General features: G+C 51.5%; 50 protein-coding genes (1 of these 50 cut by a window edge). 15 read left to right on the forward strand and 35 right to left on the reverse strand.

Going from position 1 to position 53019, the window contains the following annotated elements; all coding sequences use genetic code 11:
- From OCV31_RS03150 to OCV31_RS03175, 6 genes are all read right to left on the reverse strand, one after another.
- Nucleotides 1-649, reverse strand: the 5' portion of a protein-coding gene (locus OCV31_RS03150) for an acyl-CoA dehydrogenase (RefSeq protein WP_148472532.1). It extends 494 nt beyond the left edge of the window; the window shows 649 of its 1143 coding nt (coding positions 1-649); the start codon lies at nt 647-649; the stop codon falls past the left edge of the window.
- Nucleotides 650-754: 105 nt separating this feature from the next.
- Complete coding sequence (locus tag OCV31_RS03155; RefSeq protein WP_267303777.1) at nt 755-1066, reverse strand: hypothetical protein; 312 nt, start codon at nt 1064-1066, stop codon at nt 755-757.
- 177 nt (nt 1067-1243) lie between these two features.
- A complete protein-coding gene (locus OCV31_RS03160) occupies nt 1244-1576 on the reverse strand; it encodes a type II toxin-antitoxin system RelE/ParE family toxin (RefSeq protein ID WP_267303778.1) in 333 nt (110 codons plus the stop codon).
- Nucleotides 1563-1859: a type II toxin-antitoxin system RelB/DinJ family antitoxin gene (locus OCV31_RS03165; RefSeq protein ID WP_148472538.1), complete on the reverse strand. Its 297-nt coding sequence runs from the start codon at nt 1857-1859 to the stop codon at nt 1563-1565. Before OCV31_RS03165 ends, OCV31_RS03160 begins: the two co-directional genes overlap by 14 nt.
- 137 nt (nt 1860-1996) lie before the next feature.
- Nucleotides 1997-6823: an S-layer homology domain-containing protein gene (locus OCV31_RS03170; protein WP_267303779.1), complete on the reverse strand. Its 4827-nt coding sequence runs from the start codon at nt 6821-6823 to the stop codon at nt 1997-1999.
- Nucleotides 6824-7045: 222 nt separating this feature from the next.
- The gene (locus OCV31_RS03175) at nt 7046-7426 is read right to left on the reverse strand and encodes a YbaK/EbsC family protein (protein WP_148472540.1); all 381 of its coding nucleotides are present in this window, start codon (nt 7424-7426) and stop codon (nt 7046-7048) included.
- On the opposite strand from OCV31_RS03175, the gene OCV31_RS03180 reads away from it, so the two are divergent.
- A complete protein-coding gene (locus tag OCV31_RS03180) occupies nt 7419-8585 on the forward strand; it encodes an iron-containing alcohol dehydrogenase (RefSeq protein WP_148472542.1) in 1167 nt (388 codons plus the stop codon). The two genes, OCV31_RS03175 and OCV31_RS03180, sit on opposite strands and share 8 nt — an antisense overlap.
- Before the next feature lie 278 nt (nt 8586-8863).
- Here OCV31_RS03180 and OCV31_RS03185 read toward each other — a convergent pair whose 3' ends face one another.
- The 10 genes from OCV31_RS03185 to OCV31_RS03230 form a co-directional block, all read right to left on the reverse strand.
- Nucleotides 8864-9064, reverse strand: a complete 201-nt coding sequence (locus OCV31_RS03185) for a hypothetical protein (protein ID WP_148472545.1) — start codon at nt 9062-9064, stop codon at nt 8864-8866.
- A gap of 46 nt (nt 9065-9110) precedes the next feature.
- Nucleotides 9111-10589, reverse strand: coding sequence for a glutamate--tRNA ligase (gene gltX, locus OCV31_RS03190; RefSeq protein ID WP_148472547.1), 1479 nt, complete (start codon nt 10587-10589; stop codon nt 9111-9113).
- Nucleotides 10590-10598: 9 nt separating this feature from the next.
- Nucleotides 10599-11318: a phosphatase gene (locus OCV31_RS03195; RefSeq protein ID WP_148472549.1), complete on the reverse strand. Its 720-nt coding sequence runs from the start codon at nt 11316-11318 to the stop codon at nt 10599-10601.
- Between the two features lie 84 nt (nt 11319-11402).
- Nucleotides 11403-12947, reverse strand: coding sequence for an S-layer homology domain-containing protein (locus OCV31_RS03200; protein ID WP_148472551.1), 1545 nt, complete (start codon nt 12945-12947; stop codon nt 11403-11405).
- 116 nt (nt 12948-13063) lie between these two features.
- On the reverse strand, nt 13064-14728 hold the full coding sequence (gene proS / locus OCV31_RS03205; RefSeq protein WP_148472553.1) for a proline--tRNA ligase: 1665 nt from the start codon (nt 14726-14728) through the stop codon (nt 13064-13066).
- Between the two features lie 8 nt (nt 14729-14736).
- Complete coding sequence (locus OCV31_RS03210; protein ID WP_148472555.1) at nt 14737-15141, reverse strand: FMN-binding protein; 405 nt, start codon at nt 15139-15141, stop codon at nt 14737-14739.
- A gap of 98 nt (nt 15142-15239) precedes the next feature.
- The gene (locus OCV31_RS03215) at nt 15240-16265 is read right to left on the reverse strand and encodes a LacI family DNA-binding transcriptional regulator (protein ID WP_148472558.1); all 1026 of its coding nucleotides are present in this window, start codon (nt 16263-16265) and stop codon (nt 15240-15242) included.
- Nucleotides 16266-16267: 2 nt separating this feature from the next.
- Complete coding sequence (locus tag OCV31_RS03220; protein WP_148472560.1) at nt 16268-17161, reverse strand: diacylglycerol/lipid kinase family protein; 894 nt, start codon at nt 17159-17161, stop codon at nt 16268-16270.
- Nucleotides 17162-17541: 380 nt separating this feature from the next.
- Nucleotides 17542-18036, reverse strand: a complete 495-nt coding sequence (locus tag OCV31_RS03225; RefSeq protein ID WP_148472562.1) for a hypothetical protein — start codon at nt 18034-18036, stop codon at nt 17542-17544.
- Nucleotides 18037-18051: 15 nt separating this feature from the next.
- Entirely contained in the window at nt 18052-18612 is a 561-nt protein-coding gene (locus OCV31_RS03230; protein WP_148472564.1) for a YtxH domain-containing protein, read from the reverse strand.
- Nucleotides 18613-18672: 60 nt separating this feature from the next.
- Here OCV31_RS03230 and OCV31_RS03235 point away from each other — a divergent pair, with 60 nt between their 5' ends.
- The 4 genes from OCV31_RS03235 to OCV31_RS03250 all read left to right on the forward strand — a co-directional run bounded on the left by OCV31_RS03235 (nt 18673) and on the right by OCV31_RS03250 (nt 24076).
- Nucleotides 18673-19515: a histidinol-phosphatase HisJ family protein gene (locus OCV31_RS03235; RefSeq protein WP_148472566.1), complete on the forward strand. Its 843-nt coding sequence runs from the start codon at nt 18673-18675 to the stop codon at nt 19513-19515.
- 294 nt (nt 19516-19809) lie between these two features.
- Nucleotides 19810-21720: an aconitate hydratase gene (locus OCV31_RS03240; RefSeq protein ID WP_148472568.1), complete on the forward strand. Its 1911-nt coding sequence runs from the start codon at nt 19810-19812 to the stop codon at nt 21718-21720.
- The gene (locus tag OCV31_RS03245; protein ID WP_148472570.1) at nt 21720-22718 is read left to right on the forward strand and encodes an isocitrate/isopropylmalate dehydrogenase family protein; all 999 of its coding nucleotides are present in this window, start codon (nt 21720-21722) and stop codon (nt 22716-22718) included. The genes OCV31_RS03240 and OCV31_RS03245 overlap by 1 nt, the downstream gene beginning before the upstream one ends.
- The gene (locus tag OCV31_RS03250; RefSeq protein ID WP_148472635.1) at nt 22718-24076 is read left to right on the forward strand and encodes a citrate synthase; all 1359 of its coding nucleotides are present in this window, start codon (nt 22718-22720) and stop codon (nt 24074-24076) included. Before OCV31_RS03245 ends, OCV31_RS03250 begins: the two co-directional genes overlap by 1 nt.
- A gap of 348 nt (nt 24077-24424) precedes the next feature.
- Here the strand turns inward: OCV31_RS03250 and OCV31_RS03255 are convergent, their stop codons facing one another.
- From OCV31_RS03255 to OCV31_RS03280, 7 genes are all read right to left on the reverse strand, one after another.
- Nucleotides 24425-25339 (reverse strand): abortive infection family protein, encoded by a 915-nt coding sequence (locus OCV31_RS03255; protein WP_267303780.1) that lies wholly within the window; start codon nt 25337-25339, stop codon nt 24425-24427.
- Nucleotides 25340-25395: 56 nt separating this feature from the next.
- Nucleotides 25396-26526: an HNH endonuclease gene (locus OCV31_RS03260; protein ID WP_267303781.1), complete on the reverse strand. Its 1131-nt coding sequence runs from the start codon at nt 26524-26526 to the stop codon at nt 25396-25398.
- A gap of 120 nt (nt 26527-26646) precedes the next feature.
- Nucleotides 26647-27579 carry a DNA cytosine methyltransferase gene (locus OCV31_RS03265; protein ID WP_148472576.1) on the reverse strand — a complete coding sequence of 311 codons (933 nt, stop codon included), beginning with the start codon at nt 27577-27579 and terminating at the stop codon, nt 26647-26649.
- A complete protein-coding gene (locus OCV31_RS03270) occupies nt 27576-28511 on the reverse strand; it encodes a DNA cytosine methyltransferase (protein WP_148472578.1) in 936 nt (311 codons plus the stop codon). Before OCV31_RS03270 ends, OCV31_RS03265 begins: the two co-directional genes overlap by 4 nt.
- Nucleotides 28512-28532: 21 nt before the next feature.
- Nucleotides 28533-28760, reverse strand: coding sequence for a helix-turn-helix domain-containing protein (locus tag OCV31_RS09760; protein WP_148472580.1), 228 nt, complete (start codon nt 28758-28760; stop codon nt 28533-28535).
- A gap of 147 nt (nt 28761-28907) precedes the next feature.
- Nucleotides 28908-29204 carry a hypothetical protein gene (locus tag OCV31_RS03275; protein WP_148472582.1) on the reverse strand — a complete coding sequence of 99 codons (297 nt, stop codon included), beginning with the start codon at nt 29202-29204 and terminating at the stop codon, nt 28908-28910.
- A 148-nt stretch (nt 29205-29352) separates the two neighbouring features.
- Entirely contained in the window at nt 29353-29544 is a 192-nt protein-coding gene (locus tag OCV31_RS03280) for a MerR family transcriptional regulator (protein WP_148472584.1), read from the reverse strand.
- Between the two features lie 368 nt (nt 29545-29912).
- On the opposite strand from OCV31_RS03280, the gene OCV31_RS03285 reads away from it, so the two are divergent.
- The 4 genes from OCV31_RS03285 (at nt 29913) to ahpF (ending at nt 35069) form a co-directional block, all read left to right on the forward strand.
- Entirely contained in the window at nt 29913-30608 is a 696-nt protein-coding gene (locus OCV31_RS03285) for an ABC transporter ATP-binding protein (RefSeq protein WP_148472586.1), read from the forward strand.
- Nucleotides 30602-32869: an ABC transporter permease gene (locus OCV31_RS03290; RefSeq protein ID WP_148472588.1), complete on the forward strand. Its 2268-nt coding sequence runs from the start codon at nt 30602-30604 to the stop codon at nt 32867-32869. Before OCV31_RS03285 ends, OCV31_RS03290 begins: the two co-directional genes overlap by 7 nt.
- Nucleotides 32870-32962: 93 nt before the next feature.
- A complete protein-coding gene (ahpC, locus tag OCV31_RS03295; protein WP_148472590.1) occupies nt 32963-33532 on the forward strand; it encodes an alkyl hydroperoxide reductase subunit C in 570 nt (189 codons plus the stop codon).
- Nucleotide 33533: 1 nt separating this feature from the next.
- Nucleotides 33534-35069: an alkyl hydroperoxide reductase subunit F gene (gene ahpF, locus OCV31_RS03300; protein WP_148472594.1), complete on the forward strand. Its 1536-nt coding sequence runs from the start codon at nt 33534-33536 to the stop codon at nt 35067-35069.
- A gap of 185 nt (nt 35070-35254) precedes the next feature.
- Here ahpF and OCV31_RS03305 read toward each other — a convergent pair whose 3' ends face one another.
- The 8 genes from OCV31_RS03305 to OCV31_RS03340 form a co-directional block, all read right to left on the reverse strand.
- Nucleotides 35255-35743, reverse strand: a complete 489-nt coding sequence (locus tag OCV31_RS03305) for a YkvA family protein (protein ID WP_267303782.1) — start codon at nt 35741-35743, stop codon at nt 35255-35257.
- Nucleotides 35740-36369, reverse strand: coding sequence for an orotate phosphoribosyltransferase (gene pyrE, locus OCV31_RS03310; RefSeq protein WP_148472596.1), 630 nt, complete (start codon nt 36367-36369; stop codon nt 35740-35742). Before pyrE ends, OCV31_RS03305 begins: the two co-directional genes overlap by 4 nt.
- Entirely contained in the window at nt 36366-37079 is a 714-nt protein-coding gene (gene pyrF, locus OCV31_RS03315; RefSeq protein WP_148472598.1) for an orotidine-5'-phosphate decarboxylase, read from the reverse strand. Before pyrF ends, pyrE begins: the two co-directional genes overlap by 4 nt.
- Nucleotides 37080-37180: 101 nt before the next feature.
- On the reverse strand, nt 37181-38089 hold the full coding sequence (locus tag OCV31_RS03320; RefSeq protein ID WP_148472600.1) for a DUF422 domain-containing protein: 909 nt from the start codon (nt 38087-38089) through the stop codon (nt 37181-37183).
- Nucleotides 38090-38162: 73 nt separating this feature from the next.
- Complete coding sequence (locus OCV31_RS03325) at nt 38163-38939, reverse strand: Mrp/NBP35 family ATP-binding protein (protein WP_148472602.1); 777 nt, start codon at nt 38937-38939, stop codon at nt 38163-38165.
- A gap of 3 nt (nt 38940-38942) precedes the next feature.
- Nucleotides 38943-39245, reverse strand: a complete 303-nt coding sequence (locus tag OCV31_RS03330; protein WP_108831569.1) for an MTH1187 family thiamine-binding protein — start codon at nt 39243-39245, stop codon at nt 38943-38945.
- A gap of 15 nt (nt 39246-39260) precedes the next feature.
- Nucleotides 39261-40304: an alpha/beta fold hydrolase gene (locus OCV31_RS03335; RefSeq protein WP_148472604.1), complete on the reverse strand. Its 1044-nt coding sequence runs from the start codon at nt 40302-40304 to the stop codon at nt 39261-39263.
- Between the two features lie 18 nt (nt 40305-40322).
- Nucleotides 40323-41585 (reverse strand): M18 family aminopeptidase, encoded by a 1263-nt coding sequence (locus OCV31_RS03340; protein ID WP_148472606.1) that lies wholly within the window; start codon nt 41583-41585, stop codon nt 40323-40325.
- Between the two features lie 114 nt (nt 41586-41699).
- Between OCV31_RS03340 and OCV31_RS03345 the strand changes: the two genes are divergently transcribed.
- The 4 genes from OCV31_RS03345 to OCV31_RS03360 all read left to right on the forward strand — a co-directional run bounded on the left by OCV31_RS03345 (nt 41700) and on the right by OCV31_RS03360 (nt 44708).
- Nucleotides 41700-43040, forward strand: coding sequence for a hemolysin family protein (locus tag OCV31_RS03345; RefSeq protein WP_148472639.1), 1341 nt, complete (start codon nt 41700-41702; stop codon nt 43038-43040).
- A gap of 12 nt (nt 43041-43052) precedes the next feature.
- Nucleotides 43053-44201 (forward strand): CAP and S-layer homology domain-containing protein, encoded by a 1149-nt coding sequence (locus OCV31_RS03350; RefSeq protein WP_148472608.1) that lies wholly within the window; start codon nt 43053-43055, stop codon nt 44199-44201.
- Between the two features lie 178 nt (nt 44202-44379).
- Nucleotides 44380-44511, forward strand: coding sequence for a hypothetical protein (locus tag OCV31_RS03355; RefSeq protein ID WP_267303783.1), 132 nt, complete (start codon nt 44380-44382; stop codon nt 44509-44511).
- A 44-nt stretch (nt 44512-44555) separates the two neighbouring features.
- On the forward strand, nt 44556-44708 hold the full coding sequence (locus OCV31_RS03360) for a hypothetical protein (RefSeq protein ID WP_267303784.1): 153 nt from the start codon (nt 44556-44558) through the stop codon (nt 44706-44708).
- Nucleotides 44709-44812: 104 nt separating this feature from the next.
- On the opposite strand, the gene OCV31_RS03365 is transcribed toward OCV31_RS03360, so the two are convergent.
- The 4 genes from OCV31_RS03365 to OCV31_RS03380 all read right to left on the reverse strand — a co-directional run bounded on the left by OCV31_RS03365 (nt 44813) and on the right by OCV31_RS03380 (nt 51094).
- Entirely contained in the window at nt 44813-44983 is a 171-nt protein-coding gene (locus tag OCV31_RS03365; RefSeq protein ID WP_108831563.1) for a 2-hydroxymuconate tautomerase, read from the reverse strand.
- Nucleotides 44984-45088: 105 nt separating this feature from the next.
- Nucleotides 45089-46444: an MATE family efflux transporter gene (locus tag OCV31_RS03370; protein WP_148472610.1), complete on the reverse strand. Its 1356-nt coding sequence runs from the start codon at nt 46442-46444 to the stop codon at nt 45089-45091.
- 95 nt (nt 46445-46539) lie between these two features.
- Nucleotides 46540-50391, reverse strand: coding sequence for an FtsX-like permease family protein (locus OCV31_RS03375; protein WP_148472612.1), 3852 nt, complete (start codon nt 50389-50391; stop codon nt 46540-46542).
- Nucleotide 50392: 1 nt separating this feature from the next.
- The gene (locus OCV31_RS03380) at nt 50393-51094 is read right to left on the reverse strand and encodes an ABC transporter ATP-binding protein (RefSeq protein ID WP_148472614.1); all 702 of its coding nucleotides are present in this window, start codon (nt 51092-51094) and stop codon (nt 50393-50395) included.
- Between the two features lie 117 nt (nt 51095-51211).
- On the opposite strand from OCV31_RS03380, the gene OCV31_RS03385 reads away from it, so the two are divergent.
- Both OCV31_RS03385 and OCV31_RS03390 read left to right on the forward strand, forming a co-directional pair.
- Nucleotides 51212-51706 carry a hypothetical protein gene (locus OCV31_RS03385; RefSeq protein ID WP_148472616.1) on the forward strand — a complete coding sequence of 165 codons (495 nt, stop codon included), beginning with the start codon at nt 51212-51214 and terminating at the stop codon, nt 51704-51706.
- A gap of 5 nt (nt 51707-51711) precedes the next feature.
- On the forward strand, nt 51712-52848 hold the full coding sequence (locus OCV31_RS03390) for a copper amine oxidase N-terminal domain-containing protein (RefSeq protein ID WP_267303785.1): 1137 nt from the start codon (nt 51712-51714) through the stop codon (nt 52846-52848).
- Nucleotides 52849-53019: the final 171 nt, after the last annotated feature.

The raw sequence follows: 53019 nt of genomic DNA on the forward strand, positions 1-53019 counted from the left end.
AATCTTCCATAATCAATTCGCAAGTGGAAGAAGCGCGGATACCCATCTTGTTTTCCGCTTCACCGACGCGGAAGCCCGGTGCGTCGCGGTCAACGATAAAGGCGGAAATGCCGTGGTTGCCCTTGCTGCGGTCGGTCATGGCGAAGACGACAAATACGTCAGCGATGCCGGCGTTGGTGATAAAGATCTTGGTTCCGTTTAATACCCATTCGTCGCCGTCTAATACAGCGATGGTTTGTTGGCCCGAAGCATCGGTACCTGCGTTCGGTTCGGTCAAACCGAAAGCGCCTAATTTCTTCCCGCTCAATAAGTCGGGTAAGTATTTCATCTTTTGTTCTTCCGTACCGTTTTCGTAAATCGGTGCACAGCACAGAGAAGTATGTGCAGATACGATAACGCCCGTGCTCGCGCACTTCTTGGAAAGTTCTTCAACGAGCATGGAGTATGCGAGGTAATCGCCGCCTTGTCCGCCGTATTCCTTCGGGAACGGAACGCCGAAGAAGCCGGCCTTTGCCATCTTCTTGATGTTTTCCATGGGCGGTTCGCCGGTCTCGTCAATGTCACCGGCGATGGGTTCTACTTCTGTTTCAGCAAACTCCCGATAGAGTTGGCGCAACAGTAGATGTTGTTTGTCCATAATAAAATCCATATTCAAATCCCCCTTGTTTCGACAAGATTTGTACAAGAACATCGTACATAGGCAGTGTGTGAACCATTTCGTTTGAAAGATGTCCTCGGACACCGCTTACCTCTATTATAAACGATATTTTAACAATGTTAAGCCCTTTTTGTCAGATTTTTCACTTTTATTTTTTTCTTTCCCTTCAAAAAACCGCGCAACCCTTGCAAATACAGGCTTTCCGCCGAAAAAATAATTTAAAAAAAGATTCGAAAATTTTACCGAAAAAACCGAAAAACTGCCCCCAACCCACTTTTCACTCCCGATGCAGCCCTCTGAAAACATTTCGATGGACAAAAATTTTTCAAATTCACGGGCGAAAATAAAAGCGTTTCCATGTGAAAAAACCATGAATACCATCCACCGAAACCAATCCCCTTTCTTCATTAATAAAAGGCCGAAAAAGGCACGGGGAAAAGAAACTTGTTTCGGCGGAAAAAACGGATCCGCCCGCGCCTCTTTTTAAAAAAATCCGCCGCAACGACATGCCCCGCAGAAAAAGCGCACAAAAAAGGAACCGAGCCTGCGCTCGATTCCTTATGCCTTCCATGGTTTCATTGGATTCTATTCATCCGCCAAACGTCGAAACAACGCTTCATAATCTCTTCGAGAATAGAGGATACGGATGACCTCCACGCGTTCTCTTTTTTCGCTGATACGATAAAAAATGAGATAATTTTCCACGGGGCAAAACCGAATTTCTCTACCGTTCACCGTAAAGACCTTTTTAAATCGCCCGGGAAATACCCGCAATCCCTCGACCGCGTCCTGAAATTTTTCCAGGTACAAGATCCCTGTTTCAGGCACGGATAGTGCATCTGCCATGTAACGATACACATCGAGCATGTCCTTTTCTGCTGGGAAATAAAAACCGAATACCGCTTCACCGTTGATCAAGGAGTCGAGCGAATACCGCCGACGCCTCTTCCGACCGGCCGACGTCTAAATCCCCGATCCCTTCTCTCAAGAGATCCAAAAGCGCCTCTTTCGATAAATTCTCCACATCCGGCGAGGGCTCCGGCAATACAACCGAAAAAGGAAGCCCGCGCTTTAAAATAATTTGTCGATAAAAAAGTTCGATGGCGGCAGAGGGCGCCAAGCCGATTTCTTTTAAAATGGCTTCCGCTTCGTTTTTTACCTCGGGCACCATGCGCACATTGACATTCGCCGATTTTGCCATAATCATCCCCCCTTATTTTCAGTATAGCCCCTGTGTATTTACAATGTCAACACAATTGTTTCTTATCCGCTCCTCTGTGCAGAAAAAAGCACACAAAAAAGGAACCGAGCCTGCGCTCGATTCCTTTTTAAATGGCCTTAGCGATTTGCTGAAGCTTGTTTCCAGGTTTGATTCAACATAACCCAAGTTTCGGGTACCTGACCTTTTTCGGTGCGGTAGAACGTGTGGGTGTTGGATGCTTCGACGATTTCGTAGTATGCCCAGTGGCTTGCATTGACATCGACAAAGGGAACGATGTTCGTCAAGACATCACGCAGACCCGTGAGGTTTACGCTACGGTCGTACAGCTTGTTAAATACCTTAACCGCTTCGGCGCGGGTAATGTGGTTGTTCGGGCGGAAGGTGCCGTCCGGATAACCGTTGATGCGTCCGTTGGCATAAGCTTGGTTGATCGCCGCTTCGGCCCAGTGGCCTTTTGCATCGGCGAAAGGTGCCATGCCGGTATTCGCCTTGTCAATGGCCTTGATCATTTGTGCAAATTCCGCACGGGTGATCTTGCCGTTGGGGCGGAAGGTACCGTCGGGATAACCCTTCATATACCCTGCGTTGACAACCGCGTTGATTGCTGCGTTGTACCAGCCGCTGCGTACGTCGATGAAGTTGGGTCTTGCACTGTTGGAAAGATCCAAACCTTGCAAACGAGCCAGCATGGCTGCCGCTTCGGCGCGGGTCATATTGCCTTCGGGCTTGAAGCTGCCATTTTCGTAGCCGTAGATATAGGCCTTGTGAATGGCGGTTTCGTGTTTTTGATCCTTCGTGTCGACCTTGTTGTCGGCGGAAGACCAACCCGGATTCACAGGAACAAACCAGTGGCTGTTGCCGGAGTTGCTTCCGTTATCGTCTCTATTCGCTTTGTGGCCGACGACGGGAACTTCAATCACTTTCCGGCCGTACGGCAGATCGGAATCCTGAATGGTCACGGTAATCGGACCGTCTACATCCTTGCCCGGTGTGACAAACACATTTCCTCTGCTGTCGATTTCTGCAGGTACATACTTACCGTCTTCATCCTTGGCGGATACCTTTGTATCCTTGTCCGGATTCGTCACGACAATGCCCGTGTCTTGGGAATCATTGGTCGGGTTGACGGGTTTGACATTAGAACTGTCGACAGAGGTCTTCTTGTCGCCGGGTTGCGGCGTACTTGATCCATCTTCGACGAGCTTATCGCCTGCGATCGTATCCTTGGATTTGTCCGGATAGGTGATGGTTGCAGTGCCGTCGTCGCCTACTGTGATGGTCGTGCCGTCCGGTAAGGTGCTCTTACCTTGATCGTCTTTGTTTGCATCTTCAATGGCTTTCTTAACGGCGTCTTTTTCTTCTTGCGTTAAGTTCTTTTTGTTTGCAACCGGGGTCTTGTCTTTCGGAACCTTCGGATCGATGGTGTCGGCTTGCGTCTTGGCTTTTTCTTCGACGAGCTTATCGCCTGCGATCGTATCCTTGGATTTGTCCGGATAGGTGATGGTTGCAGTGCCGTCGTCGCCTACTGTGATGGTCGTGCCGTCCGGTAAGGTGCTCTTACCTTGATCGTCTTTGTTTGCATCTTCAATGGCTTTCTTAACGGCGTCTTTTTCTTCTTGCGTTAAGTTCTTTTTGTCTGCAACCGGGGTCTTGTCTTTCGGGACTTTCGGATCGATGGTGTCGGCTTGCGTCTTGGCTTTTTCTTCGACGAGCTTATCGCCTGCGATCGTATCCTTGGATTTGTCCGGATAGGTGATGGTTGCAGTGCCGTCGTCACCTACGGTGATTTCGGTGCCGGCGGGTAAGGTGCTGTTGCCTTCGCCGTCTTTGTTCGCATCTTCGATGGCTTTCTTAACGGCGTCTTTTTCTTCTTGCGTTAAGTTCTTTTTGTTTGCAACCGGGGTCTTGTCTGCCGGGACTTTCGGATCGATGGTGTCGGCTTGAGAAAGCTGTTCCTCTGTCCACACTGCGTAGACAACCAGGTGTCTTTCTACCGGTGTTGTTTCTGTGAATTTGTTTTCTGCTGCTAGTTTTTCAAATTCTGCTGCTGTTGTAACAGTCTTATTTCCAAGTGCAGTTTTTCCTGCTTCGGTTACCCAGCCGAGGAATGTCTTTCCAGTGGCCGTGGGGTTTGCAGGGAATTCATCGCCGGTACCTGCTGCTACATTCGCACCGGTAAATCCGTTGGCTTTGTAGCCATCTTCTTCGTAGAATTTGACATTGTCCGGTACGATTCTTACGTCTTGTTTCTTATCCTCTTCAAATGCACCTTCTGTTGCATTGAATAGAACTCTTGCTTTAACTCTGTTTTCTAACCAGTCTGATGGGACTGATGATCCGTCAGAGGTGTTGGCTAGGAATCTCATGTCCTTGTAAAGTTTAAATGTTTCCCCTAAAACAGGAGCATTTCTTGTCGGGTTAAATTGTTTTAAGAACACTTCATATGGGAATGCATTGTATTTTTTATCATAAACAGTTACTTCTTTTGTAGCATCTGTTGTGATGTTTCCATCTTTGTCGTATTCATTTTCAGCTGCATTTGCCTTTGCTACATAGCGATTACCGTCTTTATCTACATATAATAGTCTTAGAGTACCACCATCGTATCTAGTGAAGCCTTGGACACTTGCAGTGTCGTGTTTAAAGGCATCTTCTGTTTTAGGTAGAGATCTTGGGTCTCTGTAGATTTGGTTGATCTTTTGATTGTCTTTTAGTCCTTCTTCAGACATAGCATAGTCATTTGTGAACATTTCTTGGTAAGGACGGTAGAGCGATTTCTTTAGGGTCAGTAAAGACATATTGTCCATTAAGTCAAGCCATGCTAAGTCTGTGTAGTTATCTACTCTTTCGAACTTTTCAAAGGTCATAGAGGCTGTTTCGCCATCTTGAAGTTCGCCCTTAGAGTTGTAGGATTCGATAATTAAATTTGTACCCGGTTCTACCTTGCCAAGGTCGATTTTAAAGTTGCCTTCTGAAGCTGTGACAGCATAGTTAGGTGTACCTGTAATCATGTTTTTGTCGGTAACTTCCCATTTTACTCCAACCAAAGTATCGACTATTTTAAATTCAAATGTTTTTTCTTCAGTCTTTCCTACCGGAGTATATCTAACCTTATAGTAACCCCTATCATTTTTAAAATCTTTATAGATGTGAGTTGTTAATATTCTTCTTTTATTTTTACCAAGACCTTCTTCACCAAGGCTTAAAACAGGCTTAGATTGGTCTCTCTCTGTACCTGTTTCTAGGTTGTAGAAGTTTACAGATACATTTTCTTTTCCATAATCTTGTAAAAGTACCCTAACCTTGTCACCCTTTTTGATTGTGGCACCTTCTCTTAGAGTATAAGAATATTGGCCTGTTACTCCTTCTTTGGTGATTTGATCAAGTCCACCGGTACCTGCGGCTAATCCATTGTAGTAACCTTGTGGTCTTCTTACCAAGGCATCATTAGGGTCTCCTACTTGGAATAATACTCCGTCATTTTTAACATCTACTCCGGTATCTACTATAGGTGACTTGTAACCTTTTGGTAGAACCATGTCCTTATCAAAAGTTCTTTCATATACCGCCCAGCCATTAGGGTTTGAGTCTACCCATCCGGACATGATTGGGAAGTCTACCTTGTGTTTGCCTGAGCTCTTGAAAGTATCGGCAAATTTACTTTTGTCTACCATGTAGTCTACAGTTGTTATATAACCGTTTTGTTCGTTCAAAATTTTCCAGAAGTTGTCATTATGAACTCTAACAACTTTTTTAACATTCGTATTATTGAATTTAGATGATGCTAAAACGACATAGGCAAATTTATTGTTGCCATTTTCATCTTTCTTGTAGTTAATTTGATCTTTTTTGATTCCAACTTTAGTATTGGCAATTGTTTTTCTGGACCAGTTAAGAACATTGGTATAGGCAATATTGCCGTTCTTGTCAGGTTTTAAATAATCGACAAAGCCAGCATCAAAAATTTGAACATAGGCTGCAGGTTTTCCTTCTTGCTCGTCTTTCGGATCTCCTGTTGAACGTTGTGCTTGGTATTGAGTACTTAGGACAGCAAGTTTTGCCAAGTCTTCTTTATTATCATAGTTGTTGTAGATATATGACAATTCCTCATCTTCAGTTGGATCTGCTACAAATGAAGAGAAGAATCCATTTTGAAGGGCATAAGGATATGATTGAGCCTTACCGCCCTTATAAAATGCCATATCAATATCATTAGCTAATGGAATTGTTGTACTCTTTGTATAGGTTGTGTAGTCCATGGATGAGCCTTTTGGAGCCATGGCATAAATTCTTTCAAATTTAGAATCCATAAGTCTCATTTGTACAGAGTAGTTTTCCTCTCCCAAAGCTTTTATTGTTATACCATCTTTTAGGACAAGGTGAATTGGTAGATTACGTCTACTATTTCCCTTTGAACCTGTCATTAAGCCAAGGTCAAGCCATTTCTCATTTTTGCCCTTAGCATCAACAAATTTGTATTGTTTTGCATCAATTCCTTCTCCGTAGGATGCATTCCAATCAATTTGATTGAAAAGTTTGCTGTCAAATTTTAGTACCATCCTGTACCATACACCGGAGATTGCTTGAGTCTTTTCTTTATAAAGTAGTTTGATAACATCTCTGCCATCTGCATTGGTATAGGTACCGTCGTAGTTAAGGTCGGTAATTTGAGTCGGCTCTGTTGTCCTTACCCTAACTAGTCTTTGGCCTCCTGCAATATCGACAGACCAGTTTCTTTCATCACCCTTGCCTGCTTCTTCATCCCAGTTAGTTTTTGGTTTTCTATTATCCGGAAGCGCTGCTGCCGCACCGGTTTCTTTTGTCGGTGCAGGCGTCGGCTCTTCTCCTCGTGCAAATGCGCCATAGGGGATCATGGTAAATACCATGACAAAGGCCAATGCCCAAGCGATGGCTCGGGTTGCAAAGGTTTTCTTGCTCTGCATAATTTCTCCTTTCTTATCTTTTCGCATCTTTCTTTTATTCGTCGGCAAATTCATACAAGGCCTTGCCTTGTGCCCTTTCTTTTTTGAAAGTGCATCACTCCTTTTTGTCGTGAACGCCATTTCTTCTTTTATCTTTACATGCATATAGTCTTACAAGCTAATTGTAACACTCTTATCTTTTTTTATCTATGTGAAAGAACAGTTTTAGCCTATACCCGCCTTTTATTTCTTTCCTTTTAAAAGTAAAAAATAAAATTCGTTCGGGAGCATTTTTCTTTCACGTAAAATCGGGCGGTTTTCTTCTCCCCGTTCTTTAAATGGATACGAGGGGGAGGGATTGCCTGCATCTTCGATGCGTTTCACCAAATCCTCGGCTTTGACCACAGGGCGGCGGTGTTGTCGTTGGGGGTGGATGCCGATGATGCCGCCGTTTTTGGTAAATTGTTTGTCCGGGTAGAAGTGAACGGCGTGTTCTGCGTTGTTTAGGAGGCCGAAGGGGCTCTCGGCGCCGGCTTCCGGATCGAGTTTGTCTTTCGGGGCGGCGGGCTTTGGGTATAATTCAGTTATATCTATGAAGGCAATTAAAGGAGGATATATGGACAACTTTATTTTTTCGGTACCGACGACGATTTTTTTTGGGGAAGGTCAGGCCCGGGCCTTTGCCGAGGCGGTGAAGTCTTACGGGGAGAAGGCGCTGATCGTGTTCGGCGGCGGCTCCGTTAAGAAAAACGGCATTTACGACGAGATTACCACGGCGCTTCATGCCGCCGGCGTAAAGACGGTGGATCACGGGGGCATCGAGCCGAATCCGCGGATTGAAAGTGTGCGTGCGGGGATCGACCTGGTGAAGAAGGAAGGGGTGGATGTGATCGTGCCCATGGGCGGCGGCTCCACCATCGACGCGTCGAAACTGATCGCGGCGGGGGCGCTGACTGCGGCGGATCCCTGGAAGATCGTGATCGGCGAGGCGAAGGTAACGGGGGCTCTGCCGATCTGCACGGTGCTCACTTTGGCGGCCACGGGTTCTGAAATGGATCAGGGCTCGGTGATAACGAATCCCGAGACGAAGGAGAAGCTGGGCTGGGGCAGTCCGAAGGTGCTTCCCAAGGCGAGTTTGTTGAATCCGGCCTACACGGTGTCGGTGAATGGATACCACACGGCGGCGGGCACGGCGGATATTATGAGCCACACCATGGAAAATTACTTCACCGTGGACGACAGTGCCTTTGTGCAGGATTCCATGGCGGAAGGGGTTTTGCGCGCCTGCCGCCACGCCGGTCCCGCGGCTTTAAAGGACGGCGGGGACTTGGAGGCCCGGGCCAATTTAATGTGGGCCTCGAGCTGGGCGATTAACGGGCTTCTTCGCAAGGGCAAGCCCCAAGCCTGGAGCGTGCACCCCATGGAACACGAGCTTTCGGCTTTCTACGACATTACCCACGGGGTGGGCCTCGCGATTTTGACGCCGCGCTGGCTTCGCCACGTCTTAAGTGCCAAGACGGCGCCGAAGATCGCCCGTTTCGGCCGCCGAGTCTTCGACATTAAATCGGAAGACGATGTGGATGCGGCGAATGAAGCCATCGAGGCGCTCTACGATTTCTTTGTGCGCATGGGGATTCCCATGACGCTGAAGGAAGTGGGCATCGGCGAGGAACATTTGGCGGAAATGGCCAAGGCCTGCGCGGACCATGCCGGCGGCGTGATCCGCGGCTTTGTGGATCTGAAGGAAGAAGATATTTTGGCAATTTACAAGGCGAGTTTATAAGCATAAAAAGAAAGCTGCTCGAGATGGGCAGCTTTCTTGTGTGGAAACGGTGCTTCAGGCTTTACTTTTCAAGGACGGCTCTTGTTTTTTCGCCTAAAAATAAAAAGCCCTCTCCGTGGTCCGCATGTAGGTAGTCTACATTAAGCGTGGAGAGGTTCTGTTGAATCTATTATAGCAAAGTTTCTCGACCTCATGTTGAACTCTTTCATTTTTTCAAGAGTTGGATTTCTTGTCTGTGAATGATGAAGTGGTTATTTCCATTTTGGAAACAACCACTTTTACTTTTCAAGGGCGGCTTTTAATTCCTCTATGGTCTTGTAGGCGGCATGGGTGTCGGCGGCGATTCTTCTGCCCTCTTCAATGGCGGAAAGGGTCTCTTCATTGATGCGATTTGTTTTTAAGCTAAGGGAATCAAAGCGATCGCTCGGGTAATTCGGGCGTTCGAATTCCATTTTCTTTTCATCGTTTTGTTTCGCCATCGTCTTACTCCTCCCACAGAAAAACCGCGGCCTTTGCCGCGGCATTTTATTTTCTGTAACTCTTTGCTTTTTCCAAGCGTTTTAAGATTTCGTCTTTTCCTAAGAGGTAGATAATGTTGGAAAGCTCCGGGCCGTGAACGTTGCCGGTCATGGCGGCACGGGCGGGCATGTAGAGGTTTTTGCCTTTCACGCCGCTTTTCTTTTGCACTTGCTTCATGAGCTTGCCCGCTTGTTCCGGGGAAATGGCGTCCATGTCGCTCACGATTTCTTCCAGGGCGTCGATCACCGCCGGGGCGGATTCGGAATTAATTTGTTCCAGGGCGTCTTCTTCGGTGACTTCGTAGTCGTCGTAGAGGAAGCCGCAGGCCTCAGGCACTTGTTCCAGGCGATCCAGGCCGTCTTGAATGGTTTCCATTAAGACGCGGTAGTGCTCGGGATCTTTTTCCACGTCGGCTTTTGTAAAGAGGCCGACTTTTTCGATGTAGGGCATGGCCATGTCCAGAAGTTCGTCGGCGGAGAGTTCTTTCATGTAGTGGCTGTTGATCCAGTCGAGCTTCTTCACGTCGAAGACGCCGCCGGTTCTCGCGATGCGCTTGGTGTCGAAGGCTTCGATGAGTTCGTCCATGGAGAAGATTTCCTGATTGTCTTCCGGGGACCAGCCCACGAGGGCCAGGTAGTTCACGAGGCCTTCGGGGAGGTAGCCGTGGCCTTTAAAGTCTTCCACGGACACGTCGCCTTGGCGCTTGGAGAGCTTTTTGTGGTCTTTGTTTAAGACGCCGGGGAGGTGAATGTAGGTGGGCACGTCCCAACCCAGGGCTTGGTACAGGTACACGTGCTTGGGCGTGGAGGGCAGCCATTCTTCCCCGCGGATGATGTGGGTGATGCCCATGAGGTGGTCGTCTACCACGACGGCCATGTGGTAGGTGGGGAAGCCATCGCTTTTCATGAGGACCTGATCGTCCATTTCGTTGGTGTTAATGGTGATTTTGCCGCGAGCTTCGTCTTCGAAGGTGATGTCTTCGTCGTGGGGAAGCTTGAGGCGCACGACGTATTCTTCTCCGTTCGCAATGCGCTCTTTGGCTTCATCCAATGAGATGGAGCGGCAGAGGCCGTCGTAGCGGGGCACTTGGCCTTTGATTTTTTGGCCTTCGCGCAGGTTGTCCAGCCGCTCTTTGGTGCAGAAGCAGTAGTAGGCGTGGCCGGATTCCAGCAGCTGATCCACGTATTTTTTGTAGATGTCCAGTCGCTTGGATTGGATGTAGGGGCCGCAGTCGCCTTCTTCGGTGACTTTTCCGTCTTTCATCATGACGCCTTCGTCGATTTCAAGGCCCGCCCAGTTCAGGGAGCGGATCAGGTTTTCGATGGCGCCTTCCACGAAGCGGGTTCTATCCGTGTCTTCGATGCGGAGCAGGAATTTTCCGCCTTTTTGTTTTGCGTAAAGGTAGTTGTAGACGGCGGTTCTCAGCCCGCCGATGTGCAAGTAGCCCGTGGGTGATGGGGCAAAGCGCACCCGTACGTTGTCCATGGTTCCTCCTTATTTTTCCATTAGTGTAAATGCGTGAAGTATGCGGTCGGTCTCCCAAGTGTTTACGATTAAATCTTCGGGATAGTCCAGCTCGTCTATAAGGGCTTTCGCCAAATCGAAATTGCCTACGTCCACGTCCATGTGGGCGTCGCTTCCCACGATGATTTTCATGTTTTTTTCTTTGCCGAGCCCCAGGAGCACGCGCAGGTTTTCTTCTGCGCCGATGCGGGGGCCGTTTTTCTTCAGCGACGAATTGTTCAGCTCACAAAACAGGTCCCGCTCAACGATAAAATCGCTGAGGCGCTCGTAATCCAAGGGGAAACGGGCGTCGTCGGGGTGGCCGACGATTTTTACCTGCGGGTGTTTGCAGGCGTTGATCACGGCGTCGGTGTTTTCTTCTTTACTCGACGGGGTGAAGCACTGTTTGTGCAGGCTCACGATGGCGTAGTCCAATTTTTTCCGGTCCGGATGGATGTCGATGGTGCCGTCGACGTCGACGATGTTGGCTTCGACGCCGCAAAGGACCACCACGCCGTCCAGCACGCGGGGCACGGCACGGTAGTTGTCGAATACGGCGTTGTTTTCCACGCCGGCCATGGCCATGGCGTGGTCGCTGGTGCCGATGATTCGAAGGCCTCGCGCCCGGGCCCAAGCGACGTTTTCTCTCAGCGTCGAATAGGCGTGTCCGGAGGCGATGGTATGGGTGTGGAGATCAATTGATAGTTCCATAGTGCCTCCTTTCTTAACGTTTCTATTATAGCACAGGGGATTCTCGGGAACAAAAAGCAAAAAAAGAAGCCCGCGGGCTTCTCTCTATTGGGGTTGGCCCGTGGCTTCCAGGATGTCGTAGTAGCTCCACATCTTTTTGTTGACATCTTTAAAGGGATTGTTGCCGTAGATATCCAAAAAGTCTTTGTCGGGTTTGCGGTCCAGGGCTTTGTTCAATGCCGCGCAGACTTCCTGGCGGGTGATTTTCGCTGAGGGATTGAAGCGGCCTTTGCCGTTTCCGGTCATAAGCCCCGCCTGCCCGACGGCGCCGATGTAGCCTTTGGCCCAGTGGTTTTTCTTTACGTCGGTAAAGGAATTGCCTTCCGTGGGTTCAAGGCCGGCGTAGGCGGCGAGGATGCGGGCGAATTCCGCCCGTGTAATGGATTGATGGGGCTTGAAGCTGCCGTCTTTGTAGCCGGAGATGAGGCCCCGCTTTTCCATAAAGCCAACGGATGCGGCGAACCACTGGCTGTCGTCTACGTCTTTGAAGGACGTGTAGCCGGCCACGGGTTTGTTGCCGTTGGCTATGCGGGCGATGACGGATGACACTTCCGCCCGTGTCATGGCTTTTTTCGGCTTGAATGTTCCGTTGGGGTAGCCGGTGACGAAGGGGGGCCGAGCCACTTTCATGGCTTCCGAAAGGCTGTTTTCCGCATTGGCGATGTCCGTCATGCCGGCGTCTTCTTTGGCCAGGATAAATTGCCCGGTGGCCACGGCGGCGTTGACCTGGAGCTGCTCCACTTTCTCCCGCCCGTGCATGTTCACGGAGGTGAGGACGCGGAGGTAGTCGTCGATTTTTTTCTTGTCGCCGGAATAGGCCGGGCTTTGTGCGTCCGCGCCTCCTGCGACGGTGGCCATGACTTCTTCCTCGCCCGCTTTTGTGGTGAAGAGAAAGCGCAGGGCCGTGCCCACGGGCTGAGGATTGATGACGACGCTGAAGCGGCCGTCGTTATCCGCCAAGCCGCGGCCGATTAAGGTCTTGCCCCGATAGACGCGCACGCCGGCGCGGGCGACGGCGGTGCCGGTCAGGGTGTTTGCGCCTTCGGCGATGGGATCCACCGTGGATTTTTTCCCGCTCGGCGCGACCGGGGCGCCCTTGCCCGTGTCGCCGGTGACGTCTTTTTGCACGCTATGGTTTTTGCCTTGTTTATCCACTGTGGCGATGACATAGGACATGGCCACTTGGTCCACGTTTTTTACGCCTTTTTTAAATTTTCCGCTCATTTTCAGGGTGAAGTCGCGGCTTGCTAAGGCCTTCACGTCGGGGATGACCAAGGTGACGATTTCTTGCTTGGTGCTGTCGGTTTTTGTGGACATGAGGCGGTAGTCGTTGTCGGTGAGGCCGCCGGTGAAGGTGGCTTTGTCGATGTGAATGGTTTTATCCACGAGAAAAGACAGGGAAAATGTCTTAAGATTGCTCTGATAGTCGCTCGGCAGGGTGACGTTCAATTCCATGCCGTAGGGGTCCGATGCCTTTTGCTTGTAGGTCGCCGGAAGGTTCAGTCGGCTCTGAATGTCTTCCGCGGCGTAGACCGCCGTGGACGCAAAGATCAGCAATAGGGCCAAAAGGGTGCACATTCTGCGTTTCATAAAATCCCTCCTTCTGTCTATTATAAACGATACAAAGTAGCCTCGCCGTTACGATTTCATAACAGTTTTTCTGTATTTCCCGAAAAAGAAAAAACCCCGCGCTGCGAGGTTTCTCTCTAATCATTTAATGCATCGGCGATGCGCTGAAGGGCATCTTCCGCGGGGAGTTTTTCCATGTCGCCTGCGCGGCGCTTGAATTCCACCACGTTTTCTGCGGCATCTTTTCCCACGGTGAGCTGAAGCGGAATGCCCAAAAGGTCGCGGTCTTTAAATTTCACGCCGGCGCGCTCGTTGCGGTCGTCGAGAAGGGTGGCGATGCCTTTTTCTTCAAGGGCATCGTAGAGTTTTTCCGCCAATTCCATTTGCTCTTCTTTTTTCCCATTGGCCACGGTGATGGCCACGTCGTAGGGCCCCAGGTGAAGGGGGAAGTTCGGCCCGTTCTCGTCCCGATGGTTTTCTAAAACAGCGGACAGAAGGGCCCCGGTGCGCCAGGTGGCGCCGCCTGAAATATAGGGGGCTTCCTTGCCTTCGTCGTTTAGATAGCCCACGTTCATGGCGTCGGAAAAGGCCGCGCTTGGCTTTTTGATCCGCGCCACTTCAAAGGCCTCGCGGAAGGTGTAGGGTTCGCCGGCCGGTGAGACGTCGCCTTCCGCCACGTCGAGAAGGTCGTCGGCGACTTCGCCTTCGAAATCCCTGCCGTAGTTGACGTTTTTCGTGTGGTAGTTTTCTTTGTTGGCGCCCACCACCATATTATCCATGGCGGTGACGGCGCGGTCCACGATGATCCGCGCCTTTTCCCCGAGGCCCACGGGGCCGGTGAATCCGGGGAAGGTGCCCAGCTCGAGAATGGTCTCTTCATCGAGCATGTCGATTTTATCCCCGCTCACGCCCAGATACTTTTCAAGCTTCTTTTGATTCAGCTCCCGGTCCCCGGGCACGAAAACGAAGACCGGCTCGCCGTCGACGCGCAGGTCCACGGCTTTGGTGCAGCGGGCGGGCTCGATCCCCAACATATCGCTTAAATCTTTGATGGTGCGGGCATCGGGGGTGTAGACATCTTCCGCTTCTTTCGGTGCTTCGCCTTCAGGCAGCCGGTAGCGAATGGGGGCCTCCTCCATCATGTAAGCCGACTTGCCGTCCAAGGCCAATACATCTTTATAGCCCTCCGCCAAGGCGTAGTACACCACAGCATCCGTCGTATCCACGGCGCGGCAATCGATCCCCAGGTCATTTAAGAGATGTTCGGCGCGCCGTTTTTCCTCGCGGAAAAAGGCCTCGGCTTCGTCCCTATCGCTGTCGAAGCGCATGCCGTCAATAACAAAATAGGCGCGGGCATCGGCCAAGCCTGCCGCGGGCTTTTGCACGTCTTTGTAGCGCGTGGCCTTTTCGTAGAGAAAGAGGGGCAACTGCTTGTAGCTTTTTAATTCGCCGCTTGCGAGGCCCAAAAAGGCTTCCTCCGATTCCGGGGAAAGGGCGGCCTGTCGATTGGTGCGATCCGCCACCTTGTACATGCCGCCGTAGCTTTCCCAGCGGCCGCTTTCTTCCCACAGGGCGCGGGGTTGAAGGGGGCTCAGGGAAAGTTTCAGGCCATCTTTAAAAAAGTCTTTTTCCAGCCGCGCCTCCAAAGCCTCTTTCAGCTCGAGGCCGTAGGGCAAGAGGGTGAAAAGGCCCACGCCGATTTCTCGCGCCATGCCACTTCTCAGCATCCACTTGTGGGCTTCGGTGCGGGCGTCCGCCGGCGCTTCCCGCAAGGTGGGCAGATAGTACTGTGAAAGTTTCATGGGTCCTCCTATTCCGCTTGGCGAATGCAGTTTCTCACGGCTTCCATAAAGCCGTAGGATGCCTCCGTGGCGCCGGAGATCGTGTCCACATCCGCCGATTGTTTTCGAATGACACTGCTTTCGAGTCGATCGAAGGCATCTTCCACGACGCCGACATTTTCCTCGTGTTCCACGACGCTGACCCGGTCGATGAAGCCGTCGCGCACCCGCATTTCGACGGAAATATCCCCGACCATGCCCCGTCCCGTGGAGACGTAGCTGCCGTCTTTTAATAAATGTCTGCCTTCCTGCCTTAATTCCACCGGTTCCGATTTATTTTCTTCGGCGACAGGCTCTTCGGCGCTGTAACTGAGGGAGCTGCCGCAGCCGGTGAGCGCAAGGCAAAGGGCCAAACTCATGGCGAGTTTTTTCAATGGAAATGCTCCTTATCTATATGAATCAATCAAATTATCTACTATTTCCATTATAACCGATTTTCTACCATATATGGTGGTCAACAGACGACGAACCACTATTTTTTGTCATTTAAATCCACGACGCTTTGGCGCTTAATGATTTCCACGGGCAGAAGGATCATTTCTTCGCTCTTGTCCGTGTTTTTCTTATCCAGCATTTTGAAAAGCTTGCGAATGGCCACGGCGCCGATGTCGTAATAGGGCTCTTTTACCGTGGTGAGCTTGGGCCGATAGATATCCGACAAGGTGCTTCCGCCGAAGCCCGCGAAGGACATGTCTTCGGGGATCTCCATGCCGTGATCCCGCATGACGTTCATCAGGTGAACGGCCATGAGATCCTGGCTGCAGAAGAGCACGGAATACTTGCCCTTTCTGAAGTCATCTTCGTGTTCTTCGAAAAGCTCCAAGGCGTCGGCTTCGGTGAGGCCTTCGCAGTAGAGGGTGGAGGGCTTTAAGCCCGCCGCACGCATGGCGTCGCGGTAGCCGCGAATCTTGTATTTTTCGTTGGTGCGGTCCATGTCTTTTCGCATGGCCACGTAGCCGATGGATTTGTGGCCCATATTGATCAGGTAGTCGGTCATATTGTAGGAGGCGGCCTTGTTGTTAATGGTGACGGTGGGCGCCTCGTCTACATTGTAGAAGCGGTTAATGACCACGCAGGGAATTTTAAATTCGTCCAGCTTGTAGAGGAGCTTTTGATTTAAAATTTCCGAAATAATAATGATCCCTTCCACTTGTTTTTGGCTGAAGAGATTGGCGAATTTGATTTCCACTTCCGGATCGTCGTAGGACGAGGAGAGCAGAATGTCGTAATTGTACATGCGGCCGATTTCTTCCACGCCGCGCAAGACTTGGGAGACGTATTGGTTCCCTATATCGGAGACGATGACGCCGATAATGTTGCTCTTTTTCGTGACCAGGCTTCGGGCCACTTCGTTGGGCTTGTAATCCAGTACGCTGATGGCGTGAAGCACCCGCCGGCGCGCCTCGGGACTCACGGGTTTGGAGTCGTTGATGACGCGGGATACGGTCGAAATGGACACGTCCGCCATTTTTGCTACGTCTTTAATGGTCGATGCCATACTTACCTCCTATTTGTAATCAGTTGAATGGCGCCCGGCACCACTTCGATGGTTTGCGGCAAGCGGGGGCCTTTTTCGCCGTCGATGTCCACGTGCATGGACTTATCCGCCTCGACGGTGATCTTTTTTCCGTGGCGATAGATGAAATGATCGTGGTCGATGTGTTTTCCCAGGCCGATGGTGCGGAAAAGCTCCAAGAGTTTCGAGATGGTCATCTCTTCGATGACCGCGAGCTCCAAAAGCCCGTCGGTAACGTCGGCTTCAGGGGAAATTTTCGAAAAGCCGCCGACGCTGTTGGAATTGGACACCATGACCATCATTGCCTTGGTGTCGATGACTTCGCCGTCGCAGTCGATGTGAACGTCGAAGCCGCTTTTTAAAAAGTCTTTTTCGCGAAACATGCGAAAGCCCTCGGCGTAGTAGGCGAGTCTGCCCACGGCGGATTTTGCCTCGTCGGGTACTTTGTAGCCGATTTCCGAAAATACGCCCACGGCACAGACATTAATAAAGGCGCTGTCTCCGCAGAGGCCGATGTCCACGGCGCATGTTTCTCCTTCCGCGATCATGGTGTAAAAATCATAGGGATCTTTCGGCATGCCCATGGATTCGGCGAAGTCGTTGACCGTGCCCGCCGGATAAATGGCGAGAGGCGTGGTTCGCTTCGCTTCATACATTCCGGAGACCACTTCGTTCACCGTGCCGTCGCCGCCTACGGAGATGATGCAATCTTCCCCGTCGTCAGTGGCGGCAAATGCTCGGGCGTCTCCTGCTTTTTGCGTAAAATTAAGTAACACGGACGTTCCCTTTGATGCAAAGGGGGCGATTAGTTTTTTTATAATTTCAATGGCCCCTTCCCGGCCGCTGGAAGGGTTGGCAATAATCTTGATTTTTTCCATTTAAACCTCCGCTTTTATTATACGCTATGGGGAACGATCTCACAAAGAGGAATCTTGCTTTTTCCTTCCCTTTTGTTCGGAAAATTTTCCCGAAGGGCGCGGGAAATAACGCGCTTTTTACCGAAAAATGGGCTTTTTGATCGGAATAGATTCCGTTTTTGCCGCGAATTTGCCCCCGTGCAGGAAAAAGATTTTATTTTTCCCCGCGAAATGCACGGCCGATTGCGGCAAGCGTTTCTTTCCTTTTCCCCGCGTGTGATTTTTTAAGGGACGCTTTTTTACACGGCCTTTATTTTTTTCTAACGCCCGTCCTTTATACTTGAGGCGTCGTTTCGGGCAAGAAAAAAGAAGCGGCTTAAAACCGCTTCTCTTGTTTTGTCTTACCGCGTGCGCAACACGTCTCTCAATGCTTCCAATACTTCCCGCATAATATAGAAGTAATCCACCACATTGTTGGCGTTGAAGGAGATGGTCTTTGCCGTGTCCGAAATGGAATCGGAGACCACCTCGGCGGTGTTTTTCAACTTCAAAGACGTTTGATCCACGGTGCGCGCCACATTGTCGACGGTGTCCGTGACGTCCCCTACGGTGGAGGCGATCTTTTCCACTTCCGGCTTCACGACTTCCACCATTTCCGTGGCGTCGGTGGTGAGGCGGGAGGCGTTGGATGAGATAATGGTGACATTATCGGTGATCGTCGGGAGCTTTTGCATGGTGTCGTCGATGACGGCTTCGTGGGTCTCCAATTTGGTTTTGACGACCTTTAAAATGCCGGCGACGTTTTTCAGGGTGATCATTAAAAAGACCAGGGCCCCGATTCCCGCAAGGTAGAGTAGAAAGCGCAAGAGGTCGTGCAAATTAATCATGGTGTCCATTGTGACCTCCGTGTTCTACTTGCTTTTCTTTTCGTCTTTTACAACCTTTTCGGATTTCTTTTCTGCGTCTTCTGCCGCTTTGGCGATTTTATCGGCGCTGTCTTTTACTTGGCCTTTCGCTTCTTTCGCTTGTACTTTGGTTTCTTCGCCTACTTCTTTGGCTGCGTCGCCGACGGCCTTGGCGGATTCTTTTAATTCGCCCTTGACGTTTTCGCCTTCTTCGCGAACGATTTGGCCGATGGCTTTTGCCTTGGCCTTTGCGATTTCGGCATCGTCGCGCACTTCGTCGGCCTTAATGGCGGCGCGAAGTTTTAAATCATCGTAGGTGTCTTGTACGGCTTGTTGGGCTTCGTAGGCGCGAATGGATAATTCATCGGCCGTGTCCAGAGCCATGTCTTTGGCGTTTTCAGCCAATTCTCTCGAGCGATCGGCGATGTCTTCGCGGGTCTTTTTGCCGCTTTGGGGAGCGAGCAAGAGGCCTGCTGCGGCGCCGACGGCGGCACCTAAGGCGAATTTACGGGCCCGTTCTTCTCTTAAGTAGCGTTCACGTTCTCTTCTTACAAAATCAAAAATCATAGTCGTCAACCTCCAGTTTTTCAGTTAGTATTGTAATGGTACCCAAGCACGGTGTAAAGTATGCAGATTATCGGAAATTTCTCATATGAATCGGAAAGGAGACTTCCTTTGCTCATCGACTCCCACAGCCACTCCCGCTTTTCCTTCGACTCCGAAGCGGATTGCGAAGAAAATATTCTCGCCGCCATCAAGGCCGGCCTCGGCGGTTTGGCCTTTACCGATCACATCGACCGGGTGGACGGCCCCTTGGATTTTTGTTTCGACTTCGACGACTACATCCGCACCCTTCTTCCTTTGAAGGCCCGCTACGAAGACCGGATCCTCGTGCTCATCGGCGCGGAAATTGGATTGAATCTCCGGAAAAATGATTGGATCGAATCGGCCATGGCAGACGATCGCTTCGATTACTTTATCGGCTCCCTCCACACGGTGGATAATAAAGACGTGGCATCAACTTTATACACCTATAAGGGGGATCTGAAGCCTTTTTATAAAAACTACTACGACGCCATGGTGGAAGCCGCCACGAACACAAGGGGCTATCATATTCTGGGCCACATGGATTATTTGGATCGCTACGTACAGGACAAGGGAATGATCCCTCCCTTCGCCTTTTACAGAGATCAGGTGGCGGCGGTGCTGGAGCATTTGATCCGAAAGGATTTGGTCCTCGAATACAATACGGCGGGCAAGTACAAGGGCCTCTCCTACGGCAATCCCAAGGATGACATCCTTCGCCTCTACCGGGATCTGGGGGGCGAGCGAATCTGCCTTTCTTCCGACGGCCACAAATCGGCACACATAGGCCGGGATTTCGAATCGGCGAAAAATCATCTGATTCATTTGGGCTTTACCTGCGCCACCTATTTCGAAAAGAAGGTGCCGAAGGAAGTTCCTCTTTAGGATTAAGTTTATCTCTTTTTTACAAAAAGACCACGGTGAGGAAACATTTCTCCATTATACTGGTTGTGGAAATCGGGAAAGACCGATGGCCTATTTCTAAGTTTTCATTTCTCACTCCCTTTATGAGGCGGCGCGACGCGTCGTCTTTTTATTTGCTTATATGGACAATAAAATATACAATCTACTTTGAAAACGCTCTACCATTTTAAATCAGAAAAAGGTATACTGGTACTTGACGATTATATGGTTCAAGAAACGGTATTGTCGTTTTTATAACAGAATAGAGGAGGTTGTATGACGAGTATCGCGTATCAATTATTGGAAAGCCATTTGCTGGAAGGCACGCTCTCTCCCGGCGAAGAGATTAAATTGAAAATCGATCAAACCCTGACGCAAGACTCCACGGGCACCATGGTGTATTTGCAATTGGAAGCCATGGGCATCGACGACATTCAAACGGAGCTCTCCGTGGCCTACATCGACCACAATATGCTGCAAACGGGCTTTGAAAATCCCGACGATCACGAATTTATTCAGTCGGCTGCGGCGAAATACGGCCTCGTCTTTTCAAAACCCGGCGGCGGCATTTGCCATCAGGTGCAACTGGAGCAGTTTGCCGCACCGGGCAAGACCTTGGTAGGCAGCGACTCCCACACGCCCACAGCCGGCGGCCTCGGCGCCCTCGCCATCGGCGCCGGAGGATTGGATGTGGCCGTGGCCATGGCCAGCGGCTTCTACTTCCTGAAAGTGCCCAAGGTTTTAAACGTGCGCCTCAGGGGCAAATTAAAACCCGGCACGAACGGCAAGGACGTGATCCTGGCCATTTTAGGGAAAAAGACCGTAAAGGGCGGCACGGGCTACATCGTGGAATATTCCGGCGACGGCGTGAAGAATCTTTCCGTCACGGATCGCGCCACCATTTGCAATATGGGAGCCGAGCTCGGCGCCACCACCTCCGTCTTCCCCTCCGACGAAGTTACCCGGGCCTTTTTGAAGCGCCACGGCCGTGAAGAGGCCTTCGTGCCCCTGGCCGCGACCGAGGATGCCGTCTATGACGAGGTGCTTGATATCAATCTTTCCGAAATCGAGCCCGCCGTGGCCAAGCCCCACTTGCCGGATCAATACGAAAAGGTGAAGGACCTGGGCATGGTGAAGGTGGATCAAGTGGCCATCGGCAGCTGCACCAATTCCTCTTACACGGACATGATGAAGGTGGCTCAAATCTTAAAGGGCAAAAAGGTGCACGAAGACGTGAGCCTGGTCATCTCTCCGGGGAGCGCCACCATATTAAACGCCCTGTCGAAAAACGGCGCACTGGCCATTATGATCGAAGCCGGCGCCCGCATTTTGGAAAGCGCCTGCGGCCCCTGCATCGGCATGGGCCAGGCACCGAAGTCCGGCGCCGTGAGCCTGCGCTCCTTTAACAGAAACTTTAAGGGCAGGAGCGGCACAAAGGATGCAAAGATCTACCTCGCAGGCCCTGAAACCTGCGCCGCCTCCGCCATCACCGGCTACATTACCACGCCGGATTCGGTGGATGCCGTCGAAGAGCCGGATCACTACGAGCACGCCACCAATTACCTGATCTATCCCAAGGAAAAAGCCGCGCGCCCGAAGGACGTGAAGATGGGACCGAACATTAAGCCCTTCCCCATGGCACATCCCTTGGAAGATGGTTTTGAAAAGACCATTCTTCTCAAGGCCTCGGACAATGTGACCACCGACGACATTTGCCCCTCCACGGCAAAGCTTCTGCCCTACCGGAGCAATATTCCCGAGCTTTCCAAGCACGCCTTCTCCACTTTGGTAGACGACTTTAAGGCCCGGGCGGAAAAACACGGCGGCGGCATTGTCGTCGGCGGCGACAATTACGGCCAAGGCTCCAGCCGGGAGCACGCGGCCCTCTTGCCCCTGTATTTAGGCGTGGAGGCCATCGTGGCAAAAAGCTTCGCCCGCATCCACCGCTCCAATTTAATCAATATGGGCATTCTTCCCTTGGTCTTTAAAGATCCCGCCGATTACGACAAGTTAAAAGAAGGCGAAACCATCTCCATGAAAGACTTAAAGGCCTCGGTTAAAAGCGGCGAATTTATCTTAACCGCCGGCGGAGAAGACATTCCCCTCGTCGGCGACTTCAGCGAACGGGAAAAGACCATGCTCTTGGAAGGCGGCTATTTAAATTACACGAAAAACAGGAGGGCATAATGAAGACAGTAACCTTAATCCCCGGCGACGGGATCGGCCCGGAAATCGCCGCGGCGGTAAAGAAAGTGTTTGAGGCTCTGAAGGTGCCCGTGGTTTTTGAAGAGGTGAACGCGGGCAAGGCGGTCTTTGAAAGAGAAGGCACCTACCTGCCCGAGGCCCTCTTCGAATCCCTCGAGCGAAATAAAATCGCCTTAAAGGGCCCCATTACCACCCCCATCGGCCACGGCTTCAGGAGCCTGAATGTGGAGCTTCGAAAGAAATACGATCTCTATCAAAACATTCGCCCCATTAAGCCCGCGGCGGATCTTCCCATGAAGTTCGACGACGTGGACATGGTGCTCTTTCGGGAAAATACGGAAGACCTCTACGCCGGCGTGGAGGAAGTGATCTCGGAAAACGAGGCACACTCCATTAAAATTATTACCCGGGACAAATCCGAGCGGATTATTCGCGCGGCCTTCGACTACGCCGCGGCCAACAAGCGTCGATCGGTGACCGTGGTGACCAAGGCCAATATTATGAAGGCCACAGACGGCTTGTTCCTCGACGTGGCCCGGAACGTGGCGAAAGACTACGACGTGCCCATGAAGGAAATCCTCGTAGACAATATGGCCATGCAGATGGTCATGAATCCCGGCCAATTCGACGTCATCGTCACGGAAAATCTTTACGGGGACATTCTCTCCGATTTAGGCGCCGGCCTTATCGGCGGCTTGGGCATGATTCCCGGCATGAACAAGGGCAAGGACATGGCCATTTACGAATCCGTCCACGGCTCAGCCCCGGACATTCAGGGTAAGGGCATCGCCAATCCCACGGCCATGCTTCTCACATCCTGTTTAATGCTCGACGACATGGGCGAAGGGGCCTCGGCGGAAAAGATTCGCCGCGCCGTTTACGACGTGTTGTCTAATCCCGATACCCGCACGGCGGATCTCGGCGGCAAGCTGAGCACCGAAGACTATGTACGGGCTTTAATAGAAAGAGTAGGTGAGTGATGCTCAATCAAAAAATGGACCACCGCCTGGACGAGTTGGCGGAAAAGATCACGAAACGGGACACGATCAATCGTGAACTCTACGCCAAGTACGATGTGAAACACGGCCTGCGGGACGCCGACGGCACCGGCGTCCTCGTCGGCATTACCCGCATCGGTTACGTCACGGGCTACGAAAAAATCGACGGCAAAAAAGTCCCCATGGAAGGGGATCTGCTCTATCGTGGCTATTCCGTGAAGGACATGGTGAAGGATTTTAAAGAGACCAATCGCTTCGGCTACGAAGAAGTGGCCTACACCCTGCTCTTCGGCAATTTGCCCTCGAAAAAAGATTTGAATTTCTTCAAGGGCCTCTTGCGGGAAGAGCGGAATCTGCCGAGAAATTACTTAGAAGACACGATCCTGAAAGTGCCGGGGCGGGACGTCATGAACAAAATGATGCGCTCCACTTTGTGTCTTTATTCCTACGACGCGGATCCCGACGGCACCTCCACGGCCAATGTGCTCCGCCAAAGCGTGAGCCTTCTCGCCAAGACGCCCCTCATTATGGCCTACAATTACCAGGCCAAGAAACACTACATCGACGGGGACAGTTTGGTCATTCACTACCCGGACAGCGACATGTCCACGGCGGAAATGATTCTGTCTCTGATCCGGAAAAATTCCGACTACACCGACGCCGAGGCCAAGATTTTGGACCTGATGCTCGTGCTTCACGCGGAACACGGGGGCGGGAACAACTCCACCTTCGCCACCCACGTAGTCTCCTCATCGGGCACGGACACGTACAGCGCCATCGTCACGGCCCTGGGCTCTTTGAAGGGGCCTCGCCACGGGGGCGCCAATCTCATGTGCTCCGCCATGCTCGACGACATCGCATCCAATGTGCGGGACATTCACAATGAAAACGATATCGAAGATTACCTGCGCCGGATTTTAGGCGGCCAAGCCTTCGACGAAAAGGGCCTGATCTACGGGATCGGACACGCCGTCTACACCTTGAGCGACCCGCGGGCCGAGCTCTTAAAGATGCAGGCGAAAGTTCTCGCCGAAGAAAAAGGCTACAGCGATCAATACAATTTCATTCGCCTGGTGGAAGACATCGGCGGCCGCCTCCTGCAGGAGCGAAACGGCACCGCCTATCCCCTCACCGCCAATATCGACTTGTACTCGGGCCTGGTGTATCAAATGCTCGGGATTCCCCGGGATCTCTACACACCCCTTTTCGCCACCGCCCGCATGGCCGGCTGGTGCGCCCACCGTTTGGAACAAGTCCAAGACAAGAAGATCATTCGCCCGGCCTACGTCCACTTAAATTCCAGGAAAAAATACCTGTCCATGGACGACCGCAACAACTAAGCTGCTCCCCTCGCAAAGTCGAGGGGACTTTTTGTTGCACTAAGATTGTAAATTCAAGAAAATAAAAAATACCGCCTGTCTTTCGGACAAGCAGTAAAATTTGTGTGTTGAGTTTTAGGCTTTGGATGAAAAACTGTCTGTGCAACCGTGCAAACAGATTGTTTCCCATACAAAGCGGGCAGGGCTAGCCGCATAAGCGGCGCAAGGGGTGCAGCCCCTTGTACGGAACGCAGTGACGCAAAACAGCCCAGACTTTCATGTGTCCGGGCTGTCTGCCTCGCAGAGCGCACATACAAGGCTTACCCCTGTATAGAAGTGCGCCCTTTGTTCCAAAGGGATTATTGCGGACTACCGAGAAGCCTTTTCACTAACAGCCAACACAAAGTCTGCCATAGTCATTGCGGAGTTTACAAATAGGCGGGCGTGATGATCCGCAATGCTAATTCTTTTCGCTCCAACACCGTGGGAATCGCTTCCTTTGTTTCGCATTTCAGCTATTGCAGAAAGAATCTTTTCCAATCCAGAAAGTAACCCATTAATACGCTTATCCATATCTTTGCTCTGGTGCATATTGTATAGCTGCTTAACTTGGTTGTAGAGTTTCCCGATGTCACCACTTTCGGATGGATCTTCGCCTTTCTTTTCGATAACATAGCAAAATACTTCTTCAAGTAATGTGCGCGATTTAGTGATGGCGCTATCATAATTCCCGTCTATGACATCTTTCATAGCTCGATCCGACAGATCGGTAATGTAGCTTCTATCTATCGTTTTGACAGAAGGAGTTGCTACACTAACGGTTGATCCGAGTTTGCGGATAACAAACACTTTTCCCACCTGTACAAGCTCATTCCCACCAAAATACAAAGCGCCATTGATCTGACCGATTACTGCGTTTACGATCTGAGCATATGCATACTCTATAACTTCCGGAGTTTGCCCTCTCAGTTTGTCTACAAACTGCCCTTTTGAAAAAAGGAACGCAAGCAAGTCCGATTCCCGCTTATTCTGAATGCAATGTGCCAACAGATCATCAAGATATGCCCATCTACTTTGAGCACCACCATTCCATCCATATGTGACGGGTAGCCCAAATTTGTTTGAAATATCACATAGCGTCGGTCCGCTCAAATATGGCATTGAAATCTTAATGCCGCTATCTGTACCGTTGACTTCAAGCGTACCGAAATCCTCATCGCCATCCAAAATAGACAAGATGCTTTTTTCACGGAGCAGTTCAAATTTTGATTTTTCTTTTGGCAAATTATTTCCTCCATCATGTAAATATATAGGAAGATGTAAATATATAGGAAGCGATATTACATACCGTTGTAGTTCTCCCAACGCCATCTGATGAAATCACGATTGGTAAAGTCGGGGAGAACAATTCTCGGCGGGATGGTAGCACCATAGTCCATTCGTGCCCTTGTGGACAATTCAACCTCGCCTGTTTCGGAAATGCGAAGATGTCCAGCATCAAACAAAGTATGAATATCCGTTCTCATCGCAAAACCGTTTGCAATGGTATCTTCGCCGTTGTATTTGAACGGCTTGATATGTGCAGCTTCAAGCACTTCTGGCATGGTGACATTCGTAATGATGCACCGCTGGCAAGCAGCAAGAACATCGTGGCGGAATTTGGCTTGATTAGGGCGACTGATTCGGAAATTCTGAACTCGTTTACGCTCAACCTCCGATGCTACTTCACTCGTGCGGATTTGATCCAGGATTATTTGCAGAGAAGCATCAGTAATTGGAGTCGCAAGAATTTCAGCGATTTCAGATTCGATAAGGGCATTGATGTGATATTGTTCAGCATCTCTCGCCACGCCATCAGCCTTTTCTAAGTATCCGTAATTTTCAAGGAACAGCAGATATTCTCTGGCAATACGAAAATCATTAGCCCCCTCGCAACAATCAGGCCAATCAGCAATGGTAATCTCGCCAGAGCGATACCAAAGAATAAAATTCACATAGTCTATAATCTGTGCGTGACAGCCGGAAAGCGGTATAATAATCTTCGTCAGCTCTGTGGTAGTTAAGTAGCCTTGTTCTCTCTTCTTGAGTTCCATAAGCACCGACAGGATAATTCTGAGGGGATAAATGATGAGGCTGTGGCTTTCCCAATTTAGACATTCAGCAGGAGTCTGGATATGACTGTTCGGCAACTTGAATGTCTGAACGGTTATTGCAGAAAACTCTGTCTGAGAAATATCATGCTCGGCAACTCGGCGTCCAAAATCGGTAAGACGGATCAGACCTCGGCTATCATCAGGAATCAAGCCGACAGCTTTCCAATATTGACCAGAATTACGGATAATATTTCGTTCGCCTGTTCGTCTTGCGAGATCAACACCAATGGAGTCGCTTATATCATTCGATAACTCAATCAGCTCGTCTGCAAATTCTTGTGAACTATATTTTAATCCTCGTCCTTCCAGCTTTTTCATGCGGAAAAGAACACCTAACAAGATAACAGGATCGTTGATACCCTCGGTGCATTGTAAGCAAGCCCATTTCCACTTGAAATCAGGGAAAGGTTTTGTCGGGACAAAATCTTTTGAAAACATCTACTTGTCACTCTCTTCGTATTGATTGAAAACATTTGCAACAGCATAACTAAGCAACGGCGGCACAGCATTTCCAATTTGGCGATATACCGATGAGCGATTGCCTGAAAACGCATAATCCAACGGAAAACTCTGCACCGCTGCCAACTCACGGCAAGACATTCTTCGCTGCGCATTCGGATGGGGCAGGATAACAACTCCACCCTTGTTGTCGCCACGGGCGGTAACAGTCGGAGCAGGCTTTTCAGGATCCAAAGCTCTGTGTCCAAGATAACCGTTAAATTGCAGTTTGTACTTTGAATAATCATGATTTGGCAGGTCGTTAGGGAGATCAGGATCGGGAATAACGGACACTGCTTCTCCAACGCTGACCCATTTCGGCAAACCATCCTCCCCATCCTTGCTGTTAGTAGGATCGGGGAAAATGTACTCAAAGTCAATATCGTTGCGAACACCAATAATAATTACTCTTTGTCGTGTCTGTGGCACACCGTAATCAGCGGCATTAAGAACTCGATAGTCCACCCTGTATCCAAGGGATGAAAAATCTCTCAAAATCATTTGAAAGACTGTTCCCTTGGCTAAGTTTGTAAGCCCTTTAACATTTTCGGCTAAAAAGAATTTCGGCTTCTTCGCATCAATAATTCGGATCAGTTGCTTATATAAAGCGTTGCGCTCATCCGCTTCATGACGCTTCATGTTGGCAACAGAAAAACCCTGACAAGGAAATCCGCCAATGATAATGTCACACTCAGGAATTTCTTCTGCGTCAATTTTTGATATATCCTCGCAGACAATGTGATCGCTCAAATTATGCTTGTAGGTTTCAACAGCATCCTCATACAAATCATTTGCCCAAATGATTTCATGACCAGCCATTTTGAAGCCTAAGTCAAGCCCTCCGGCTCCACTAAAAAGTGATACTACTCTCATACAATTTCTTCCTTTTCAAGTCTCATCAATTCTGTTCCCAGTATTCGGGCGAACATAACCGGGACAGCATTTCCGATTTGACGATAACAAGAGCTCATTGTTCCAACGAAATGAAAATCTTCCGGGAAAGTCTGAACACTTGCGCTCTCACGGATTGTCAATCGGCGCTTTCCGTTGTAATGGGGGATTGCACAAACGCCGCCTTTTCCATTTCCTCGTGCAAGAACAGTAGGGGACGGCTTATCAGGATCAGTTTCTCTATGTCCCGTAAAATTACGATACTCAACTTTGTAAGCTGAGTAGATGTGATTGAGGACATTGTTTTCTTTGTCAGGGTCGGGGAAGTGGTCGATTGCTTCTTTGATCGACACCCATTTTTGCAGTTCACCGTTTTTAGAGTGAGAAGGCTGCGGAAACGCAAATCGCAATTTCTCTCCCAAATCTACTCTCTGGCCGATGATGATAACTCTTTGCCTTGTTTGTGGAACGCCATAGTTTGCCATATTCACAAGATTAACAGATGTGATATAGCCAGCGGATTCAAAGTCAGCCACGATTTGTTTAATTGCTTCACCCTTGCCAAGACTAAGAATCCCTTTTACATTTTCCGCAATAAAAAATTTAGGTTGTTTGATTTTGATTGTGTTGTAGAAAAAGCGGTAAAGCTGGTTTCTATCATCCTCAAGTGTTCTTAACCTGTTAGCCTGTGAGAATCCTTGGCAAGGAAATCCACCTACAACAACATCAGCATCAGGTAATGTGGAAATATCAATGTTCTTAATGTCGTCACAAACAATATGATCTCCGATATTCTCTTTGTAGGTAGCTACAGCGTCCTTATCAATATCATTAGCCCAAATCACAGTGTTGCCAGCTTGGATCAACCCCAAGTCCAATCCTCCAGCGCCACTAAATAGCGAAATGATTTTCATAACAGTTTCTCCTATGCTCGGTCAATCAGCGTTGTTTTTGTCCGCCGTAATACATATCTCAAACAACTCATCGAGCGAACACTTAAACAACAGGCATAGTTTCTCGACTGTATCATAATCAATTCGTGTAGCTTTATCGTTATATAAGTTGGAGATAGTATTTCGAGATAATCCCGTCTGCTTATGCACATCTTGGATCGAAAAACGGTTCTTGCCCATAAGCGTTGATAGATTGCAATGCACCGACATGGTTTTTCCTCCTACTTGCAAATTTAGTCTATTATATCAAAAAATCCGCGCAAAGTAAACTGCTTCCTTGCTATTTTGATTATTTAACACGATTTTTTAAGCATCTTGCTGACTTGCTTGGCTATATAAGCGATTTGCAGGATAACTTTATCCCGGTTTTTTGCAGATACAACCGTTTTTCTTTGGCCACTCACTCGCCGTCTGTTTCCGTTCCTCATTGTATGGCGCAGTCAGTCGGAAACTCAGTCTGCCTTTTTCAATCTCAAAGGTCAGTCCGCCTTGCTCGTCATCGTCCATCTGGCGGCAGCATTCCGGGTGTTTCGCCGCAAATGCTGTCAGCCGCTTTTTTAGGTCGGTGTTGTGGGTCTGTACCTCGATCATATTACCATACTCGTCAAAATAGATGGCAGTGGTCTTTTCTCTCTTGGTTAGTCCTGTTCGCATAAAACCTCCTGTTTTTCATAAATTTTTCTCGGCTCTTGAAATGGAAAAGCGGTGCGATTTTCCGATAGAAACACTCCAAACTATGTGGAGTAAGTTCCAACTGGTGCTGTCGGTTTATTTGTCACTTTTTCGGCTCTTGACCGTGTTTTCATTCTTTTCGGTTTGTGCGGCTTTTCAGCCATTCCACAAGCTCATGCTTCATCACCAACTTGCGTCCGCCGATCCGCAAGGTTGGAAAATCCGGGCTGTTCAGAAGGTTGTAAGCGCCCGCTTTGGAAATCTGCAATGCTTGCTTTGCATCCATCACATCAGGCATGGTTTCAAACGATTCTCTACTCATAAAAATCTGCTTTCTTGCATGAAAAAGCAGCAGTCACCTTTTCGGTCACTGCTGCCGTTTCTGCATCTGTTTACTTGTCCAAATACTTCTGATATTCCCCTGTCACGAAATCCTCATAAGCGTCTGCAATCTTTGTAATCCGCTTATGGACTGCGCTTACGGTCTTGTAGCCAACCCCGTCTGACAGATGCCATAATCAAAATTTCTGGAATTACTTTCTTATGAGCACCCGTCTAAGCCGAGGGGATTTTTTTGCGCAAAACGAAAAACAAAAATTGATATGCGTCGACAATAATTTTATAGACAAAAATAGCCTCCGGGCATAAAATTAACTTGATAGCATCTATCAATTTAAAAAGGAGGTTCTCATGATTACCATCGACCATTTACATAAAAGCTACGGCACGAAAGACCAACGGCTCCACGTTTTAAAAGACATTACCTTTACTCTGCCCGACGGATGCATGGCTTGTCTCTTGGGCCCTTCAGGCTCGGGGAAGTCCACCTTGCTGAATATTCTGGGCGGCATCGAAACTATGGACGAGGGCGACATTATCGTGGCGGGCAATCACCTGGCGCCGATGAACAAAAAACAGCTGGAGCTCTACCGCAGAAAACAACTGGGCTTCGTCTTTCAATTTTATAATCTGGTGGAAAACTTAACCGTTCGGGAAAATATTCTGACCGGTGCCTACCTTTCCGACGATCCTCTGGATGTGGACGCCTTGGCCGAGGAGCTTGGAATCGTCGATCAGCTGCATAAATTCCCCTCGGAAATTTCCGGCGGCCAGGCCCAGCGGGTATCCATCGCCCGGGCCATGGCGAAAAAGCCTTCTCTCTTTATTTGCGACGAGCCCACCGGCGCCCTGGATTACGAAAGCGCCAAAGCCGTCTTGCACTTAATCGAAGATTTGAATCGAAAGTACAAGACCACGGTGATTATCGCCACCCACAACGAAGCCATTGCCTCCATGTGCCGGGTGGTTCTCCGCCTTCACGACGGCGCCCTGAAGTCTTGTGAAGAAAACGAGCATATCCTCTCTGCCGAGGAGGTGCAATGGTAATGAAAAATCCCATTCATCGACGAATACCCCGGCTGTTTATTAAAAAGCCCGGCACCTATTTGCCTCTGTTTTTCATCTCCCTTCTCACCGTGGCATTCATCTCGTCCTTTTTCATCAGCCAAAATTCCATAAAGCCCATTTACTACCGGGGCCTTCGGGAAAACAAAGTGGAGGACGGCCAATTTCTTATGGCGGATCCTTTAACGAAAGAGGCGAAGGAGGCCATAGAAAAAAGGGATTTGGATCTCGCGGAAAATTTTTACAAGGACGTCCGCTTCCGCACCCCCGGCGATGACGATTCCCGGGAAAAAATTCTTCGTACCTTCGTCAATCGGGAAAAGATCAACACCGCCGCCATTCACGCCGGCCGCCTGCCGGAAAAGAAAAACGAGGTGGCCATCGCCGCCAACTTGGCCAAGGCGAGCGAGCTTCACCTCGGCGATAGGCTTATCCTCGACGGCGACGATTATGTGATTACGGCCCTGGTAGCCACGCCGGATTACTCCACCATTTTAAAAACCCAAGGGGATCTGGCCATGGACACGAAGCATTTTTCCGTGGCCTTCGTTACGAAAGAGGCCTTCGATTCCCTGAAGGAAAAGACCAATTACCTCTACGCCTACAGAAATCACGCCCGCCTGTCGGAGGACGCGGCAAGGGATAAATTCGAAGACATTCTCACCGATGCACAAAGCTCAGGTCCCCTTCTCGGCGCCACCACCACCTACGACAATCGCTGCATCCAATACTTTGTCGACGACATGGGCGGCGACGTACCCATGATGATGATCACCATGGTGCTTCTGTTTATTTCCCTGGGCTTTATCAGCGCCCTTCAAACCCGTGGCCTGTTGCGAGAAGAGGCGCCGGTGATCGGCACCCTCCTCGCCATGGGCTACGAGACGAAAGATTTGATTCGCCACTACAGCCTCATCCCTACCTGCCTCACGATTTTCGCCGGGGTGGCGGGCAATATTATCGCCTATGTGAAGGGCTACGAGCTGTACGCCGGCCTTTACTACACCTCTTATAACCTGCCGCCCTTTGTTCCCGTTCTTTCGATAAAGGCCTTCGCCATCACCACCCTGATCCCCTTGGGCATCGTATGGCTGGTCAATCGCCTGCTTCTAATGCGCTACTTCCGCCTGTCGCCCCTTCGCTTTTTGCGGCGGGAATTTTACCGCAAAAAAAGAAGGAGCGCACCGTCTCTCGAGGGCCTTTCCCTTATACGTGCCGCCCGTCTGCGGATCCTGGGTGAAAACCGATTAAATATCCTCGCCCTTTTCTTCGGCATGTTCGTAGGCAATGCGCTTCTTCTCTTCTCCATGGCCCTGGGCCCTATGTTCGACGACTACACGGATTCCATACAAAAAGACATGAAGTACAATTACACCTATATGGTAAAAACACCGGATCCCGACGTTCACGCCGACAAGGGCCTAAGCCTAACCATGGACTATAAAAAGGGCGACGACAAAAGTGATCTTAACATCCTTGGTCCGGACAAGAACACGGCCTACGACAAGGATCTGCCATCGACCATGAAGGACGACAAGGTCGTGATCTCTACAGGCCTCGCCAAACGCGACAAGCTAAAGATCGGCGACACCATCCAAGTAAAACTTCCCGGCAAAAAGGAATACAGAAAATTAAAAATCGCCGCCATTGCCCATGACATTCACTCCGTTCAGGCATTGATGCCCATGGAAACACTGAACAAATTTATCGACAAAGATGCAAAGAATTTCAATCTCTACTGGTCGCAAAAGCCGCTGCACGTGGACGACGAACGACTTCTTACCACCATCGACCGGGCAAAGACCGGCGCTTACCTGGAGTCTTTTTTAGAAAATTTCGACGGCGCCCTGCTTACCACCCGTATTTTAGGCATAGTTTTCTACTTTACCTTAGTCTATACCGTAAGCAAGTTGATCTTGGAAAAATCTCAAAAGGATATTTGTTACCTGAAAATTTTCGGCTATAAAGACAGGGAAGTGGCATCCGTTTATCTATTGGGCTTAGGTGTCGCCGTGGCGCTCTTTTATCCCCTGAGCCTGCCGCTCTTCGATCCCCTTATGCGCCATCTCTTCGCCCTGTCCGTATCGAAGCTTTCCGTCTACATGGAGCCTCACTTCGCCGCCGAGAGCTATGTTGCCATCTACGCTCTTGACCTCGCTGTCTTTGCCGCGGCCCAGGCTTTGGGCGTCAGGAAGATTAAGGGCTTGAATATGGTAGAAGAATTGAAAAAAGTCAGTGGCTGAAAAGTGGCCCCTGTTTGACTTTTCCTTTTTAACTGATTATACTTATCATTAGCAAGATACAGTATGATTTTTAGGAGATATAAGGAGAAAATTATGGCTTTAATAGGAAAAACATTACCCGAGTTTAAACTCGACGCTTATAATCCCGCGAAGGACGAATTTGTAACGGTGTCCAACGACGATATGAAGGGTTCTTACACCGTTCTTATCTTCTACCCCGCCGATTTTACTTTTGTTTGTCCCACGGAGCTTGAAGATATGCAAGAATCCTACGACGAATTAAAATCCCTGGGCGCCGAAGTGTATTCGGTTTCCGTGGATACCCACTTCGTTCACAAAGCTTGGCACGACAATTCTAAGGCCATCGGCAAGATCAAATACACCATGATCGGCGATTCCAACAAAGAACTCACGAGAGAGCTCGGCCTTCTCGACGACTCGGGCAAGGCCCATCGCGCCACTCTCGTCATCGACCCGGACAATGTGATCCAAACCGTGGAAATCAATGCCGACGGCATCGGCAGAAAAGCCAATGTCAATATTAACAAGGTGAAAGCGGCCAAATACGTCGCCGAACACCCGGGCGAAGCTTGCCCCGCCAAGTGGGAAAGCGAAGCGGACGCCACCCTTACGCCGGGACTGGACCTGGTAGGTAAAATCTAATATGTTAGATACAAATCTAAAGAACCAGTTGGCCCAATACTTTGACCTCTTGAAAACGGAGGTCACTATTGGGCTTTCTGCTCATCATGACGACGAAAATTGCAAAAAGGTTCGGGCTTTTGTCGAAGAAGTGGCGGCCTTGTCGGATAAAATCACCTTGGTGGAGAAAGATCTGACCTACAGCCCTTCCTTCGAAATCAAGGGAAGCTTCGATCACGGCAGGATCGTCTTCGCGGGGCTCCCCTTGGGCCACGAGTTCGCCTCTTTCGCCCTGGCCATGCTCCAGGCGGGGGGAATCGCTCCGAAAATAGACGATGCCGACAAGAAGCGGATCCAAGGCCTGGCGCCGGCGGATTTCGAAACCGTCGTGTCCCTTTCTTGCCACAACTGCCCCGACGTGGTTCAGGCCCTGAACATTATGGCCATTATCAACCCGGCGATTAACCACACCATGATCGACGGCGGCAGCTTCCAAGATCTGGCGGAATCCAGAGACGTTCTCGCCGTGCCCGCCATTTTCAAGGACGGGGACTTTTTCGAAGGGGGCAAGCAATCCCTTTCAAGCATTTTGGAAAAGCTCGGCAGCAAAGTGGACAAAGACGAATTTAAAGACAAGCCCCTTTTTGATGCCCTGATTATCGGCGGCGGGCCGGCGGCGGCTACTGCCGCCATTTACGCCGCAAGAAAGGGCATTAAAACCGGTCTCGTCGCCGGCGAATTCGGCGGTCAGGTGAAAGAGACGCTCTCCATCGAAAATATTCCCGGTTTTAAATACACGGAAGGCCCCGACTTTATGGATCAAATGGAAAATCAGGTCGCTTCCCTGGAGGTGGATAGGATGACCGGCGTCCTCGCCGACGGCATCCATACCACCGACAAACAGGTGGAGGTCAAGCTGAATAACGGTGCCAAGCTTTTTGCCAAGACGGTGATTATCGCCACCGGCGCCAGATGGCGACTCATCGGCATTCCCGGCGAAACGGAATTCAGAAACAAAGGCGTCGCCTATTGTACCCACTGCGACGGGCCCCTCTACAAAAGGAAAAATGTGGCCGTCATCGGCGGCGGCAACTCCGGCATCGAGGCGGCCATCGATCTGGCCGGCCTGGCCAAGCACGTCACCGTCTTGGAATTTTTACCGGATCTTAAGGCCGACGACGCCCTCTTGAAGAAACTAAAGACCCTCTCCAATGTGACGGTCATCACCAATGCCCAAACTACCGGTCTCTACGGCGACGGCAAAGTGGAAAAACTCGCCTACACGGATCGGATCAGCGGCAAGGCCGAGGAGATCCCCATTTCCGGCTGCTTTATTCAAGTGGGTCTGGTGCCCAATACGGAATGGCTAAAAGATTCCGGCCTGAATCTTTCCGACAGAGGCGAAATCCTCACGGCAGGAGACGGATCGACCAATGTGAAACGCGTGTTTGCCGCCGGCGATGCCACAGACACCCTCTTTAAGCAAATCGTCATTGCCGCCGGAAGCGGCGCCACCGCCGCCCTCGGCGCCTACAACTATCTTATGGTCAATGAATAAAATAAAAAAGGTTCTCTATTAACCATTGAAGAGCTCGGTGAAAACCGGGCTCTTTTTTTGTGCGCTTTGCCATGAAACCATCCATTGAGGACTTACTCCCCACGGAAAGTTTATAGCCATTTTGTATTTATCCCACCAAAAAAGCCCCTGCAGGGGCTTCCTTCGTTTATAAATTGTTCGAAAAACTAGTCGTCGTAGTCGATGACCTTATAGCCCTCGAGATCCGGCGCCTCTTCCATGGTCATGCCGTAGACATCGTCCCCGTCATAATCATAGGCGTCGGCGGGGATCTGCGCTTCTTCCTCGTCGCGCCAGGCTTCGTAGGCCTTGATCTCCTTATCCAGCTTTTTAAATACATACATCAACACGGCCACGTCGTCGGCAAAGCCCACGGCGAAGATGAAGTCCGGCACGATATCCATGGGATTTACCAGATACATGAGCCCGGCCACGATGAGAAAGAGGTTTCGCTTCTTCAGGCCTCGGTAGCGGCCGGTGATCGTGTCTTTTGCAAGCTTCCAGAGGAGCAGGCCCTCTCTTCGCACCTCGGCCATTTTGCCCTCGCCTTTTAAAAGGGCGAAGCTTTCTTCGGCGAGCTTTTCCATGCGCTCGGGATCGGAGACGATTTTCTTTGCGCGGGGCAGGTATTTAAAAAGGACCTTGGCCCAATTCATTCCTTGCACCAACTTTCGTCGTAGGGATCTTCGCGCCAACGATTGAGGCGGGCCTTTTCCTCTTCGCTTAAATCGCCGCGAGCCACGGCCACTTCCGCCAGTTCCGGGAAGGTGGCGAGGGATGCGTGTTTAAAGCCCGATGCCGCGAAGTTTTCTTCCGCCGCCTTTAATTCGTAGCTGAAAATGGAAATAATGCCCACCACATCGAGCCCTTCCGCTTCGCAGGCCTTGGCGGCGTCGATGGAGCTGCCTCCGGTGGAGAAGAGGTCTTCCACCACCACGACTTTCTCTCCTTCTTTAAAGGCCCCTTCGATTCGCTTGTTCTTGCCGTGGTCCTTGGCCTTGGAACGAATAAAGCCCGAGGGCATATCCAAGATCCAGGAGATGTAGGAGGCGTGGGGGATCCCCGCCGTGGCCGTGCCGAGGACAGCTTCGGCTTCGGGAAACTCACGCTTCACCAAATCCGCCAGGGCCTCTTCGATGACCTTCCTGGCCTCGGGATAGGAGAGGATCAGGCGATTGTCGCAGTAGATGGGGCTCTTAATCCCCGATGCCCAGGTAAAGGGCGCATTCGGCGACAAACTCACGGCGCCGATATCCAATAAATGTTCGCATACGGCTTTCATTGGTTACCTCCTAAAAATTCTTCTTTAATGGCTTTGTATGCCGCCACGGGATCCTTGGCCTGTGTAATGGGCCGTCCCACGACGATGTAGTCAACGCCTATATCCCGGGCATCGGCCGGCGTGACCACCCGCTTTTGATCCCCGACACTTGCTCCCGCCGGGCGAATCCCCGGGCAGACTAGGGGGAAGGATTGGCGAATGTGTTCCCTTAAATACTTTCCTTCCATGGCCGAGGACACGACGCCGTCGGCACCGCCCTGAAGGGCCAAATGGGCCAGGTGGTACACCGCATCTTCCGCCGAGCGGTTTTCACCTAAGAGGGCTTCTTTTCTGCCTACATCGGAAAAAGACGTGAGCACCGTCACCGCCAGGAGAATGGGCGGGCGATTCATGTCCTTCACCGCTTCTCTGGCGCGCATAAACATTTCCCGGCCGCCGGAGGCGTGGAGGGTGAGCATATCGACCCCGAGACCCTTTAAGGAGCGCACGGCTCCCGCCACGGTGTTGGGAATGTCGTGGAGCTTTAAATCCAAAAAGATCTTATAACCCTTGGTCTTCAGCTCCAATACGAAATCCGGTCCGGCGGCGTAGAACAGTTCCATGCCCACTTTCACGAAGGGTTTGTGCGCTTCGCCGTCGAAGCGGGCCAAAAATTCCCGTGCCACATTGGCTGAGGGAAAATCCAAAGCGACGATGACGTCTTTTTCCATAGTCAACTCCTTTATAGTTAATCCGTTTGATTTGTTTTCCAACATAGTATATACCGAAAAGAGGAAAAAAGAAACGAAGGCGCCCGCGGGATCGGCTTTCCTTATTGGACGCTGTCTTGTTCAATATGAAGGAGACACAGGGCCAAGGTCATGAGCCCGAGAAAGAGCCCAAAGGCGCCGTAAGCGGCAGCGGCGCGGATCACGCCGAGAGACCAAAGCCCGGCCAGGCAGTAGGCATACATGGCCGCCCAGAAAACAAAGAGCACCCAATCCTTCTTTCCCCGAAAGGAGAGATTCTTCCTCGCGCCCGCGAGGGTTATGATCAGCTTGAAAAACACGCCGCACCAAAGAATAAGAAAGGCCACGCAGCTGAACCACTCGTCGGTCAACCCGTCCAGAAAGAGGGCTACGGAGGAGAGGATTCCCACGACGGCCACGGCCGCCGCGCCAATGAGCAGGCTGATGAAAATTTCTTTTCCGGTCGAGGAGGGCGCGCGCTTTCGGCGAAGCTCTGTCATGTAAACCAAAGCCGGGGTTTCAAACATGTAGCCGAGAAAATTCACCCACACCACGCTCATAAAGAGATGATGGGTCACGGCGAGATTGATCGGCCTTCCGTCCCAGATCCAGAAGCCCCCGTCTAGGCGAATGGCCGCCACATCCAGCAAAAGGTCCATGGAGACCACGAGCCAGCCGGCAAAGAGGGCGGTCATCAAGGGGCCGAAGGGAAATTTTTTCGCGATGCGCCGGGCGCAGACGGCGACGCCGCCCCACATGAGGCCGCCGAAAAAGGGAAATTGATAGGGCGCAGGACCGACCTGAATATAAAAGGCGTGGCTGTAATGGTAGATGTCCGTCAGTCGAACGGCCAAGAGCTCCAAGGCGAAGCCCGCCAAGGCGGCGGAAAGAAACAGTTCCCCTTCTTCCCGGTCTCTCTTTCTCGTGATGTCGAAAATAAGCATGGCTGTCAAGATGTAGCACATGATCTCAAAGCCGTGGATCCAAACCATGCTTCCCCCTTTCTAAGCAGAGAGGAGCCCCAAACGCCGGACTCCTCACAGATTCACAGAAACCAATGCTTCCCTATTTGAATTTTTCGATTTCGTCCACGATGGCGCTTAACGAATCCACCTCGTAATCTTCGATGCGGCCCTTATCGGCGCATTGGGCGAGCTTCGGGTCGATGGGCAAGGCGCCCAGGTAGGGGATGCCTTTTTCCTCGGCGATGGCGGCGGTTTTGCTTACGCCGAAAATATCGTAGCGCACGCCGGTGTCCGGAGCGATAAAGTACTGCATGTTTTCCACAATGCCGATGACGGGCAGGCCCATCATCTTCGCCATTTTAATGGCCTTTTCCACGATCATGGACACCAAGTCCTGAGGCGAGGTCACGATGACGATGCCGTCGACGGTCATGGTTTGAAAGACGGTGAGGGCCACGTCGCCGGTGCCCGGAGGCATGTCGATAAAGAGGTAGTCTTTCTTGTCCCAATTCACGTCGCTCCAGAAGGTGGTGAGCATATTGCCCACAACCGGCGCCCGCCACAAAACGGGATCCGTCGGGCTTTCCAAAATGGAATTGACGCTCATAATGTCGATGCCCGTGGAGGTTTTTAAGGGGCGAATGCCCTTTTCCGTTTGAAAGACCGTGCCGTCGGTGCCGAAAATTTTCGGAACGGAGGGGCCCAAGATGTCCGCATCCAAGACGCCGACTTCTTTGTTTCTGCGCTTCATTTCCGAAGCCAAGAGGCCGGTGACCATGGATTTACCCACGCCGCCCTTACCGCTTAAGACGGCGATGGTTTTTCCGATGGAAGAATTTGCGTTCAGTGGTTTTTTTAGTGATTGTTTCTTTTCCATGGGCTACACTAATTTCGACATGACGGAGTTGACTTTTTGATCCAAGCTGGCCTTTTTGTCTCGGCGGTCGTCGATTTTGACCACGGAGTAGACGCGATCGGCGCCGGCTTCAAAGACGGCTTCCTGCATTTTCCGCACACAGGCGAAGAGCTCGTCGATGTCTCCTTCGAGGACGGTGCCCATGGGGTTTAAGCGGATTTCCACTTTGTCGTTGTCTTTTACCGCATCGTAGGCCGCCGCAACAAAGGGGCTGCACGATGTCTTTTGGGTTCCGATGGGAACGAGGGTTAATTCTACTACTGCCATAATGACCTCCTGTCGTCAGTTCTTCAAAAATCGAATGATGTCCCAAATGACGATCTCGCTGGCGCTTTCGTGGAGCAGATCGTGTTTCATGTGGGGATAAATTTTGTTTTCGTAATCTTCATACCCTAATTTGTAGAAAGTTTTCGCCGTATCCGCCAATCCCTTGGCGCCGCCGGTGAGGGGATCTTCCGTGCCGTTTAAAGCCAGCACTTTCAGATCGGGATTCTTCACGGCGTAGCGGCCGTAATCTTTTAAGCGGGAGGCGCTGTCCCAAATGGCCATGGCGCCGCCGTTTAAATAGTAATTCACCAATTTGTCGTCGCCTCTGAAGGAATGTAAAAAGGCGGGATTGTTGCTGATCGTATCCAGGGCCGCCTTGGTCTTTGAATCCATCATGCGGATCAGGGCGCCGCGGCGCTTGGGGCTGGTGTAGAAGCTTTCCACATTGCCGAAAAACAAACCGATGCCGGCTTGGGGCGGGTAGCACACCAGGCCCGTTAAGATCAATTTCTCGATGGCATCGTCGTGGGCCATAATGTAGTTTCTCGCGATCAAAGAGCCGAAGGAGTGGCCGAACATGGCAAGTGGCAGGCCCGGGTAGCGATTTTTAAAAAACAGGGTGAGGGCGTATTGATCCGCCACGATGTCGTCGATGGATGAGATATAGGCCCGGGGATGATCCGCCGAGACGGAATCGCCGTGGCCCCGATTGTCCGAGAGGAGCACGGTGAAGCCCGCCTGCGCCAGGCGGTGGGCGAAGACTTTGTAATAGCCGGAATGTTCCTGTGCCCCATGGACGATTTGCACGAGGCCCCGTGGATTCTCGGCTTCGATAATGGTAAAGGCCAGGGGCAGGCCGTCGATGGGGGATTTGTAGGCGCCGGTGATCATGCCGTCTTCGTGATCATAAAGGGCCAGGCGATGAATGGGGCCTGATGCTTCCCAGAGGGCCAGCTTGCGGGCGGTATTCTTTTCACGAGCTTTCGCCGAAAGTTGCGGCACGATGGAGGCGCCGACAAGAAGGCCTGCGGCCAGAGGCCATGGGCTGCGTTTTTTCATGGAAACCTCCTTTATCTCCTAAAAATCTTCCGTGGTGAAAAATGCGCGGACGGCGTCGTAGAAATCCGACACATCGTCGACGTGAACCACTTCGTGGACGCCGTGCATGGCCCAGGTGGCGATGCCGATGTCGATGGCTTCCATGTCTACGTGGCGCAGGCTCAAAGGCCCGATGGTGGAGCCGCCCCGTTGACCGTGGGGATTGGCGAAGGTCTGCACCTTCAGGCCCGCCCCCTTCATCATGCGCTTAAATCTTGCGCTGCTGTGGCCTTGGGTGGCGTAGCTTCTGCTGGCGGAAAGCTTCACCGTGACGCCGCCGCCTAAAACAGGGGATGCGGAAGGATTGGCCTTGTCCCGATAGTTCGGATGATCTGCGTGGGCCATGTCGCAGGAGAGGAGGAAGCTTCTCGCCAGGGCGCGGAAGTAGGCCTCCTCGCCTAAGTCGCCGACGATGCGGCGAAGCACATTGGGAAGGAAACTGCTGTCGCCGCCGCTTTGGGTGAGGCTGCCGATTTCTTCCTGATCGGCCAGGTAGACCACTTGGGTGAGGTTCTCGCTTACCTCGGCGGATAAAGCCATAAAGGCCGGGTAGGCCGTGGCTAAATTATCCAGTCGCGGCGAAGAGAGCCATTTTTTGTCGGCGCCCACGAGGATACTGTCCCCCCAGGGATAAAAGTACAAATCGTAGTCCAAGATCTCTTCGGGATTCGCATCGGCGAGAGCGGCCAAATCCTTCAAGAAGCCGCCGTCGTCCCAGGATTTTGCGGCCAGGGGCACCAGATCTTTTCCCGCCTTAAAGACGTGGCCGTTGTTCACGTCCTTGTGCAAGTGGGGCGCCAGATGGGGAATGGTGGCCACGGGATCACGAAAGTCTACGGGCACGCTCTTTACGCCGGCCTCCCCATCCACGATCACACGGCCCGCCAGCGACAGGGGCCGGTCGAACCAGTCGGCATTAATGATGGCGCCGTAAGGTTCCACATCCATTCTCACGCAGTCCTTTTCGCCGCGCACGCCGCCGGGCAAAAGGCGCAGAGCCGGGCTGTCCGTGTGGCTGATCACTGTGCGAAAAGCCATGGTCTCGGGATCTCTCTTTCCCATGGAAAAGAGGAGGATGGCTCCGTCTTCGTTTACCACGTAATACTTGCCGCCTTCTTCCAGCTCCCAGGCGTCTTCGCGATCGAGGCGCACAAAGCCCGCCGCCGCCATTTGTATATGCTCCACCACTTGGTAGGAAGTGGGGCTTAAATCCACGAAAGACTGTAAATCCTTAATATTCATAACTGCTCCTTTCAGTACTATTCACTCCTATTAGTATAACAGAATTCATTACATCCCTTGTATCTTTCTTCTTCTCCGGGGTATATACTTATTAGAAAAGGAGGCATGTATTTTATGGATTCCGCTGGGCAGATCCTGCCCGAATTACTTCTCATTGTCCTACTCACAGCGGCTAACGCTTTTTTCACCGCCACGGAAATCGCCCTGGTCTCCGCCAATCGGGAGCGCATAAGCAATTTGGCGGAAGAAGGCGACAGGCGGGCGCAAAAAATTTTGGCCCTTACGAAAAATCAATCCCGCTTCCTCTCCACAGTGCAAACGGGGACGACACTGGCGAGCTTTTTCGCCGCGGCACTGGGCGCCAAGGCCTTTGTGCCTCTTCTCTCCGCGCTCTTTTTGTCCGCCGAGATTTCTTTTTCCGACACCTTGGCCTTTGTTCTCGTGATCTTTATCCTCTCCTACATCAGCCTGGTCTTCGGCGTCTTGGTGCCCAAGCGCATCGCCCTGCAAAAGGCCGAGCAAACGGCCCTGAAAAACGCCGGGGCCGCCACGGTATTTTCCAAACTCATGGCGCCTTTTGTAAAGCTTATCGCCTTTACCACCACCTTGATCCTAAAGGCCACGGGCAATTACTCCAAAGATGTGGAGAAAAACATCAGCGAAGAGGAAATCAAGTCCTACCTCCGCGTGGGCCAACAACACGGTGTCATCAACGAATCCGGCGAAGTCATGATGGTGAACATTATGGACTTCGACGACAAACTGGCCTACGAGATCATGACGCCCCGCACGGCCCTCTACATGCTGGATTACGACGAATTCGATACGGGAAAAATCCGGGAAATGCTCGAATCCGGCTACAGCCGCGTGCCCGTCTATCGGGACAGTCCCGACCACATCGTGGGCACCATCTACATTAAAGACCTCTTCGTGGAATACGCCAAGCGCAGCTACCGCTCCATCGACATCGAGTCGGTGATGAAAAAGCCCTACTTCGTTCCCGAAACGAAAAACATCGACCGCCTCTTGCAGGAGCTGCAGTCCACGAAAAATTACCTGGCCATATTAATCGACGAATACGGCGGCTTGTCGGGCATGGTCACCATCGAAGACATTGTGGAAGAGATCGTCGGCGAAATCGAAGATGAATACGACCACGATCTGAAGCAGATTTTAAAAATTAACGACTACACCTATGTGGCCGACGGCATGGCGGAATTGGATACGATCAACGAACAGCTGGATCTGGAGCTGGAAAGCGAAAACCACGAAACCATCTCCGGCCTTACCATCGAGCTTTTGGGCTTTATTCCGGAAGCCGGAGACACGAAGAAACACAAGGTCCTCTACGGCAATTCCGTAAAGCTTACCACTTTGGGCGTAACGGACAAGCGCATCGCCCGGGTTGAAATTCAACTCTTGGATCGAAAGGCGAAGAAAATCGAGGAGAAATAAAAGGAGGCCTGAATGAAGAAAAAAGCATTTGCTGCGCTGATTTTATCGGCCCTTCTCTTCCTGCCCCGAGCGGGTTTCGCCGAAGGAGAGCTGAAAAAGGATCCGACCCCCGCGGTAAAAATTCAGACGCTCTGCGAAGCGGGCCTCATCGTCGGCGACGAAACCGGCGATCTCGCCTTGGGCCGCCCCATTACCCGCGCGGAATTTTCCAAGGTCCTGGCCTGCGCTTTGAATCTTCAAGGGGATGCGGCGGCCCTTGAAAAAGAAACCTCGCCCTTTAAAGACGTGGCCGAGACCCACTGGGCCAAGGGCTATATCCACGCCCTTACCTTTGCCCAAGTGGATCGTCCTCTTCCTTTGATTCAAGGCTACAAAGACGGCAGCTTCTTGCCTGAGAAGCCCGTAAGCGGCGCCGAAGCGTCGAAAATCGCCGTGATCCTCGCCGACAAATCCCTTACCGCCGAGGAAGCCGCCTCCTTCGGTTGGCCCGACAGCTGGATCTACCGGGCCATGGCCTTTTCCCTTCCCGTGGCCGATTGCCCCTACAACGCGCCGGCCACCCGCGAAGCCGTCTTTCTCACCCTCTACGACATTCTCTACACGAATCCCGATTACGATACGGAAATCGCCCGCTTCCTCTACTTAACCGATGGGCTCAATCGCCGCCGCACCTTCGATCACGGGGCCTTTCAAGAAGCTTTTTTAAATCGCCTCAACGATGCCCGCAGGAAGAATCATTTGCGGCCCTTGGTTCTCGACAAAAGCCTGGAGGCCGGCGCCTACGCCCGGGCCAAAGAGCTCGCCCTTTACGGCAATATGCGAATCGAGGGCGAGCGCCACGTGCGGCCGGACAAGCGGCCCTACTACACGGCCTACGATTATTTGAGCCACAAAAAGCCCGCCTACTTCATCGGCGAAAACCTCATTCAGTATCCCTTGCCGAAGACGGGTGCCGGCGGAGGTGCCGTCCTTCTTACGGATCCCGAGGTTCTGGCCGAGGAATGTTTCAAGGCCTGGGAAAAGAGCCCGGGCCATCGGGACAATATGCTCTCGCCCATGTATAGGAAAATGAACATTCAGGTCTACACCGGCCCCACCATTCGAGACGAAGACGACGCGAGCGGAGGCATACTCGTCGGCGCCCTGGGACTGAGCCGATAAAGCCAACACAAAAGACATGTGTGAAGACCTGTTTTTTCAGTTGAATTAGCCGAGAATAGATCACCTTCATTTAAGAGCGCCACCTTATCGAGGCATCTTTGTTCTTGCCCCCCCCTAAAAAATAATGTATAATGAATAAAGAAACGATTCGAAAAAATGACATGACAAGGAGGCTGTTATGAAGATTATCTCTTTATTGGCGGGGTTTTTCGTCCTCGCCCTCGTCCTTCTTCTTGTGATCCTTTTAATCCGCCGGCTTTCAGCCGATGAAAAAGATAGAAAAGATCGAGGAAATAGAGATCGAGACTGACAAACCTCGATCCGGCAACAAATTCGATTCAAGGAGGTATAACCATGTTACAAGGGCTCGCCTTACTCGTGTTCATCGGCAAATTCGCCTTTGCCATCGCCGCTTTCGTTCTCATCATCCTTTTAATTCGCCGCCTTTTGGCCGACGAACGGGACAGAAAAGAACGAAAAGAAAGAGAACATAACGAAGACAAATAAATTTGCGAACAAACGCCTTTCGGGGCGTTTTTTTCTTGCAAAAATTTCCACAAAAAAATCGAGCAAGCCCGAGCTTACCCGATTTTCTCAAAAGCAATAAAACCTTAGTGGCCTTCGTTGTAATAGTCGTTGCGCTTCATGTCTTGGAACACCACGTGAACGTGTTCCCGGGGCGTGTCCGCCAATTCGTGGATCGTGTCCGTGATTTCCTTGGCGATTTTTGCCTTCACTTCGTCAGAACGGCCTTCGATTAATTCGACGTGAACGATGGGCATGTGCTACCTCCTTTGTCCTCTGCAATCTTTCTCTCATTATTATAAAACGGCATGATCCGCCCTTCAAGTCGGGCAAATAAAAAAGTGCACCGTGAGGTGCACCGATCAATCTCTTTCCACAATGGGTTTGATTTCTTTCTCGTTTACTTTTTTCATAAAGGCGATGGCGATGAGCATGGCCATGAGTTCCGCAATGGGGTAGGCGAGCCATACATAGGCCAAGACGCCGGTTCTCGAGAAGAGATAGGCCAAGGGCACAATAAAGATCAATTGGCGAACCAGATTCACGATCATGCTCAAGAGGCCGTTGCCGAAGGATTGGAAGATTCCGGAGCTGATAATGCTCACGGCGGCAAAGATAAAGCTGAAGGAGATGATCCTCAGGGCCACGACGCCGATGGAGAGGAGTTCCGGCGAGGGGTCGAAGAAGCCCATGAGTTGCGCCGGAAAGAGTTGGAAGATAATAAAGCCCACGCTCATGACCACCAGGGCCACTTTGTAGGCCAGCTTCATGACTTCGTAGATTCGATCCCTGTGCCCGGCGCCGTAGTTGTACGCGATGATGGGGATCAGGCCGTTGTTCATGCCGAAGATGGGCATGAAGATGAAGCTTTGCACTTTAAAGTAGATCCCGAGAGCCACCACGGCGGCGGCGCCGAATGCGGCGAGAATGGCGTTGATCAAAAAAACGGACAGAGAATTTACGGAAATCATAATGGCCGAGGGGATGCCCACGGCCAAAATACCCTTAATGATGTCGCCGTTGACATGGAAGTGATCTTGAAGGAGGTTGATTTCCTTGTTCCGCTTGAAATTCAAATAGAGGCCGAATAGAAAGGCGATGATTTGGCTCGTTACCGTGGCCACCGCCGCCCCGACGACGCCCAGTTTCGGGAAGAAGGCCCAGCCGAAAATAAAGAAGGGGTCGAGGATAATGTTCAGCACCGCGCCGAAGAGCTGGGTGTACATGCTGTAGACGGCAAGGCCCGTGGATTGCAAAAGCCGCTCCATGCAGATCTGGCCGCAAAGACCCACGCTGAACATAAAGCAGATGTTTAAATAGCGCACCCCGTCTTTTATGATTTCGGGATCGGCGGTTTGCATGCCGATTAACTGCGGCGAGGCCATGGTCCCGAAGACGGCAAAAAGAATGGCGACGATCATATTTAGCAGAATGCCGTGTTGGGCGCAGAGATTGGCTTCCCGCTGATTTTTCGCGCCTAAGTGGCGACTCAAAAGGGCATTCATGCCCACGCCGACGCCGATGGAAAAGGCGTTAATGAGCATTTGCATGGGAAAGGCCATGCTCACCGCCGCCAGGGCTTTCTCTCCTAAGCGGGAGACCCAGATGCTGTCCACGATATTGTACAGGGCCTGTACGAGCATGGACAAGGCGATGGGCAGGGATATGCTCATCAATAGCTTCGGTATGGGCTCGTAGCCCATTCTGTTTTCTTCCATTCTTTCACCTCCTGTGGTTTTCTGACAAATGAAAAAGGGCACCTCGGCCCTTTTTCCATTCCACTATGCTACCACTACACATAGGCCGAGTCAAGTTACTCCACACTCTTTAATGCTTCCACCATGTCGATGGTCTTGAGTTTGTTGTGGAAGTAGACCATGAGGAGCAGGGAAATCACCACGGTAATGGCGGCGGGCAAGAGGTAATTTAAAAGGCCCAGCTTGGGATCCAACATGGCGAAGTCCGGCACCACCACGCGAATGACCAAAAGGTGCAGGCCCTTGCCTACGACAAAGCCCAGGAGAATCCCCACCGCCGTTAATGTTCCCGTCTCCCTGTAAATGTAGCGGGTCACTTCTTTCGGGTAGAAGCCCAAAACGCGAATGGTGGAAATTTCCCGGCGCCGTTCTTCGATATTAATATTGGTCAAGGTGGAGAGGACCACCACGGCCAAAGTGGAGGAGGCCGCCAGGATGACGAAAACAATGAAGTTAATGTTCCCCGCGATTTCGTCCACCATGTGGCGCATGTCGCCGATGCCTGTGAGGGCCACGACGGAATCGTAATCCTTGTAGTAAGACACGTCCGCCCTGGCGGCGTCGACGAGGTCCCCATTGGTCTTGTAGCTCTTCTTAAAGATTTCTTCGTAGGTGTCCGGATCCATATACAAATAGTGGCCGGCGTAGCCTTCGGTGATGGCGGCCACGGGCACGTCGTAGAGAACGTCGTCGTCATTTTTTATTTCGATGACGCCTCCCGCCTCCACGCCTTTTATGGCGGCGAGTTTTTCCGTGATCACGGCGCCTTTTAGGGGAATCGGTGCGCCGGTCTTTCGGTTTCTCAGGGTCACGACCCGTTTCAGATCTTTTTCATTTTCGGGAACGATCATGGTCACGGGCTGGTCGATGTAGCCTTCATCGCCCACGGCCAGGGTTTCCACATAGGCGGAGCATTTGGCGCGAATGTGTTTGTCTCCCTCGATTTTCGCCTTGTAGGCTTCGTGAGCCTCTTTATCCAAGAGGGGCTCGTAGAAAATCAGGTGGTCGTAGCGATTCAGCTGATCGAACTGCTTTTCCACCAAGCCGTCCACGGAGGTGCGAATGCCGAAGCCCAACACCAAGAGGGCCACACAGCCCATGGCGCCGACGATGGTCATGGCCATGCGCTTTTTGTCGCGGAAGAGATTGCGCGCCGTCACTTTTTGGAAGAAGGACAGGCGGCTCCACAGCCACTTGATCCGTTCCAAGAAGATGCGTGTGCCCTTGGCCGGGGGCTTGGGCATGAGGAGGGCGGCGGTTTTAAGCTTCAGGCTGCGGTGCACGCTCACATAGGCCACGAGGCCCGTGGCCACCATGCCGATGAGAATGGCGAGAATGATTCGCCCGGGATAGAGGGCCATGGAGAGCTGATCGAAGATGCCGCTGGCCAAATAGGCCTCGGCGATGACCTTACTCAGCAGGAAATTGCCCAAGAAGGCGCCGGGGATGCCGCCGAGGAGGGCGGCGAGGGTGCCGAAACGCACGTATTTGTCGGCGACGGCGCCGTTGTTGTAGCCCAGGGCCTTGTAGGTGCCGATGACCGTGCGGTCGTCGTCCACCATGCGGTTCATGACCGTAGAGGCGAGGAGCATGGCGATGGCAAAGAGAAAGACGGGGAACACGGCGGAAAGCTTGTCCACCCGATGGGCGTAGTCCAGGAAGACGAAGGTACGCATCTCTTCGTTTAGAGGCGTGATTTTATAATCGGGCTTTTTTAAAATGGTGAGCAGTTCCTTCGCCCGATCCACGTCTTCCTGCCCCTTCACCAAATCTTTTAGGGCATCGGCGCGCTTCTTTTCATAGGTGGCGCGGGCCGAAGCCAGGTCGCTTCTGCCGCTTAAGAGCTCTCTTTCCGCGGCGTCCAGCTTTTTCCGACCTTCCGCTTTTTCACGGGCGTAATCCGATTTGCCCTTGCTGTATTGATCTTCCCCTTCGCTGAGCTGATCTTTCGCGGCGAGAATGGCGGCCTTGCCTTGAAGGAGGGATTTTTCTTTTTCGCTTAATTCCCCTTCTTTTTGGCGAAGCTCCGCCTTGCCCGCTTCGATGGCGGCGAGAGCTTCTTTTGCTTTGGCGCGGCCCGCCGCCGTCTCCCGCTTCTTTTCCATAAGGAAGGCTTCTTTTTCGGCGAGGTCACGCTTGGCGGCCTCCAATTCTTCTTTTTTCTTGCGCAGTTCTTCCTGTTGGGCGCGGATTTTTTCCGCCATGATCTCGCGGGCGGCCTGTGCCTTCATTTGGCCCTGAATCATTTCCGTTCCCTTGGCGATGATGCCGTCGGTTTCGGCGAGGGCGCCCTGAGCCTTCGCCAATTCCCCGGAAGCGGCGTTCAGGGCCTGCTTCGCCTCGTCCGCTTTTTCCTTTGCTGCGAGGTAGTCCGAATTTTTCAGTTGTTGTTCCAATGCGGCCCTTTTATTCTCGGCTTCATCGATTTGCCCCTTAATTGCATCGGCATCCGCGCCCTCTTGATTCAATTGCGCGGTGAGTTCGCTGATCTTCTTATCCAATGCGTCGATCCGCCCCTGCACGCCATCCATACCAAAGTCCTTCACGGCACCTTGTGCGGCTTCGTAAGCCTGTTGGGCAGTTTGTACCGCGGCGGCCTTTTCATTGACCGTAGCTTCCTTCGCAGGGCGGGCGGCCTTGGTGGCGGCCACATTTTCTTGGGCCTTGGCGATTTCTTTGGCAGAAAAGGGCAGCTCCGGCAAATCGGGAAACTGCACATCGGGGATCTTCCCCGCCTCTAGCTTCTGCTTCGCCTCGTTCAGCGCCGCCTCTTCCTTTAAAATCTGATCCATGGCCGTGTCCGCACGGGCGATACCTCCGCGGGCCTCGCTTTCCTTGCCCTGAATGTCGCTCATAGCGGCGGCCACGGCATTTTTTCCGTCGAGAAGGGCCTTTTCGCCGCTACTCAACTGATCTTCCTGAAAAAGAATGCTCTTTCTCGCCTGATTCAGCTTGTCCCGGGATTCGGCCAATTTCCTTTCCCCTTGAGAGAGGCCGCGGGCAAACTTCGCCCGATTGTCCCTGAGGGCGCGGGCGCCGCGATCCAGCTTCCGCTCCCCTTCGTCGATTTTTTCCAGGCCCCGATCCAATTCGTCGTAGCCTTCTCGTATATCCGCTTCCCCTTCGTCGATGTCTTTTCGCTTGTCCGCCAACAACTCGTCCAGCCGCGCGTCGCCCCGGTCCTTGAAGCGGTGGCGAAATTCCTTTCGGTGGGCGGTGTTCAAAGATTTATACTCCTCGCTGTAAACGGCGAGATTCTTCAGATCGTCGAAGAGAAAATGCACTTCCGTAATTGTGGGGTCCTTAAAAGCCAAGGGTGCGACGTAGCCGAAACCGTCGATCTTGTCGCCATTGGACGTGGTGCCTTTGTCCGCTTTGTCCAAGAAAATCGGACTCGTGGCAAAGCCCACCACTTTATAGGAATAACCTTCCATCATGGGCGGGGCGTCTTCGTCGAGAAGATCCTCTTCCTTTTCAAAAACCACAGTGTCCCCGATCTTGTAGGTATCCTTCAAGGTAGGATCCAGGAGAATCTCATCCGCTTCACGGGGCAGGCGGCCCTCCTTTAAAATCGGGCGGCTGATCCGCTTCGGAAGGGAGGAGAGGTAGAGGGTCTTTAATTCCTTCGTGGTCAAATAGCCCGTGTGGAAATACTCCTTTGCCCGCACTCCTTCCATATCCGCGATGAGGCGCAAATCTTCCTCTTCCATGCCGTCGGAAGCGGCGAGGCGCAAATCGTAGGCGTTGGATTTCTTCAGGGTGTCGGCCACGGTGCGGCGCATAATGGGCCCGGTCACCGTGAGTCCCACGAGAACGAAGACCCCTAATAGCACCAGGGCCAAGAGGGAGATAAAGCGCATTTTGTGGCCGGTGATCTCCCGCAGAAAATCTTTTTGTCTCGCATCCATACTACCACTCGATTTCTTCAATGGGCACGGGGCGCTCGTTTAAATACATGGCCCGCACCTTGGCGTCGCTGATCTCGATAACACGGTCTGCCGCATCGGCAATGGCTCGGTTGTGGGTAATGACGATGAGGGTGTGGTCGTGTTTGCGACAGCTTTCCTCCAAGAGAAGGAGCACCTTCTTCCCGGTCTTGTAATCCAAAGCCCCGGTGGGCTCGTCGCAGAGAAGGAGCTTGGGATTCTTCCCCAGGGCGCGGGCGATGGCCACCCGCTGTTGCTCCCCGCCGGAAAGTTGGCTCGGGAAATTATTCATCCGCTCGCCCAAGCCCACCCGCTCCAGAATCATTTCCGCATCCAGAGCGTCGTCGACGATGGCATTGGCCAGTTCCACGTTTTCCAGAGCCGTGAGATTGGGGATTAAATTATAAAATTGAAAGACAAAGCCCACGTCCTTTCGCCGGTAGGTGGTGAGCTCCCTGTCGGAAAAGGCCGCAATGTCTTTGCCGTCCACCAAGACCTGACCGGAATCGTTGGTGTCCATGCCGCCCAAAATATTTAAAATCGTGGACTTGCCCGCTCCCGACGGGCCGACGATGACGACAAATTCCCCTTTTTCGATGGAAAAAGAAACCCTGTCGTTGGCCACGGTCTTCGCCGATCCCGTGCCGTAGGTTTTCGTCGATTCGATAAATTCTACATAGGCCATGAAATCCCCTCCTTTGCTTATGACTATCTTACCACGTTTAAAGCCGCGAAACACCTTGCAAGGCTCCATTTCCTTCAGTACAATACATTTATAAACCGGCGACCGAAAGGAGGCTTCATGAACGAAGTATTTACCATTACCGAAGACGACTACTTTGCCTACCAATGGCATTTATTTAAGCACAATCCCACGGCCAAGCGCAGCATGACCATTCAAATGCTCGCGCCCATCGCCGTCTTTCTCGCCATCGCGATCTTTTACATGGCCACGAAAAAGCCCGTGAAGGGCCTCTATCCCCTTGGCGTCGCCATGATCCTCTGGCCCTTTCTTTACCGCACCTTCTTTTTCCGCAGCATGAAGAAAAAGCTGAGAAAGCTGATCCGCAAAATGGAAAAAGACCTGCCCATAGGCGAGCACCGGGTGGCGATCACCGATTCGGGCATCGCAGACGGCGACGTAGCCTTCGCCTACGACGAGATCCGCGACCTCATCGCAAACGAAAACTTCCTCTACATCTTTTACAAAGACGCCGGACAAGCCTATCTGCTGCCGAAAAATCTGGCGAATGAAAAAATAAACAGCTACATCGGTAGTAAAAACAAGAAAGGATGATTCCCGTGAAAAAACGCCTTACCCTACTCTTCACCCTGGCCCTCCTATTCTTTGCGGCTCCCGCCGCATACGCCGCCGACTTCACTCTGTGGATCAACGGCTCCAACCCGGCCGGCGGCGAAGACATGCCCTACATTAAACAAGGCCGCGTCATGGTGCCCTTGCGACTGATCTCCGAAAGCTTCGGCTTCGACGTCACCTGGAACGGCGCTGAGCGCAGGGTAACCATGACCCCGGCCAACGACCGCGTGAAAAACATGCCCACCTTCAGCGTAAAAATCGGCAGCCGCGACATTTACGCCAACGGCAATCAGCTGGCCACCACCGATGTTGCGGCGGAAATTCGAAACGACTACACCTACGTGCCCCTGCGCGCCATCGCCGAACTCTTCGGCTACCCGGTGCGTTGGGACGATAGCGAGCGGGCCGCCATTATCGGAAACGAAGAGCCCGTGCCCTATGTCAATCGCTTCGGCGCGAAAGACATGGCCCTCTCCCTCGACGGACAGGATAAGGGGCAAATCAACGCCTTCGCCGAAAAGGGACAGCTCTACGTTCAGGCCGATGCCTTTGCCAAAGCCATGACCATGAGCTACAAACAAGAAGGCATGACTTTTAGCGACGATCCCCTGGACCTTACGATCAATATGAAGGCCAAAGACGGCTTCGGCATCACCTACGACTGCCGCTACGTCACGTCCACCGACGGACTGAACTTCGGCATGTACGCCATGGACAATTATATAATCCGCGGGAACAAAGCCTACATTGCCATCAACTGCTTCGTCGATGCCAAACACATGAAGCTTAATGTCGAAGGCGATTCCATCCGCCTTACGACGGATCCCGCTCCGGAAACCTACCCCATCACCATTCTGAAATACGAAGATGAGGGCCGCAGAGTCCGCTACCTGCCCTCGAAATCCGACATGAACGTGGTATGGAACGGTAAAAACTATCGATTAAAAAACAGCGCAGGAAAAGAAGAAAACCTGGGCAAATACATGGAACGGATCTTTGGCGACGACAGCCTCTATCAATCGCCCCCATCCGACAAAACCTTCCACCGCGCCTTTGGCATGAACAACCACTTCTACCTCATGCGCCAAGGCAAAATGGTCATCGGCGGTGCCTCCGACTGATCGAAACAGAAACGACGCCCGAAAAGGCGCCGTTTTTTTGTACCTTGAATTTACAATCTAAGTGCAACAAAAAATGATCCACCGTTTTCTGGTAAAATTGTGTCGACGAAAACCAATCAACCAGGAGGAACGATGAATCATTATTCTCATTTTACACTAAAAGAGCGTGAG

It is taken from the genome of Aedoeadaptatus acetigenes, from assembly GCF_025566985.1.
Classification (GTDB): domain Bacteria; phylum Bacillota; class Clostridia; order Tissierellales; family Peptoniphilaceae; genus Aedoeadaptatus; species Aedoeadaptatus acetigenes.

What these genes read in the sequence shown, in the direction of transcription:
- OCV31_RS03270 (WP_148472578.1), bottom strand. Translation starts at nt 28,511, where the DNA reads ATGAAAATCATTTCGCTATTTAGTGGCGCTGGAGGATTGGACTTGGGG.
- OCV31_RS03375 (WP_148472612.1), bottom strand. Translation starts at nt 50,391, where the DNA reads ATGGATGCGAGACAAAAAGATTTTCTGCGGGAGATCACCGGCCACAAA.
- OCV31_RS09760 (WP_148472580.1), bottom strand. Translation starts at nt 28,760, where the DNA reads ATGTCGGTGCATTGCAATCTATCAACGCTTATGGGCAAGAACCGTTTT.
- OCV31_RS03230 (WP_148472564.1), bottom strand. Translation starts at nt 18,612, where the DNA reads ATGATTTTTGATTTTGTAAGAAGAGAACGTGAACGCTACTTAAGAGAA.
- OCV31_RS03325 (WP_148472602.1), bottom strand. Translation starts at nt 38,939, where the DNA reads ATGGAAAAGAAACAATCACTAAAAAAACCACTGAACGCAAATTCTTCC.
- OCV31_RS03305 (WP_267303782.1), bottom strand. Translation starts at nt 35,743, where the DNA reads ATGAATTGGGCCAAGGTCCTTTTTAAATACCTGCCCCGCGCAAAGAAA.
- OCV31_RS03340 (WP_148472606.1), bottom strand. Translation starts at nt 41,585, where the DNA reads ATGAATATTAAGGATTTACAGTCTTTCGTGGATTTAAGCCCCACTTCC.
- gltX (WP_148472547.1), bottom strand. Translation starts at nt 10,589, where the DNA reads ATGGACAACGTACGGGTGCGCTTTGCCCCATCACCCACGGGCTACTTG.
- OCV31_RS03385 (WP_148472616.1), top strand. Translation starts at nt 51,212, where the DNA reads ATGAACGAAGTATTTACCATTACCGAAGACGACTACTTTGCCTACCAA.
- OCV31_RS03290 (WP_148472588.1), top strand. Translation starts at nt 30,602, where the DNA reads ATGGTAATGAAAAATCCCATTCATCGACGAATACCCCGGCTGTTTATT.
- OCV31_RS03260 (WP_267303781.1), bottom strand. Translation starts at nt 26,526, where the DNA reads ATGAAAAAGCTGGAAGGACGAGGATTAAAATATAGTTCACAAGAATTT.
- OCV31_RS03185 (WP_148472545.1), bottom strand. Translation starts at nt 9,064, where the DNA reads ATGGCGAAACAAAACGATGAAAAGAAAATGGAATTCGAACGCCCGAAT.
- OCV31_RS03370 (WP_148472610.1), bottom strand. Translation starts at nt 46,444, where the DNA reads ATGGAAGAAAACAGAATGGGCTACGAGCCCATACCGAAGCTATTGATG.
- OCV31_RS03285 (WP_148472586.1), top strand. Translation starts at nt 29,913, where the DNA reads ATGATTACCATCGACCATTTACATAAAAGCTACGGCACGAAAGACCAA.
- OCV31_RS03215 (WP_148472558.1), bottom strand. Translation starts at nt 16,265, where the DNA reads ATGGCATCGACCATTAAAGACGTAGCAAAAATGGCGGACGTGTCCATT.
- pyrE (WP_148472596.1), bottom strand. Translation starts at nt 36,369, where the DNA reads ATGAAAGCCGTATGCGAACATTTATTGGATATCGGCGCCGTGAGTTTG.
- OCV31_RS03345 (WP_148472639.1), top strand. Translation starts at nt 41,700, where the DNA reads ATGGATTCCGCTGGGCAGATCCTGCCCGAATTACTTCTCATTGTCCTA.
- OCV31_RS03180 (WP_148472542.1), top strand. Translation starts at nt 7,419, where the DNA reads ATGGACAACTTTATTTTTTCGGTACCGACGACGATTTTTTTTGGGGAA.
- OCV31_RS03360 (WP_267303784.1), top strand. Translation starts at nt 44,556, where the DNA reads ATGTTACAAGGGCTCGCCTTACTCGTGTTCATCGGCAAATTCGCCTTT.
- OCV31_RS03275 (WP_148472582.1), bottom strand. Translation starts at nt 29,204, where the DNA reads ATGCGAACAGGACTAACCAAGAGAGAAAAGACCACTGCCATCTATTTT.
- OCV31_RS03330 (WP_108831569.1), bottom strand. Translation starts at nt 39,245, where the DNA reads ATGGCAGTAGTAGAATTAACCCTCGTTCCCATCGGAACCCAAAAGACA.
- ahpF (WP_148472594.1), top strand. Translation starts at nt 33,534, where the DNA reads ATGTTAGATACAAATCTAAAGAACCAGTTGGCCCAATACTTTGACCTC.
- OCV31_RS03380 (WP_148472614.1), bottom strand. Translation starts at nt 51,094, where the DNA reads ATGGCCTATGTAGAATTTATCGAATCGACGAAAACCTACGGCACGGGA.
- OCV31_RS03235 (WP_148472566.1), top strand. Translation starts at nt 18,673, where the DNA reads ATGCAGATTATCGGAAATTTCTCATATGAATCGGAAAGGAGACTTCCT.
- ahpC (WP_148472590.1), top strand. Translation starts at nt 32,963, where the DNA reads ATGGCTTTAATAGGAAAAACATTACCCGAGTTTAAACTCGACGCTTAT.
- OCV31_RS03335 (WP_148472604.1), bottom strand. Translation starts at nt 40,304, where the DNA reads ATGAAAAAACGCAGCCCATGGCCTCTGGCCGCAGGCCTTCTTGTCGGC.
- OCV31_RS03265 (WP_148472576.1), bottom strand. Translation starts at nt 27,579, where the DNA reads ATGAGAGTAGTATCACTTTTTAGTGGAGCCGGAGGGCTTGACTTAGGC.
- OCV31_RS03250 (WP_148472635.1), top strand. Translation starts at nt 22,718, where the DNA reads ATGCTCAATCAAAAAATGGACCACCGCCTGGACGAGTTGGCGGAAAAG.
- OCV31_RS03220 (WP_148472560.1), bottom strand. Translation starts at nt 17,161, where the DNA reads ATGGAAAAAATCAAGATTATTGCCAACCCTTCCAGCGGCCGGGAAGGG.
- OCV31_RS03350 (WP_148472608.1), top strand. Translation starts at nt 43,053, where the DNA reads ATGAAGAAAAAAGCATTTGCTGCGCTGATTTTATCGGCCCTTCTCTTC.
- OCV31_RS03320 (WP_148472600.1), bottom strand. Translation starts at nt 38,089, where the DNA reads ATGGTTTGGATCCACGGCTTTGAGATCATGTGCTACATCTTGACAGCC.
- pyrF (WP_148472598.1), bottom strand. Translation starts at nt 37,079, where the DNA reads ATGGAAAAAGACGTCATCGTCGCTTTGGATTTTCCCTCAGCCAATGTG.
- OCV31_RS03240 (WP_148472568.1), top strand. Translation starts at nt 19,810, where the DNA reads ATGACGAGTATCGCGTATCAATTATTGGAAAGCCATTTGCTGGAAGGC.
- OCV31_RS03225 (WP_148472562.1), bottom strand. Translation starts at nt 18,036, where the DNA reads ATGGACACCATGATTAATTTGCACGACCTCTTGCGCTTTCTACTCTAC.
- OCV31_RS03170 (WP_267303779.1), bottom strand. Translation starts at nt 6,823, where the DNA reads ATGCAGAGCAAGAAAACCTTTGCAACCCGAGCCATCGCTTGGGCATTG.
- OCV31_RS03280 (WP_148472584.1), bottom strand. Translation starts at nt 29,544, where the DNA reads ATGAGTAGAGAATCGTTTGAAACCATGCCTGATGTGATGGATGCAAAG.
- OCV31_RS03155 (WP_267303777.1), bottom strand. Translation starts at nt 1,066, where the DNA reads ATGAAGAAAGGGGATTGGTTTCGGTGGATGGTATTCATGGTTTTTTCA.
- proS (WP_148472553.1), bottom strand. Translation starts at nt 14,728, where the DNA reads ATGAAACTTTCACAGTACTATCTGCCCACCTTGCGGGAAGCGCCGGCG.
- OCV31_RS03165 (WP_148472538.1), bottom strand. Translation starts at nt 1,859, where the DNA reads ATGGCAAAATCGGCGAATGTCAATGTGCGCATGGTGCCCGAGGTAAAA.
- OCV31_RS03245 (WP_148472570.1), top strand. Translation starts at nt 21,720, where the DNA reads ATGAAGACAGTAACCTTAATCCCCGGCGACGGGATCGGCCCGGAAATC.
- OCV31_RS03200 (WP_148472551.1), bottom strand. Translation starts at nt 12,947, where the DNA reads ATGAAACGCAGAATGTGCACCCTTTTGGCCCTATTGCTGATCTTTGCG.
- OCV31_RS03355 (WP_267303783.1), top strand. Translation starts at nt 44,380, where the DNA reads ATGAAGATTATCTCTTTATTGGCGGGGTTTTTCGTCCTCGCCCTCGTC.
- OCV31_RS03195 (WP_148472549.1), bottom strand. Translation starts at nt 11,318, where the DNA reads ATGGAACTATCAATTGATCTCCACACCCATACCATCGCCTCCGGACAC.
- OCV31_RS03365 (WP_108831563.1), bottom strand. Translation starts at nt 44,983, where the DNA reads ATGCCCATCGTTCACGTCGAATTAATCGAAGGCCGTTCTGACGAAGTG.